General features: G+C 60.8%; 51 protein-coding genes and 1 tRNA gene (1 of these 52 running past the window's edge). 22 read left to right on the plus strand and 30 right to left on the minus strand.

The genetic code is table 11. The features are described from left to right. Positions 1–116 precede the first annotated feature (116 nt). Positions 117–437, minus strand: a complete 321-nt coding sequence (locus IH944_04220) for a hypothetical protein (GenBank protein MCH7903756.1) — start codon at positions 435–437, stop codon at positions 117–119. Positions 438–555: 118 nt separating this feature from the next. Further along, positions 556–1,455, minus strand: a complete 900-nt coding sequence (locus IH944_04225; GenBank protein MCH7903757.1) for an endonuclease/exonuclease/phosphatase family protein — start codon at positions 1,453–1,455, stop codon at positions 556–558. A 124-nt stretch (positions 1,456–1,579) separates the two neighbouring features. Between IH944_04225 and IH944_04230 the strand changes: the two genes are divergently transcribed. Further along, positions 1,580–3,046, plus strand: a complete 1,467-nt coding sequence (locus tag IH944_04230) for a DUF1800 domain-containing protein (protein ID MCH7903758.1) — start codon at positions 1,580–1,582, stop codon at positions 3,044–3,046. Positions 3,047–3,286: 240 nt separating this feature from the next. After that, positions 3,287–3,859 (plus strand): hypothetical protein, encoded by a 573-nt coding sequence (locus tag IH944_04235; GenBank protein ID MCH7903759.1) that lies wholly within the window; start codon positions 3,287–3,289, stop codon positions 3,857–3,859. Positions 3,860–4,119: 260 nt separating this feature from the next. Here IH944_04235 and IH944_04240 read toward each other — a convergent pair whose 3' ends face one another. Together IH944_04240 and IH944_04245 are read right to left on the minus strand one after the other, a co-directional pair. Further along, a complete protein-coding gene (locus IH944_04240) occupies positions 4,120–5,634 on the minus strand; it encodes a hypothetical protein (protein MCH7903760.1) in 1,515 nt (504 codons plus the stop codon). A gap of 301 nt (positions 5,635–5,935) precedes the next feature. Continuing rightward, a complete protein-coding gene (locus IH944_04245; GenBank protein ID MCH7903761.1) occupies positions 5,936–7,729 on the minus strand; it encodes a DUF2207 domain-containing protein in 1,794 nt (597 codons plus the stop codon). Between the two features lie 91 nt (positions 7,730–7,820). Between IH944_04245 and IH944_04250 the strand changes: the two genes are divergently transcribed. Next, positions 7,821–8,852: a serine protease gene (locus IH944_04250; protein ID MCH7903762.1), complete on the plus strand. Its 1,032-nt coding sequence runs from the start codon at positions 7,821–7,823 to the stop codon at positions 8,850–8,852. A gap of 1,280 nt (positions 8,853–10,132) precedes the next feature. Further along, a complete protein-coding gene (locus IH944_04255; GenBank protein MCH7903763.1) occupies positions 10,133–11,464 on the plus strand; it encodes a hypothetical protein in 1,332 nt (443 codons plus the stop codon). An 87-nt stretch (positions 11,465–11,551) separates the two neighbouring features. Here IH944_04255 and IH944_04260 read toward each other — a convergent pair whose 3' ends face one another. Then, positions 11,552–12,688 carry a citrate synthase gene (locus IH944_04260; GenBank protein ID MCH7903764.1) on the minus strand — a complete coding sequence of 379 codons (1,137 nt, stop codon included), beginning with the start codon at positions 12,686–12,688 and terminating at the stop codon, positions 11,552–11,554. Positions 12,689–12,831: 143 nt separating this feature from the next. Continuing rightward, positions 12,832–13,716: a methylisocitrate lyase gene (gene prpB, locus IH944_04265; protein ID MCH7903765.1), complete on the minus strand. Its 885-nt coding sequence runs from the start codon at positions 13,714–13,716 to the stop codon at positions 12,832–12,834. A 51-nt stretch (positions 13,717–13,767) separates the two neighbouring features. On the opposite strand from prpB, the gene rmuC reads away from it, so the two are divergent. The 3 genes from rmuC (at position 13,768) to IH944_04280 (ending at position 18,237) form a co-directional block, all read left to right on the plus strand. After that, complete coding sequence (rmuC, locus tag IH944_04270; GenBank protein MCH7903766.1) at positions 13,768–15,135, plus strand: DNA recombination protein RmuC; 1,368 nt, start codon at positions 13,768–13,770, stop codon at positions 15,133–15,135. 130 nt (positions 15,136–15,265) lie between these two features. Next, positions 15,266–16,966, plus strand: coding sequence for a hypothetical protein (locus IH944_04275; protein MCH7903767.1), 1,701 nt, complete (start codon positions 15,266–15,268; stop codon positions 16,964–16,966). Positions 16,967–17,037: 71 nt separating this feature from the next. Further along, positions 17,038–18,237, plus strand: a complete 1,200-nt coding sequence (locus IH944_04280) for a glycine C-acetyltransferase (protein ID MCH7903768.1) — start codon at positions 17,038–17,040, stop codon at positions 18,235–18,237. Positions 18,238–18,299: 62 nt separating this feature from the next. On the opposite strand, the gene IH944_04285 is transcribed toward IH944_04280, so the two are convergent. Continuing rightward, positions 18,300–18,821 (minus strand): hypothetical protein, encoded by a 522-nt coding sequence (locus IH944_04285; GenBank protein MCH7903769.1) that lies wholly within the window; start codon positions 18,819–18,821, stop codon positions 18,300–18,302. 188 nt (positions 18,822–19,009) lie between these two features. Beyond that, positions 19,010–19,672, minus strand: a complete 663-nt coding sequence (locus IH944_04290) for a response regulator transcription factor (protein ID MCH7903770.1) — start codon at positions 19,670–19,672, stop codon at positions 19,010–19,012. Between the two features lie 59 nt (positions 19,673–19,731). Here IH944_04290 and IH944_04295 point away from each other — a divergent pair, with 59 nt between their 5' ends. Then, entirely contained in the window at positions 19,732–20,700 is a 969-nt protein-coding gene (locus IH944_04295) for an ABC transporter ATP-binding protein (GenBank protein MCH7903771.1), read from the plus strand. Here the strand turns inward: IH944_04295 and IH944_04300 are convergent. Next, positions 20,678–21,241: a TetR/AcrR family transcriptional regulator gene (locus tag IH944_04300; protein ID MCH7903772.1), complete on the minus strand. Its 564-nt coding sequence runs from the start codon at positions 21,239–21,241 to the stop codon at positions 20,678–20,680. The two genes, IH944_04295 and IH944_04300, sit on opposite strands and share 23 nt — an antisense overlap. Positions 21,242–21,334: 93 nt before the next feature. Between IH944_04300 and alr the strand changes: the two genes are divergently transcribed. After that, entirely contained in the window at positions 21,335–22,423 is a 1,089-nt protein-coding gene (gene alr / locus IH944_04305; protein MCH7903773.1) for an alanine racemase, read from the plus strand. Positions 22,424–22,562: 139 nt separating this feature from the next. Here alr and IH944_04310 read toward each other — a convergent pair whose 3' ends face one another. From IH944_04310 to IH944_04355, 10 genes are all read right to left on the minus strand, one after another. Continuing rightward, positions 22,563–23,528: a hypothetical protein gene (locus IH944_04310; GenBank protein ID MCH7903774.1), complete on the minus strand. Its 966-nt coding sequence runs from the start codon at positions 23,526–23,528 to the stop codon at positions 22,563–22,565. Positions 23,529–23,583: 55 nt separating this feature from the next. Continuing rightward, positions 23,584–24,792, minus strand: coding sequence for a hydroxyacid dehydrogenase (locus IH944_04315; GenBank protein MCH7903775.1), 1,209 nt, complete (start codon positions 24,790–24,792; stop codon positions 23,584–23,586). Positions 24,793–24,808: 16 nt separating this feature from the next. Further along, positions 24,809–26,974 carry a DUF255 domain-containing protein gene (locus tag IH944_04320; protein MCH7903776.1) on the minus strand — a complete coding sequence of 722 codons (2,166 nt, stop codon included), beginning with the start codon at positions 26,972–26,974 and terminating at the stop codon, positions 24,809–24,811. Between the two features lie 254 nt (positions 26,975–27,228). Further along, entirely contained in the window at positions 27,229–27,951 is a 723-nt protein-coding gene (locus IH944_04325; protein ID MCH7903777.1) for an rRNA pseudouridine synthase, read from the minus strand. Positions 27,952–27,978: 27 nt separating this feature from the next. Next, complete coding sequence (gene scpB / locus IH944_04330) at positions 27,979–28,599, minus strand: SMC-Scp complex subunit ScpB (protein MCH7903778.1); 621 nt, start codon at positions 28,597–28,599, stop codon at positions 27,979–27,981. Next, positions 28,596–29,351 carry a segregation/condensation protein A gene (locus tag IH944_04335; protein MCH7903779.1) on the minus strand — a complete coding sequence of 252 codons (756 nt, stop codon included), beginning with the start codon at positions 29,349–29,351 and terminating at the stop codon, positions 28,596–28,598. The genes scpB and IH944_04335 overlap by 4 nt, the downstream gene beginning before the upstream one ends. Positions 29,352–29,478: 127 nt before the next feature. Next, positions 29,479–30,207, minus strand: a complete 729-nt coding sequence (locus IH944_04340) for a transporter (GenBank protein ID MCH7903780.1) — start codon at positions 30,205–30,207, stop codon at positions 29,479–29,481. Positions 30,208–30,253: 46 nt separating this feature from the next. Then, entirely contained in the window at positions 30,254–30,946 is a 693-nt protein-coding gene (locus tag IH944_04345; protein MCH7903781.1) for a prepilin-type N-terminal cleavage/methylation domain-containing protein, read from the minus strand. A gap of 229 nt (positions 30,947–31,175) precedes the next feature. Beyond that, positions 31,176–34,889 (minus strand): tetratricopeptide repeat protein, encoded by a 3,714-nt coding sequence (locus IH944_04350; protein MCH7903782.1) that lies wholly within the window; start codon positions 34,887–34,889, stop codon positions 31,176–31,178. 103 nt (positions 34,890–34,992) lie between these two features. Next, positions 34,993–35,068, minus strand: a tRNA-Cys gene (locus tag IH944_04355). Between the two features lie 91 nt (positions 35,069–35,159). Between IH944_04355 and IH944_04360 the strand changes: the two genes are divergently transcribed. The 6 genes from IH944_04360 to IH944_04385 all read left to right on the plus strand — a co-directional run bounded on the left by IH944_04360 (position 35,160) and on the right by IH944_04385 (position 42,738). Continuing rightward, positions 35,160–35,615 (plus strand): OsmC family protein, encoded by a 456-nt coding sequence (locus IH944_04360; GenBank protein MCH7903783.1) that lies wholly within the window; start codon positions 35,160–35,162, stop codon positions 35,613–35,615. A gap of 13 nt (positions 35,616–35,628) precedes the next feature. After that, positions 35,629–36,420, plus strand: coding sequence for a triose-phosphate isomerase (locus IH944_04365; GenBank protein MCH7903784.1), 792 nt, complete (start codon positions 35,629–35,631; stop codon positions 36,418–36,420). Then, the gene (locus IH944_04370) at positions 36,417–36,974 is read left to right on the plus strand and encodes an acyl-CoA thioesterase (protein MCH7903785.1); all 558 of its coding nucleotides are present in this window, start codon (positions 36,417–36,419) and stop codon (positions 36,972–36,974) included. The genes IH944_04365 and IH944_04370 overlap by 4 nt, the downstream gene beginning before the upstream one ends. A 146-nt stretch (positions 36,975–37,120) precedes the next feature. Then, the gene (locus IH944_04375) at positions 37,121–40,324 is read left to right on the plus strand and encodes a DUF1553 domain-containing protein (GenBank protein ID MCH7903786.1); all 3,204 of its coding nucleotides are present in this window, start codon (positions 37,121–37,123) and stop codon (positions 40,322–40,324) included. A 1-nt stretch (position 40,325) separates the two neighbouring features. Beyond that, positions 40,326–41,825, plus strand: a complete 1,500-nt coding sequence (locus tag IH944_04380) for a DUF1501 domain-containing protein (GenBank protein MCH7903787.1) — start codon at positions 40,326–40,328, stop codon at positions 41,823–41,825. 22 nt (positions 41,826–41,847) lie between these two features. Next, entirely contained in the window at positions 41,848–42,738 is an 891-nt protein-coding gene (locus IH944_04385) for an endonuclease/exonuclease/phosphatase family protein (protein MCH7903788.1), read from the plus strand. A 31-nt stretch (positions 42,739–42,769) separates the two neighbouring features. On the opposite strand, the gene IH944_04390 is transcribed toward IH944_04385, so the two are convergent. Next, the gene (locus IH944_04390) at positions 42,770–43,543 is read right to left on the minus strand and encodes a hypothetical protein (protein ID MCH7903789.1); all 774 of its coding nucleotides are present in this window, start codon (positions 43,541–43,543) and stop codon (positions 42,770–42,772) included. 297 nt (positions 43,544–43,840) lie between these two features. Between IH944_04390 and IH944_04395 the strand changes: the two genes are divergently transcribed. Further along, positions 43,841–45,505, plus strand: coding sequence for a carboxypeptidase regulatory-like domain-containing protein (locus tag IH944_04395; GenBank protein MCH7903790.1), 1,665 nt, complete (start codon positions 43,841–43,843; stop codon positions 45,503–45,505). 61 nt (positions 45,506–45,566) lie between these two features. Here IH944_04395 and IH944_04400 read toward each other — a convergent pair whose 3' ends face one another. After that, a complete protein-coding gene (locus IH944_04400) occupies positions 45,567–45,935 on the minus strand; it encodes a VOC family protein (GenBank protein ID MCH7903791.1) in 369 nt (122 codons plus the stop codon). Between the two features lie 164 nt (positions 45,936–46,099). On the opposite strand from IH944_04400, the gene IH944_04405 reads away from it, so the two are divergent. The 5 genes from IH944_04405 (at position 46,100) to IH944_04425 (ending at position 50,272) form a co-directional block, all read left to right on the plus strand. Next, positions 46,100–46,690 (plus strand): transposase, encoded by a 591-nt coding sequence (locus tag IH944_04405; GenBank protein MCH7903792.1) that lies wholly within the window; start codon positions 46,100–46,102, stop codon positions 46,688–46,690. Positions 46,691–46,760: 70 nt separating this feature from the next. Continuing rightward, positions 46,761–47,108, plus strand: coding sequence for a hypothetical protein (locus IH944_04410; protein MCH7903793.1), 348 nt, complete (start codon positions 46,761–46,763; stop codon positions 47,106–47,108). 255 nt (positions 47,109–47,363) lie between these two features. Continuing rightward, positions 47,364–48,314, plus strand: coding sequence for a pyridoxal-phosphate dependent enzyme (locus IH944_04415; GenBank protein ID MCH7903794.1), 951 nt, complete (start codon positions 47,364–47,366; stop codon positions 48,312–48,314). Between the two features lie 7 nt (positions 48,315–48,321). Beyond that, the gene (locus IH944_04420; protein ID MCH7903795.1) at positions 48,322–49,323 is read left to right on the plus strand and encodes an ornithine cyclodeaminase family protein; all 1,002 of its coding nucleotides are present in this window, start codon (positions 48,322–48,324) and stop codon (positions 49,321–49,323) included. After that, the gene (locus IH944_04425) at positions 49,310–50,272 is read left to right on the plus strand and encodes a threonine/serine dehydratase (GenBank protein ID MCH7903796.1); all 963 of its coding nucleotides are present in this window, start codon (positions 49,310–49,312) and stop codon (positions 50,270–50,272) included. The genes IH944_04420 and IH944_04425 overlap by 14 nt, the downstream gene beginning before the upstream one ends. Positions 50,273–50,359: 87 nt before the next feature. Here IH944_04425 and IH944_04430 read toward each other — a convergent pair whose 3' ends face one another. The 9 genes from IH944_04430 to IH944_04470 all read right to left on the minus strand — a co-directional run bounded on the left by IH944_04430 (position 50,360) and on the right by IH944_04470 (position 56,215). After that, positions 50,360–50,491: a VOC family protein gene (locus IH944_04430; GenBank protein MCH7903797.1), complete on the minus strand. Its 132-nt coding sequence runs from the start codon at positions 50,489–50,491 to the stop codon at positions 50,360–50,362. Positions 50,492–50,689: 198 nt separating this feature from the next. Further along, positions 50,690–51,544: an ATP synthase F1 subunit gamma gene (gene atpG / locus IH944_04435; GenBank protein MCH7903798.1), complete on the minus strand. Its 855-nt coding sequence runs from the start codon at positions 51,542–51,544 to the stop codon at positions 50,690–50,692. A gap of 8 nt (positions 51,545–51,552) precedes the next feature. Beyond that, complete coding sequence (locus tag IH944_04440; GenBank protein MCH7903799.1) at positions 51,553–53,091, minus strand: F0F1 ATP synthase subunit alpha; 1,539 nt, start codon at positions 53,089–53,091, stop codon at positions 51,553–51,555. A gap of 12 nt (positions 53,092–53,103) precedes the next feature. After that, a complete protein-coding gene (gene atpH / locus IH944_04445) occupies positions 53,104–53,655 on the minus strand; it encodes an ATP synthase F1 subunit delta (GenBank protein MCH7903800.1) in 552 nt (183 codons plus the stop codon). After that, the gene (atpF, locus tag IH944_04450) at positions 53,655–54,284 is read right to left on the minus strand and encodes a F0F1 ATP synthase subunit B (protein ID MCH7903801.1); all 630 of its coding nucleotides are present in this window, start codon (positions 54,282–54,284) and stop codon (positions 53,655–53,657) included. The genes atpH and atpF overlap by 1 nt, the downstream gene beginning before the upstream one ends. Before the next feature lie 23 nt (positions 54,285–54,307). Next, positions 54,308–54,685 carry an ATP synthase F0 subunit C gene (gene atpE / locus IH944_04455; protein MCH7903802.1) on the minus strand — a complete coding sequence of 126 codons (378 nt, stop codon included), beginning with the start codon at positions 54,683–54,685 and terminating at the stop codon, positions 54,308–54,310. 64 nt (positions 54,686–54,749) lie between these two features. After that, positions 54,750–55,463, minus strand: a complete 714-nt coding sequence (atpB, locus tag IH944_04460) for a F0F1 ATP synthase subunit A (protein MCH7903803.1) — start codon at positions 55,461–55,463, stop codon at positions 54,750–54,752. 10 nt (positions 55,464–55,473) lie between these two features. Continuing rightward, entirely contained in the window at positions 55,474–55,887 is a 414-nt protein-coding gene (locus tag IH944_04465; protein ID MCH7903804.1) for a hypothetical protein, read from the minus strand. A 7-nt stretch (positions 55,888–55,894) separates the two neighbouring features. Further along, the gene (locus tag IH944_04470; GenBank protein MCH7903805.1) at positions 55,895–56,215 is read right to left on the minus strand and encodes an AtpZ/AtpI family protein; all 321 of its coding nucleotides are present in this window, start codon (positions 56,213–56,215) and stop codon (positions 55,895–55,897) included. Between the two features lie 14 nt (positions 56,216–56,229). On the opposite strand from IH944_04470, the gene recG reads away from it, so the two are divergent. After that, positions 56,230–57,671, plus strand: the 5' portion of a protein-coding gene (gene recG, locus IH944_04475) for an ATP-dependent DNA helicase RecG (GenBank protein ID MCH7903806.1). The gene runs 733 nt beyond the window's last position; the window shows 1,442 of its 2,175 coding nt (coding positions 1–1,442); the start codon lies at positions 56,230–56,232; the stop codon falls past the right edge of the window.

Genomic DNA, 57,671 nt, shown 5'->3' on the forward strand with positions numbered 1-57,671 from the left:
GCTCGCGCAGCCGCTCGCTGGCGAGGGGACCGGCGTTGATGATGCCGCCGCCGGTATAGAAAATCGGACGCTTAGCATTCGCCATCAGCTCGATGGCCTCGGCGATGGCGTCGTCGTCACCCTTTGTCGCCGGCGAAATCGCGGAAGCGGGTAGTGATAAGCACCTTGTTCGGGAGTCTGATGTAGGTGTCGATCCATCTGAACACGTCAGGCGGATTCTCAATGGTTTCGAAGTTATCAAACACGAACAGCGTTGGGCCGGCGGCTCCGTTGCTAAGGCAGTCCTGAAAGTAGACTTCTGGCCGAAAACCTGGCTCCGTGCTTTCCGGTGGCTCGAGGAGCGTAACCGCTGCACGCGCGATATCGTTCTGTCTGACTACTCCTGGTGAGACTGGCTTCGGGCCGGACTCGAGGAGATCGATATCGCGCGCACTCATCCAGAGAATCAGATCGTAAGGCGGCGGGTCTAGGTGTGTTATTCCCTCTAGCGCAACGATAGCAAGGCTGGTCTTCCCAATACCTCCCGGCCCAGTGAGTGATACGATGGGGTGCCTGTCAGTCCTCAACAACTCTTCCCGCAGGGCCGTCTCCAGACTCGTCCTGCGCACATAGCCCGTGAGTCCAGGAGGCGGCTTTTGGCGTTTCTGCCAGTCGCCCACTGCCCACTCCCCTAGACCCTAGACCCCAGATCCTTCCTCCTCGCCACTCAAGAACGGCCAGCATCGGCGCGTGGTCGCTGGCGACCGGCTCGTCCAGCACCTCGACGGATACGGCCCTCCACGGATCGCACTTCCGATAAAGGACGTAGTCGATCCGTAGGCGCGGTGAGCTGGAGGGGGAGGTCGGCTGGGCTCCAACCGCATCCACGTCTATCCAACCGCCGGACAGCAACTCTTTCATCGGACGGGAGCCGGGCTTCGCGTTCAGGTCGCCTGCCATGACGACGGTCAAGGTCGCGTTGGCGAACAGCCTGTTCAACATGCCGCACTGCCACAGCCGTGTCTGGTCGCTCTGGTGGCAGAGGTGCGTGCCGACGATGAGCAGCTCGGCCAGGCCGCTGTCGGGCTTCACGCGCGCCGCGAGCGCGGAGCGGGGCTCCTGGCGTTCCTGATAGGGGAGCGCGTGCGCCTCGAAGCTCACGATCGGCCATCGCGACAGAACCGCCTCGCCGTAAGAGCCTCCGTCGTACGGCATCGCTTCGCCGAAGACCACGTGCATCCCGGTCAACTCGCCGAGCACCGCCGCTTGATCGACGCCCGATGAGCGCTCTGTGCCCTTGTCAACCTCCTGAAGCGCGACGAGGTCAGGCTTCACGCTCTTGATCACGCGCGCGATCCGCTCAAGGTCGAACACGCCGTCCTCACCCTGGCCGTGGTGGATGTTGTAGGTGAGCACGCGCAGAGTCGGAGGATCTGGGGCGGTCATCATAGTCACGAAGATCGCGAGGCCGATCATGGCTCCAGGTTACACGGTCTGAGTCCCGAGTGCCGAGTGCTGAATGCTGAATGCTGAATAGGGTCGAGGGTCGAACTACCGAATTCCCGAACCAACCCGAACCTGTGATAAAATGACTAGTACTGTGACCATCCGGGAACGGAACGCGCATCTGTTGAGACGCTTCGCGATGGGAGCGACGCTCGACGAGCTTGCGTTCTATGAAGGCAAGTCGCTCGACGAGGTGCTCGGCCACCTACTCGACTTCGAGAGGGAAGAAACCGCGTTTCCGGTCAGCCCATATTCGTTCTTCCTGAACGCCGACGGAAACCTGAACGGCCAGCCCCAGAGGGCGGTCGCCTGGTGGACGGTCAACATGTGCGTTACCGACCGCCCTGCGCTCGACCGGCTAAACCTCTTCTGGCACGACCACTTCGCCGTCAGCGCGGAAAAGGTGAAGAGCGGCGTCATCATGCTCTACCACCTGGAGACGATGCGCAAGCACGGGCACGGCAAGTTCCGCGATCTGCTCGGCGCGATGACGGTCGATCCTGCGATGCTCGTCTGGCTCGACGGAGCGCAGAACATCAAAGGCACGCCGAACGAGAACTACGGACGCGAACTGCTCGAGTTGTTCACCATGGGCGAGGGGAAGTACACGGAGACAGACGTGCTCGAGGCCTCCCGCGCGCTCACGGGCTGGGGCTACCGGACGCTGTTCGTCCAGGGCCAGGGCAACGAGGAGAACAAGAGGCAGATTTTCGGCGCGGCTCTGAAGGGCCAGCAGCTCGTCGTTCCCGCGTTCAGCAAGTCGCTGTTCGACGACGGAGAGAAGACGATCCTCGGCAAGACCGCGAACTTCGACACGGACTCCTTGCTCGACTTGCTTTGCGAGCGCGATGAGACGGTCGACTACGTCACGACAAAGCTTTGGGAGTTCTACGCCTACGACGATCCCGAGGAAAAAGTTAAGCGGCGGCTCGCCAGGGTTTGGAAAGAGACCGACGGGGACATCAAGTCGCTGCTCGTCGCGATCGCCGCGTCCGACGAGTTTTGGAGCGACAGGTGCGTCCGCAAACGGATCAAGAGCCCCGTGGACTTCGTCATCGCAATCGTTCGGCAGCTCGACCGCAAGGAAGTGTGGCTCGCCGACCGAGAACCGGACGCGCCGATCGACACGCCCGCAGGAAACACGCTGATCTCCACGGGCAACGCGCTCAACACGTTCATGTCGCAGCAGGGGATGGCCCTGCTATATCCGCCCGACGTCGCAGGCTGGAACTGGGGAGAGGGGTGGATCACGACGGCGACGATGCTTGAGCGGATCAAGCTTTCGACGTTGCTCACCGGCCCGAACTCGTCGAACGGCACGCTGGACTCGCTCCGCGAATCGTTCGCGGCGAGCGGCAAGGAAGCGACAGCCGAGTCTATCGTCGACCACGTCATTGAGAAGTTCGACGCTGAGGTTGACGATGAGCGGAAGGCGCTGATAGTCGTGGCGTTCGAGAACGCTGGCGGGGTCTCTGCGATGTCGGACAACGCGGCCGCAAAGCGAGCCCTCACCCCGGTCATCACTGCGCTGTTCGCCATGCCCGAGTTCCACCTTTGCTGAGCGCTGAGCTGGAGGGTGGCGCTCCTGCGACACCGGCTCGGATGCTCACGGGCTATCGCGCCGTTCGCCTTGGCGGGCGACGGGCAACGGGCGACGGGTGCAAGGGTCTAAGGTCCAGGGTCTAGCTCCCGAGCCTCCAAACTTCCGAACCTCGTCCCCCATTCAGCGCTCAGCACTCCACACTCGAGCCACTTCTGCGCGGCCTCGCGTTACCCGACGCGCCTGGGCTACACTGACACAGTGACCGAAATGATCAGGTCTGCGGGGCTGTGCGTCAGCCTGTCCGACTGGCCGCTGTTGTTGAACTATCAGCGACTGTGGTCGAAACCTCTTGCGGAGAACGATGACTTCCTCTCCGTAACGGTGTGGCGGCTCACATCCGACCCCACCGGCTTCATCGCGCTCAACCATTACGCCACCCCCGAGGCGGCTAAGCGAATAGAGGCGGAGGCAGCGAAAAGCGGGCAACTGGTCGACCTGATGGGGTCTTGGGAGGAAGCGCCGGACTTGCGCTTTATCCGCATCGAGGCGCGGGGGGGCCTTGCCCCCGACGAGATTGAGATCAAACAACTCGCGTCGTTCAGCACTCGGGTAGCGGACACCGGCCGAGGAGACGAACTCTCGAGCGAACTCTCTTACATCTTCGAGGAACTGAAACTGATGGACGGCTTCCTGGGGTTCATGCAGGGACGGCTGGAGGGTGTGCCCGAGGAGATCACCAGCGTTGGCTTCTGGAGAACCCAGGAGGCGTTCCAGAGATCGCTGCCGAGCAAGACGCAATACAAAGTTAACCTGTTCGAACGGGTTATCTGAGAGCGATCCTCTCCCGCCGCCTCGCGCAGGCCTACCGCGCCGGGATCAGGCTCACGTAAACCTCGTACCCGTCAACCGTCTCAGCCGGTTGGGAGAACTCTTCGTCCGGCAACCGGCCAATGACGTCCTCAGTCGTGGCTATGCCGGCGTGCAATTCGCCGCAACAGAGGCCGAGTCATGCCGGGAATGGCAGGGCCGTCACTCGCTCTGCGTATCCAGGCGAATGACGGCCCTCTGCTGATCGGGACTCTCGCCGGCCGCTAATAGCCGGCGTCCGATTCCCGCTTCTTCTTTTCTCTTTGCAGTTTTCTGTACTGCGCGTCACGCGCGTTCTTCGTCGCGTAACAGTCTTCGTGTGGGATGTCGGCGTGCGTGCCGCACTTCTTGTAAACGTAGGCGTGGTCTCCGGCGTGGCCCGACCTGAGAAGGCACGTTCCCAGATTGCATTGTTCCGTCCACGTTACGCAGTACTGCCAGCCTTTTCTCGTCTTGGATATCCTCGATATCAACAGGACATGTGTCTGCACGCCGCACCTTGACGAGAATTCGCCGATCTCGCAGACGATCGTGAACGGCGCGGGTGTCTTCCCTGTAAGAACGTCGCTCATCGTGATCGGTCCCTCCATCCGCATTTCTTCTTGCAAGGACCAACCGACGTGCGCCGTGCCCGAGAGACTCACGATCCTAGGCGAACGGTTCACCAACCGCATCTGTATCGGAAAGGCGTCTGCGGACAAGCCCTGAAGGCCTTCGACGGTGGCTGTGATCGTTGTGGACTCGCCGCTCAGCAGCGAGAATTTGCCGACCGACAACTGCACGTTAAGGCGATTGAAGTCATCGCTGGCGATGACGCCGTTCTCAGTCAGTTCGACCCGCGTCGCTCCGGAAGCGCCCGGAGGACAGATGCCTACCGCTTTCCTGGGGGACTCGGCGAGAATCAGCACTTCTCGTCCGCCAATTGTAAGACCGGTGCTGCCGATGTCGCCGTCGAACGGTCCGGAAACCTCGAACGGTTTGCCTGCCTGCCCATACTCCGGCAGGTCGTAATCGCCTGCGGTCGGCTGGCCGGCGTGTCCGGGCCTTGGAGTCGGGTCGGCCGGAATCTGAGCCGTGCCGACGGTTCTCCCGCTTGAGTCCTTCAAAGCGATGTGTACGATGGCGCCAACGATCGGAAGTGTGAACTTGCCGCCGCCGCCCGGTGTCTCGGTGCTCTCCACCTCGACTACATAGCCGCTGAGCTCGCCCATGTTCCGCTGCATTTCATCCGGAGTGTCGCCGCTAGGCTGCGGAATCACCGTGCCGGAAATCGTGTCGCCCGCTGCGGCGTCGTCCGGCAGGTTCACAGTCAGCGTGCCGTAGGCCGTGACGAACGTTGCGGTGTCAAGACCCCAAGAGGAGCCTGTGCTGGCCGTAGTCGGGCTGCCGTAATGTATCGGGCCCTCTCTCACCGTGTCTATCGTCCACCACCACCTCTTTACTTTCGGGTCGGAGCCGTTCCACGAAACGGTGACCGATGCGGTCGCACCTGCGGCGACGGTGCCTTTCGAATGGTCCGTCTTGTTCGAGCCGCTGCCGCTCGTCTTCTTGAACGGCGTGTCAGACTTCACCTTCACGGCCCTTGACCACTCAATGTGCAAGTCGTTGACCGCCACGCCCGTGCTGTTGGTGAAGGTGAACGTGTCTTCGTTGTCCAACAGCGCGTTCGATGCGATCGACTCAACGGAAAAAATTGTGAGTCCTGCGAGGATCATCAAGTACTTCAGCAAATGGTTCATTTTTTCTTAGCCTCCTGTTCCGGCGCCTGGTCCCCGGCTCTCTCGTGCCTGCTGCTGTCGCCTTCGGCCACCCAGCCCCTGCCAGATGCCATGAACAATGCTGCAACTACTGACAGCAGATGGCTTCCTCTTGTTCCAGCGCTTCGAACGCCACTGGGCCCTTGCCGGGTTCACGCCGATTCAGGCCGCCCGTACCCTAAGGACGATGCGTTCGTGGGCTGAGGGTCGAGGGTCTAGGGTCGAACCCCCGAACTCCCGAACTCCCGAACTCCCGAACCCGGTCCCCATTCAGCACTCAGCACTACCAACTCCCACCGCCGCCGCCGCCGAAGCCGCCGCCGGAGAACCCGCCACCGCCGAACCCAGAGCTTCCAGAGCTGGCGCCGTCCGCCCTTAGCGGCATCGAAGCTGCGCTGCCGACCTGGCTGACGATGTGTCCAAGTGCGGCTGCAAAGAGCGACGCGTGGAAGGGCATGCCGTAAGGGTGCTTGTACCACGAAGGAGGCTCGGTCAAGATGTCCTTGAACGCGTCGTTCCACTGTTCGATCAGGTCAAAGGCGACCGCGTACGCAAGGTACTGTTCGTACTTGAGTCCGTCCGGCTGCGTCTCGACGACCCACTTGAGGTAGTTCTCGCGGTGGCGCATCATTTCATAGAACCCCAAGACCTTGCGCCTAGCAGCTGAACCATACCGCGTCCGTTTCGGCATGTGCCAGCCGATCCAGACGGCGGGAACAACGCCGAGAAGACCTCCAACGATCGCCGCCGGAACAACCTGAATGATGGACAGCGAGAACAGCGCGTAGGCAACGCCGCCGCTCAGCGCGAATCCACCAAGGATCCATCCGCTGCGCACGGTCGCCGGGTTTCTGAGGTAGTAGCCGCGTGCGATCGCTTGGTCGTACAAGTCGGTTCTCAACGACTGGATCATCGGCGCGACGTTCTCACGCAGGTCCTTGGTCGTGATCAACTCGCCGCCCCTCTTGATCAGTCGATACAGCCTCGATTCAAGCGCGGGCAATCCACTGGTGTCCGTCTTGTCCGTCAGGCGCAATAGGACTTCGTTCTTCTTGAAGACCGAACCGGTCTCTTTGATTTCGACGAGCAGGAAACCGTTGACTGCCAGCGACATGATGCCCGCGGCTAGGTCGCGCTGGTCGACCCTCTCGTCGATCAACGTGCCGGCTAATGATGCGCTGATGCCGTCAGGCGGTTCGAATTGAACGGGGATGGCTATGTCCTTGACGTCGCGACCGATTCTGTTCCAAATCGGAAGCAGGATCGCAACTACGACGAGCGGGGTGAACAGAGCAAGGTACTCAACTATGCGGGCCAGGAGTTCCTTGTGCCAAGGCAACTTCGGCAGCGCGTCCTGAGGGATGCCAAACACGATGGTCAAGCCGGAGCCGGGATAGATTCGAGAAGACGTACTGCCGGAAAACACTTGTCCTTGCAACGTGATGGCGGTGTTGGCACGGTTGTCTGCGTCGATTGAATTCGCGCCTTCGATAGCGACCGTGTTTGCGGATCCGTACCGGCCGATGAACACCTGCCCGCGTACGTTCTGAATATCCGTTTCGGGAAACTGCAGCCAGAAGCTCGCGGATTCGATCGGCACGTCCCATTCAGTGCCCGTCACGTTCCAGTACAGCTCCGTCCACGGCTCCCACCGGGAGTCGTCGTCGTGCCAGTTGAGCGCGCCGAACACCGTGTACCGAATGACGTAGGTGCGCTGCGTTTCAGCAGGCAGATAAACGTCCGGATTCCCGATCCGTATCTTCAGGTTGTTGCCTTCTCTGCTGATCTTTGTCTGCTGCCTGTTGCCCGCGAGGTCGGTCACGCCTATCACGCGCAGGTGGATCGCCCTCTCTTGGCCTCCGCCGGTGGGGTAGACGACCGGTATCGTCCGGAAGATGCCCCTTCTCGGCTCGTTGAACGTGACGGCGATCGTCTCCTCGACCTCGATCGTCGTGTCCTCGTTCAACCATATCCGGACGTCGAAGCTGTCTATCGAGTAAGGGCCGCTCTGCGCGAGACAGATGCCGCTCAGCGCGACGAACGTAACAAGTGCTAGATCCCGTCTGACCAATTGCATCTCGCTACGACTTTACCTACCGGTCGCAGGGGCACCACGCTCCACGCCGTCTCGGAACAACGGTACTTCTGACCCGTGCTATGATGGGCCTGTGAGAAAAGGAGTCTTTGCCGCAAAGGTGAGCCCTCTTCTGATTGGGCTCGCTTTGACCTCGCTCTGTTACGCCCAGTCTGCCCGTGAAATCGCGGACAGGACGCTTCCTTCTGTCGGACTCGTCACACTGTATGATTCCAACGGCACACCGCTCAGCCTGGGAAGCTGTTTCGTCGTGGACGAAGGGATAGTCGCAACAAACCTGCACGTGATCGAGGGAGGAGCAACGGCGACCGTAACCTTCGGTAATCAGTCGAGAAAACTTAGAGTCGAGTCAGTCCTTGCCGTGGATGAACAAAGAGACCTGGCTTTGCTCAAGGTGAGCACGTCCGGACTCCGGCCCCTGATAGTTGCGGACAGTTCCAACGTCGGGACAGGCGACAGGATCTACGCCGCAGGGAACCCGAGGGGTCTAACGGGAACCTTCAGTGACGGACTTGTCAGCGCTGTCCGCACCATTAGAAAGGGCCTTAGGCTCTTCCAGGTGTCGGCACCCATCTCCCCTGGAAGCAGCGGCGGCCCCATTTTGAACAGTTCGGGCGGGGTTATCGGAGTGGCATCGGCGGGCATCGAAGGCGGTCAGAACCTGAACTTTGCCGTGCCGAGCGAATACGTACTAGCGCTCATGGCGAGCGAAAGAGGCGAAGAGAAAAAGATCAGCAACTTCTCCAAGTCCAAGTCTACGTCATTTGCGGGCAACAGCCGAGAGAAGGCCCTGATTGCTGACAGATTCAAGTGGACCGGAACACATGCCAATCTGGGGTGTACGTTCGTCATTAAGAACACTGGCGAGTTCACTGTCAAAGATGTTGAATGTATCGTTATCTTCTTGGACGAAGATGAGCGGCCGATTCACTTTGTGCGCTACACGTACAAGAACAGCGAAATACCTCCAGGCCTTGAAAGAACAGTTGAATTGCTTCCGAGTGGCGAACTGGTCCAGCAGAACTTTGTCGACTTGCCTGAATCCGTTCGGAAGAGTACACGCTCGGTTCAGTTGCGGATGCTCGATTACAAGATCGTGCGGTAGGTCATGACTGAAAGGCCGATTCGTCGAACCCAGACCCTCCACCCCTCGAGCCGGGAGGGACAGGGACACAAACCCTCGGGACTGAGCTTGAAACCGTCGGCCGCGACCGCCGCGCGCGACGACACCCCCGTGAGTCTACCGGGATTGCTCGCCGCGTTCGAGTCCGGGCCGTCGGGAGTTGTGGCAAGTTTGCCGTAGAGTGCTGTCAATCTGCACAGGAGAGGAATAAAGTGGGTCATCGTCCCTTGATGGCATTGCGCCAGAAACTTCAGCGGTGGCAGGGTCGTTACGCGGTTGACGCGCGATGATGCCAGCCGCCGGGAATCTGTCGCGTTCTTGATCCCTCTCCCCAGGCCCGGGGCCTTATTTCGTGCCGATCTGGGTTGCAGCGACTGTGCCCCGTAGTCGCCGGCAGCCCCGTAGAATTGCGTGGGGAAAAGGCTGTGGAAAACAACGCCAATCTTTGTGTTGCAATGTCGGCGACTTCGTGTATTGTATTCACAAGCGATCGACGAGTTGCAAGACCCAGAGCCAAAGGGCAACCGGAGGCAAAGGGAATTGTGGCGGCGAGATAGCCTTTGGAGCGGACGGCCCAGCCGATGGGGGCTCAGAGTTTCGGCTTTGAGCAATCAAAGGAAGCGTCCGATCTAAGAATGCGAGGATAAGACCCGCAAGGTCGAGGGGCTTCGACTGACCGGGAGGACTTCGAGAAGCAGCCCACTTCGAGGTCAGTGTTCGCAAATCTCGGTTCGCTCTCTTGGCGATGGGCTACTGCGTAGGGCTAGGCTCTTCGGAGTCGAGTCTACGGCGGGACGCGAAATCGGCGTGCAAGCGTTGATGGAGCGAAAAGGATGATCGGTCGGATTTATCCGAGTTGGTTGTCTGCCCGTTAAATTAATGCGCGGAGCGCGCAGGGCGCGTCTGGCAACAGATGTGTCAGGCGTCTGAGTTTGGCGAATCGAGCCTGTTATGGTTCGTTGGGTCGAAGTGAAGAGCCTTCGGGCTCCGAATTAAGACATTATGGTCCGTCAGGGTTCGACTGGGTAGCTGGCTAGCACGGCTGCTCAGCCGAATATATAAAGAAGTAACGGCGTTGAGCGGTTTACCGCGCAACGCCGTTCTTCTCTTTTTTGGAACAAGAATCCGACAGGCCACGTCCAATCAATTGCTGTGCCCGGGGTTGTTTGCAGGGCGCCAGCATATATACTAGATTTGCGACAGGGCAGGTTTGAAAACCGTCGATTGACCTGTACCGCAAATAGAATGTAAAGACGAGGTTCATGATGCATCTTCGAGCAGCAGCGTTCTTAGCGCTAATTTTCGCGACTGGGGTCGCACTGGCTCAGGTCACCTACGGTGAGACAGAGCTGGAATTCGGCTACATCACCAACGCCAAAGGAGAGCGAGTCGATGTCACCGGCACTGTGATCCAATATAGGATCCAACCGATCAAAGCGAGGGAGTTCGGCAGCCCGGGAGCGGACAGGAGCCGTGGCCGCAGACCAAATCCGAGAAGCGGCAGAGGCGGAGGTCTGGAAGAGCCGGCCAGCGCTGATATTGTCGTCTACCAAAACGACACCGGTGACAACGCATACACTCCAAATAACAGCAGTTCGCTGGACGATCTGGTCCTGATACCCGGAAGTGAGAACAAGGCGTGGCGCATTGTATCGTTCGCGGTCAATTTAGGCGACTTCGGCGGCGGCAGAACGGACAAGTTCCTGGTTCGATGGCGCAGCTGGGAAACTCCCGATCCAGGGCAAGGCCCTGGCCAGCCGGCGTTCATCGACGAGCTGTTCGATTTTGGGTTCTACCTTGATCCGTTAGTTGACTTCCCGTCGACGATCGGGGCGTTCGAAGTTACCGTCGATCTGTCGCTTAGTCCAATTGCGATCGTGCCGAATCGCGTGTGCTACTTCGCCCAGCAGTACCGTGAACCGACCTTTCCGGAGGAAGGAGAAGGCCAGTTCGTGACGAACGTAGCGATCATTTTCGCCAGCAACGGCCCTCAGATCGGAACTAGCGAGGATCTGTTCTACTACGACAATCCGCCGGACGGAATCTACGACGAGACGGAGATCGACAACTACGGTCCAGATTTTCCTGGAGCCAATATGTACCTCGAGATAAAGGTCAGCACCTCAGCAACCGATGTGCTCAGGCCGGCCACGTTCCAGTGGTTCCGGGGCAACCCGATATCCGGCAACATCGGCAGCCTTTGGTTTGATGACGACAACTACCTGGTTGGAGAGGCTGGCATCACCTTGAACCAAAGCGAGCCGCCTGCACAGTTGATAGTGGAGACGTTTATCAGCTCCACGACGGTGAGCGGAATCAGGTTCGACGTGACATCCAAAGTTGGAACCGTTGGCCTGAAAATGGACGTCGATCTTTGGAACTACGCGACGAATCGGTGGATCAAAGTCCACAGCGGAATCATCGGAACCTCCGAGTCGACGGTGCTGACATTTGCGCCTGGCAACTTGGCGGACTACATTCACCCGGCGAATCTAACGATGCGATCCAAGGTCAGCTACTTCCAAGTTGGGCCTGCCATCGGATTCCCGTGGACTGTTTTCCTGGAAAAGCTCCAGTGGGTCGTTAACACGTAGCCGGCCAACTGACAGGGCACAAAACGCAAGGCGCCTGCCGAATAAGTTTCGGCAGGCGCCTCTCTTGTACTAGCGCGCTGGATGTGTTCAGCGGCTCTCGATCGGCGTGTACCCGACGTTCTCGGGGCCTTCGTAGATGCACGTCGGTCGGATGAGCCGGTTGTTGTCGAGTTGCTCGATCGCGTGGGCGCTCCAGCCGCTCACGCGCGCGATCACGAAGATCGGCGTGTAGAGCGGGATCGGGATTCCCAGCAGGAAGTAGGCGTAGGCGGCGGGGAAGTCGACGTTCGGGTGGATCCCTTTCTCGTCGAGCATGATCTTCTCGAGCACGTTGGCGATGTCGCCCCACTTGGTGTTGCCCTTGCGCTGGCCGATCTCCTTGGCCATCTTGGACATCATCGGGACGCGGCTGTCGCCCTTCTTGTACTCGCGGTGGCCGAACCCCATGATCTTCTTCTTGGTCGCCAGCGCGTCTCGGATCCACGGCTCGGCGTTCTCGACCGACCCGATCTCCTGGAGCATCTCCATCGCCTTCTCGTTCGCTCCGCCGTGCAGGGAGCCCTTGAGGGTTCCGATGCCGGTCACAATGCCGCTGTAGACGTCGCTCAGGGTCGCAACGGTCACGCGGCAGGCGAAGGTCGAGGCGTTGTACGTGTGCTCCGCGTAGAGCGTCAGGCTTGTGTCCATCGTCTTCACGGTGAAGTCGTCGGACTTCTCGCCGTGGAGCATATAGAGGAAGTTGGCGGCCGTGTCGAGCTCGGGGTCGGGGTCGACAGGCTCTTGGCCGTTCTTGAGACGGTATCCAGCGGCGACGATCGCCGGCGCGGCGGCCATTATCCGGATCGCCTTGCGAACGTTGGCATCGTGGTCGGAGTTCGCGTAGTCCGGGTCGAAAGCGCAGAGCACCGAGTAACCGACCTTTAGCTGGTCCATCGGATGCATGTTCTTCGGCGTGAGCCGCAGCGCGTCGATGACCGCCTTCGGCAATGCGCGACCCTTGGCCAGCTCGGCCTTGAAGTCCGCCAACTCCTGCGCGTTCGGCAGGTGCCCGACGACCAGCAGGTGCGCGGTCTCTTCGAAGCTGCCCTTTTCGGCGAGGTCGTGGACGTTGACGCCTCGGTAGGTCAAGGTGCTGGTGTCGCTGACGATCTTTGAGATCGTCGTGATGCCGGCAATGATCCCCTGCAGGCCGGGGCTGTAGTTCGGATACGCGGTCACGCTCATGGTTCTTCTCGCTGTCGCTGACTTCGTCGTCATTGGGGTTGGTTTCCGTGCCTGGACTGGTCGAGAATCAGGCGTCGGCGACGTCCCCAGCGTCTGATCCGAGTCTACCAGAGGCTTGTTCGGCTCCCAAGTTCAACTAGGGACTATTCGCCCGACCACTCTTTGCCCATCGCGGTGTACTCCTCATAGTCGATCAGCTCGTACAGTTCGTCCCGCGTCGCCATCCGCTCGATCCACCCTTCTTGGGTGCCGGTTTTAAGCAGGTCTTCATAGAAGCTACCGACGGACTTCAGCATTACTCGCAGTGCGGAGACGGGGAAGATCACCATCTGGTAGCCCATTTCGCCGAACCTTGCCGCAGGGATCAGGGGGGTCTTGCCGAACTCGGTCATGTTGGCCAGCAGCGGCACTCCCGGCAGGCCTGCCCGGAACGCCTCAAACTCCTCTTCGCTCGCCAGCCCTTCGGGGAAAACGCCGTCGGCTCCAGCGTCGACGTAGGCCTTCGCCCTGTCGATAGCCACTGGTACGCCCTCGATAGCTGCTGCATCGGTCCGGGCAAGGATCATGAAAGACGAGTCCTTCTTCGCCGAGACCGCTGCACGGATCTTCGAGCACATCCATTCCCTCGCCACGACTGCTTTGCCGTCCAGGTGTCCACACCGCTTCGGCGAAACCTGATCCTCAATATGGATGCCCGCGAGACCGGCCCGCTCGAACTCGATGACGGATCGCACCGCGTTCCACTCTGCCCCGAACCCCGTGTCTGCGTCGCTGATGATCGGCACCGGAGCGACCTGGCACGCCTGCGCGGCGATGCTCGACATCTCTGTCAGAGTCATCAGTCCGATGTCCGGAACCCCGAGCTGGTTGTTCGTCATCGCCCCGCCGCTCAGGTACACGGCTTTCGCTCCCGCCTTGTACGCCGCCAGCGCAGTCATCGCCGAAAACGCGCCCGGCATCACGACGATCTCGTCCTCGAACAACTTGCGCAGCTGTGCACCCGGAGCGTGGAGAGGTGCGTGGATCATATGTGGAATGTACCCGCGCCTGGAAATGCTAGACAGAGATATACTGTTTTCATGGAAGGCCTGATTCCAATCGTCGTTGGGTTTGCCGGTCTTGTGCTCGGCGCTCTAGTCGTTTACTTCGCAGATAAGCGAAGGCTCGAGGACGCAATGGGGATGCTCAATCGGGGAGACGAAGACCTGAAGGCACAGCAGCAAAGGGTCACCGACTTGACGGATGATCTGACAGAATCGACCCAGAAGTGCGGCGTTCTCGAAGGGCAGTTTGAACAGGCGCAGCGGGCCCACAAGGAGAGAGTCGAAGAGCTGAACGACATGAAGAAGTCGGCGACGGACGCCTTCAAGGCCCTTGCCGCGGACGCCCTCAAAGACAACAGGGAGCAGTTCGTCGAGGCCGCAGGAGAGAAGATCGACCCGCTCTCGGAGCAGCTGAAAGAGTACGAGGAACTACTGATCAAGATGCAGGTCGACCACACTGAAAGATCTACTAAGACGCAGGCTAGCGTCAAAAGCCTCGCCGATGAACTCGAGAAGCAGCGAGCCATGGCGACCGATCTCAAATCCCTGCTGAAAGGCCCCACGCAGCGAGGCCGCGTCGGCGAGATGATGCTAGAGGTGATTCTCGAACGCGTCGGTCTCGTCGATGGCAAGCACTACACCATGCAGCAGTCGTCACAGGTCGATGGCCAGACGCGCCGTCCGGACTGCACCGTTTTCATGCCGAACAACGGCCGGGTCGTCATCGACTGCAAGACACCGCTGAACTCCTACCACGACGCGATGGAGGTGGAAAGCGAAGAGGATAGGGCGACGCATTTGAAGCGACACGCCGCCAACGTGCGCCGCGACATCGACGCGTTGAACAGCAAGCAGTACCGAGACGAAGCCGTCGGAAACTCGTTGGTCGTGATGTACCTGCCGATCGAGGCTTCGCTTGCAGCCGCGCTGTACCACGACACCGAGATCATGGACTACGGGCTGGAGCGGAACGTTGTTCTCTCGTCTCCGACGATGCTGTTCGCCCTGTTGCAGACGATCGCCCTGGGCTGGCAGCAGGAGCAGCTTCGGAAGAACTCGGCTGAGGTAGCGTCGCTTGGCACCGAACTGATCACGCGGCTTGCGACGGTGGCGGACCACCTAAGAAAGCTCAAGGGCGGTCTGACCAGCGCCGTGGACGGATATAACAGTGCGATCGGGTCGATAGATTCCCGCCTCTTTGCGACGGCGCGGAAGTTTCAGAAGCTGGGCGTTCCAGGCGACACGAGCGAACTCAGATTAGGAGAAGTCAGCGATGACCTGCGCGATTTCAACAAAGACGAGCTGACATCGCCCCCTGACCGGGCGGCCATTGAAGCGTTGACGCCTCTGGATGATGACGAGGCCGAAGGCGAACAGCCTGAACTCGCCGAACTGACTGACTGAGTTGAAATCACAGTTGGAGCCGGGTGGCTCGCTCTAACAACGTGCGGCCTGAGGCGAGACGGTTCATACTCCCAAGTAACCTGCAGTCGCTCGGTTCGTCCGACCATGTGGGGAGGGCGAGGAGAGGAACATGATTGTCTTATCAGCTTTGCTGTGTGGCGCTTTCGTTGGGGACGAACTTCCAGAGCTTTCGTCAAGGATCGTCGAGGCCAACATCTTCAGGAACGGAACGATGTCCGTCGTCCGAGAGGTGTACATTCCGCCGGGAGGCGGCGTCTATAAGCTGGACGTTGTGCCCGACGCGGCCTCAGGGACGTTCTGGTACGAGATCGACGGAGACGGCCAGGTCAACAGCCTCCGGACGAAATGGTCTGAAAACGTCACCAGGCAGGAGGTTCAGCTTTTCGCTGTCGGTGACATCCTGATCGAGAACGTTGGGAATCAGGTCTCGCTCTCCTACCGCGACCCGAACAACAGGCTCCAGAAGCTGCGAGGGGAGGTCCGCTACGTTTCGCCAGCCGCGCTCGGCACCGTCATCATCGATAGGGGCGGAGGAAAGCTCACCATCATCAGCGTGACCCAGGTCGTCGAGCTGGACGTGAAGGGGCTCGACCTCGTCGGCGAGGTCGTTCTCACCGAAGACGGTGCCGAACTTGTGGTCGACGTGAGCACGGAGAACGGTTGCACGCTGCTCCTCTCATCGATCGAAACGGGTGCGACCTGGGCGCCGAGCTACAGGGTGACGCTCAGCGGCGAGCGGTGTACGATCGACATGAAGACGCAAGTGGCCGTAGGCCCGAGAGAGTTTGACGACACGAGAGTGGGGCTGATCGCCGGTAGACCGGGCTTCCCGAGTGCGCCGGTCGCGGATCTCGCGAGCGGGCTCGCCCCGCTGGTCGATTTCATCGCTGGCGTCAGGATGCCGCGGTACCGGCCTGGCGCGGAGCGGGACCCGTTCGACGCGCTCAAGCAACAGTATACGAACCAAGGTCGTCCTGGTGCCATGCCGGGCTACCAGTACGCTGACGCGCTCTATCGCCCAGTGATGGCATTTGCAAGCTCTGTTTTTGCTGGGGTACGCCCCGGCGGCTATAGCCCGGGCGGCGTCGACAATCCGTACTACTACCCTTCGTCGAATGTATACCGAGACCCGAACCAGCCGGTGCCGCTGAACCGCGTCGAAGACCTTTTCCGCATCGACGTCGGCCTGTTGACGTTGGAGCGCGGCGAGCGGCTGACGCGCAGTTACCGTTCGGTCGAAGGCGACGCGAGGCACCTATACCGCTGGACGGTGCGCGACTACATCACTCGATCGAACGTGCAGAGGGGCGCGGTTCTGGACGAGGTCGAGCACCTGATCCGGCTGACCAGCGACGAGCCGTTCGTTATGCCTGACGGAGACTGCCTCGTCATGAAGGACGGGCTGCCTCTTGCAAAGTCGGAGATGCCGTTCACCGCTGCCGGGCAAAAGGCGAGCGTCGTTCTCGGAGCGGCCGTCGATATCCCGGTCACCCACGTCCTGCAGGAGATCGAGCGCGAGCGCATAGATTCTCGCAACACAGAGTGGTTCGGGTGGAGCCACACAAAATACACGCGAGAGGCGCACTTCAAGATCGTCAACACGCGCAAGGAGGCGATCGAGTTTGAACTGGTCTATGAAATCATCGCCGACCTGGTCGACGCAAACCCGGACGAGACGGAGACGATCCGACTGGTCTACCCGTACAGCGGGTCGTCCCGCTATCACAACCCGTCGAGGAACACCTGGCGCTTCACGATTGAGCCAGGCGAAGAGAAGATTCTCATCGTCAAGCACATCCGGCGTGAATAGAGGTCGCTCGTCACCGCCCGTCCGAGCAAATGGGCGGGCGGTGACGGTCTTCCTGGTCTAAACTCTGGGCGATGAACCAGACGCTGCAGAGGTGGCTGAAGACCAACATCCAGGAGCTCCACGACAAGAACCTGTACAAGACCCCGCGGGTGCTCGAGTCGCCAGCACGCGGGCGGGTGCGGATGGACGGCAAGGACGTCATCAACTTTTCGAGCAACAACTACCTCGGCCTCGCCGACCACCCGAAGGTCAAGCAAGCCATGGTCGATGCGGTCGAGCGGTGGGGCGTCGGCGCGGGGGCTGTGCGGTGGATCGGCGGCACGATGCAGGTCCACGACGAGCTCGAGGAGCGTCTGGCTAAGTTCAAAAACGTCGAAGCGGTGCTGGTCTTCACGAGCGGGTTCACGGCGAACAGCGGCTGCATCCCAGCGGTGCTGTCGAAGAAAGACGTGGTGATCAGCGACGCGCTGAACCACGCCTCGATCATCGACGGCGTTCGTTTGTCCTCCGCCAAATACCGCAAGTCCGAGGGGTACGTCTACGACCACAAGGACATGGGGATGCTCGAAGACATCCTGACCAAGACGCAGGAGTTCGAGAAGCGCATGATCATCACCGACGGCGTATTCAGCATGGACGGCGACATCGCGCCGTTGCCTGCGATCGTCGAACTGGCGGAGAAGTACGACGCGTTCGTGATGGTCGACGACGCGCACGCTAGCGGGGTGCTCGGGAAGAACGGCGCGGGCTCGACCTCGCATTTCGATCTGTACGGCCGCGTCGATATCCAGCTTGGTACTCTGTCGAAAGCGATTGGCGTGGTCGGCGGTTACATCGCCGGGTCAGGTTCATTGAAGGAGTGGCTGATCAACCGCGGCCGTCCGTACCTCTTCAGCACCGCGCACCCGCCAGCGATCGCCGCCGCGCTCATCGCTGCGCTCGACGTGATGGAGAACGATCCCGAGCCGATGAAGCGGCTTTGGGAGAACGCGAAGTGGTGGAAGAGCGCGCTGCAAGAAGCGGGGTTCGACACGATGGGCACCGAGACGCCGATCACGCCGGTGTTCGTCGGCGACGAGGGCGACGCGCAGCAGATGGAGAAAATGCTGTTCGACGAGGGCGTCTACGCGCTCTCGATCGGCTACCCGACCGTCGCCCTCGGCAAAGCCCGCATCCGCACCATGCCCAGCGCCGCCCACACCCAAGAAGACCTCGAGGAGGCGCTGCAAGCGTTCATCCGCGTGCGCGACAAGCTCGGGGTGAAGGCTTGAACAAGATAGGTCCTACAAGTCACATACGACCGATAGGACCTATCCTCCGAAGTATTCAGCAGCTACCGATCGCGTCGTCTTCCGACGTGAATCGAATCGTGCCGCGCCCAACCGGCGAAGTCGAAGGATATCCTTGAGTCGCGCGCCTGGAATTGCAGTTCCATCATGTCGACTACCCGGCGATGATGGCCGTCGCCGATCTCGACGTTGTCGCGGACGTGGACGCGCAGGCCTCCTCGGAACCGGTGGGTACCGTCTCGGGTCGTAACCTCAAACACCGCCGGGCCGGAGAACCAGGCCTCGTGCCGGCCGAGCCGGAGGTGGTTGATGTGAAAGCTGACGATGTGCACCTTGCCGCGATCCCGGATGTGGACTCCGAATCGGAAGCGGCCCTCTGCACGATGGTCGGCCGTCTGAGTCACGTGAAACGCGAACCGAGCGTCGATGTCGTGCCGCCCATGGAGAACCCCCTCGCCGACTGCGAAGTTCGTCCATTGCTCTGACGAGGCCGTTCTGATCTGCGCCGAACCCAAGCATGCGGCAAGAACTGCCAATAAAACCAAGAAAAGTCGTGTGTTCCTCATATCGCTCCTCACGAAACGCGCTCAAGAACTCCTGTTCTGTTAGACGGCGGCAACGGGCAAAGGTTCATAGACCAGCATTCTCCGTCCGACAGCATTGGCCTGCGAGGCTATGAGCTTTGTGCGAAGAGAGCCGACTAGATACGTCCTATAAGACCTATATGACCTATTCTAGCTCGAACATCGCAGCGTTAAGACCCCTGCACGAGCTTCGCGCGGACGGCCTTCATCGCGGCCTCCGTGCGGCTGTTGACCTGCAACGCCTTCAGGATGTTGCTCACGTGGTTCTTGACCGTCTTCTCGGCGATCGAGAGGTGGTTGGCGATCTCCTTGTTCCGCATGCCCTTCGCGATCAGCTCGAGGATCTCCGTCTCGCGGTCGCTGAGCACGTACAGCTCGGTGTCGTCCGTCTCGTCGTCGTCTTTGACTCGCCTGAAGTCGATGATCACCTTGGCAGCGATCTTGGGCGTCACCTTGGCCTCGCCGCGGTGCGCCAGCCGGATCGCATCGACCACGTCTTGCGGCGACGAGGTCTTGAGAAGGTAGCCCAGCGCGCCGGCGCGGAACGCCTCGAACACCGTGTCGTCCTCTTCGCTGACGGTCAGGACGACGATCTGGGTGTCCTTCTCCATCTTCACGATCCGCCGCATGAGCTCCATTCCGTCCATGCGGGGCATGTTGATATCTGTGAGGAGAACGTTCGGAGCCTGCTTCTCACAGGCCTCCCACGCCTCCTGGCCGTCTCCGCAGACGGCTTGAACCTCGCACTCCGGCATGAGGGTCAGCGCTCGCTGGATGGCGCTGCGGAACGCAGGCTCATCCTCGGCGATGACGACTCGGATCGTGGACGACATATCCGGGATTATACTTGCACGACCTGCGAATTGGAGCCGTCGAGTCATAATCTGGTGTTATGGCCCTGCTGTCAGTGCGCGACCTGAACGTTCATATTCAGGACGCACATATCTTGAGGGGCGTCTCGTTCGACGTTGAACCTGGGGACACGCTCGGCGTAGTCGGGGAATCGGGCTGCGGCAAGTCGATGACCGGGTTGACTTTGATGGGGATGCTGCCGCGCACGGCCCGAATCACGAAAGGAAGCGTCGAGTTCGGCGGCCGCGACCTCACGTCGATCTCGAAGAAGGAGTGGCTGAAGATTCGCGGCCAGGAGATCTCGATGGTCATGCAGGACCCGTTCACCAGCCTCAACCCGATGATGAGGGTCGGCGACCAGATCGCGGAGGTGTTCCGGCTGCACCACGGTCAGCGTCGGAAAGAGGCGCGGGCAAACGCGCTAGAGATGCTCAAGAAGGTCGGCGTTCCGGCGCCAGAGGATTCATACCGCAAGTTCCAGCATCAGATGAGCGGCGGGCAGCGTCAACGAATCGTCATCGCGATCGCGTTCGCGAGCAAGCCGAAACTGCTCATCGCAGACGAGCCGACGACCGCGCTGGACGTAACGCTGCAAGCGCAAATCCTGCACCTGCTGCGAGACTTGCAGAAACAGGAGAACACCGCCGTAATCCTGATTTCGCACGACATCGGGGTGATCGGCTGTCTCGCCACGAACATCGCGGTCTACTACGCCGGTCGGGTCGTAGAGTTCGGGCGGGCGGAAGCGGTGCTGAAATCGCCGGTCCATCCGTATACGCAGGCTTTGCTCGCGGCTCTTCCGCGCGTCGGCCAGGAGCGTCTTGCGTCGATCGGCGGCCAGCCGCCGAATCTAGCGAAGCTCCCGCCTGGCTGCTCGTTCGCTCCGCGGTGCCCCAAGCGATTCGACGCGTGCAAAGTCGAGCCAGGCTTGCTGGCGCTTGGGCAGGAGCGGCTGTCAGCTTGTTGGCTGGCTCAGGCAGACAGCGCTACTCCCCCAGCAGAGAGTTGAACACCGTGTCGAGGTGCCTCTGCGGTTCGAACTTGTCTTCGAGCATGTGCGACGCGATCCCCATCCCGAAGAGCGTCGCCATCAGCAACTCGGCGTCGGCGTACGGTGAATCCGCTTTCAGGGCATCGGCTGCTTTTGCCTTGGTCAACTGCTCTTCGATGAACCCCTTCCACTCGTCCCAGATCGAGCCGAGCTTCGCGCGAATCTGAGGATACTCGATCCCGGCGACGTAAAGCCCGGCCAGCACCTTCACAAACCGACTCTGCGGCCTACAGTACGCCTCGGCGAGGGCGATCTCGTTTTCGATCTTCTGCCTGTGCCCTCGCGCGCCTTTTTGGAACTGCACGCGATCCCGAATGAGCTGGTGCAGCGCGTATTCGGCGACCGCAACCAAAAGGTCGATGCGCCGAGCAAAGTAGTAGTGCACTGTAGCGTGGTTGATGCCGAGCTTGGCGGCGACCGTCCGGGCGTGGAGAGCCTCCAGCCCCTCGTTCCCCAAGATGTCGTAAGCGGCCTGTCGGATTTGCTCGTCGCGGTTCACCGCTCTATTCTAACCAGGTGGTTTGCAAGAATGCTAGTGGCCGATTAGCCCTTTGCGAGATTCTCGGCCTAGCTGGCTCGTCAGAATGTTTCAGTGGATCCGTATCCTCGTACCTGGGTTGAAGTGGATTTGCCCGCGCTCGGTCGGAACTTGACCGTCGTGAGGGGCATCGTAGGTTCGGAGGTCAAGGTGGCCCTGGTGGCCAAGGCCGACGCCTACGGGCACGGCCTGGTCCCGGTGTGCAGGTACGCGCTTCGCTTCGGCGCTGATTACCTTGCAGTGGCCACCGTTCAAGAGGGCATAGCCCTGCGCGATGCAGGGATCGACGCGCCGATTCTGGTCCTCTCCCCCATGCTCCCAGTTGAGGCCGACCAGGCGGCGTTCTACGGCCTGGAGATCACGGTCGAAGGGCTCGAAATGAGCCAGGAGCTGAGCCGCGCGGCGCTGGAGTGCGGGCGAGACGTGAACCTTCACCTTAAGGTCGATACCGGACTATCGCGGTTCGGGTGCAAGCCGGAAGAGGCCGACGACGTGGCGGAGGCGATCACAGAGCTCCCGGGAGTAGATCTCATCGGCGTATCGCATCACTTTGCAACGGCGTCCGACCCGGACTCCGCAAAGCGCCAGATGCGACGGTTCCGCGATGCGATAGAAGCCTGCGAGCGAAACGGGATCACGTTTGCCATCCGACATGAGGCCAACTCGACTGCCACCGTGACCTACCCTGAGTCGCACCTCGACATGGTCCGCGTCGGAATGATGGCGTACGGGTTCGGCGGGCATGCAGACATCGAGCCGGTGCTCAGTTGGTACAGCCGGATTTCGTCGCTGCGCGCGGTCGGACCGGGTGCGACACTCAGCTACGGTGAGACGTTTGCAGTTGAACGAGACATGCTTATCGCTACGGTCGGAGTCGGATACGGCGACGGTTACCCGCGGCGGTTGGACAGTAGCGCCTTCGTTTTGATTCGCGGCCAGCGCGCGCCGGTCGTGGGGGCCGTCTGCATGGATCAGGTGCTCGTGGACGTCACCAAAATCGAAGGCGCAGTACCGGGAGACGTCGTCACGCTCATCGGCGACGGGGTCACCGCCGCGCAGCTCGCGGAGGCGGCGGGCACGATCTCGCACGAGATCGTAACGCGCATCATGTCCCGCGTCGCACGCCGGTATCTGTACGACTAGGTGCTGATGGCTGGCTCAGTTTCAGCAGTCCGGCTTGCTCAAACTGATGCACCGAGTAGCTAAGGTTGGCTGGGCGGCGGTTACGACCTGTAATCGAATCAACGAATCTTCTGCTGACCGTCGAGGCTGCTCGATCCGGTCACTTCCGCTTTAGTATCATGATCGGCGGGATGTTGCCTGCCGAGTCATGTGGGACGAGCGTTGTCCTATCCTCGGTTAGGCGCAGTTCCATAGTCAAGGCGTCGAGTTCCGTGGCGTCCATTAGAGCAGCCGCTTCCTCCGAAACGGACACTTTGAGAAAAACACTCGCTCCTTCCTCACTCACAGCCCACATTCCTTCCGGCGCGTCGTCTCCGAACCACCTGAAAGTCATGTCGTCCATAAGGTGCACGCCACCCGTCTCGAACTCGGAATCCTCTTTCATAATTTGCACGTCAGCCTCGCTCATCACCCCGCGCATGTCGTCCCAGCGTGCGTCCATATCGAACCACATTGACCACTCACCGACGAAGTCCGCAACCTCGCCGCTCGCCGCATAAGTGTACGGGTCGTCAGGCACCGGCGTCTCAGTTGCAACGGTCCCAGGGCGCGTGTAGACGAGCTTGCCGACCTGCACCACCGTATCCGTCAGCGACTGCCCGTCTTCCGCAATTTTAAGGCTCATAACCGGTTCGGAAGGTCTTGGGGTGATCTCTTCGGTACTTCGTTCTTCACCAGTCACGGGCTGGACGCTCGTGGTTGTGCTCAACGGCCCTCCGCTCAGCTTCGAGACCGTGATCGACTCGCGGTCCTCGCTCAGCTCCCAAGTTCCCTGGCTCATCGTGAAGGCGGGTATTCCGACAATTCCGAAAATTACGGTCCCGTCGGCGTTCAGCTTGAGGTGCCACACGATCATTGCAGCGTTTCGCCTCATGGTTCTTTCCAGCACTTCGCGGTCGCCTTCGGGGAACGTCTCGTGCATAGTGTCGAGATCCTCGTCGGTGATCACTGTATGGCCCTCCCACTTGCCCGTAAAGTCCGACATAGCCGCGACTGGCTCCGTTTCGTTCTTGCACGAGGCGGTCAGCAACGAGACGACGACTAGGGAGAAAAAGAGTTCTCTCAATTCCTTGCGCTCCTCCCTGAAGTATACGTCACGTTGCGCGCAGGTACCTGTACGACTAGTTGGTCGAGATCGGCAGCACGCTCGCGTCGAAGATGTCGCTGTGCGTGCGGATTGTGACCAGTGCCTGTTCCGAGGGCGCCTTGTCCAGGGAGACGTGCGCGATGGCCGCCTTCGCCTTGCCCAGGATGACGTTCTCCATCTCTTGCACGTTCACCGAGTCGTCGCGCAACACGTCGAACACGTGCGCGAGCACGCCGACCTTGTCGAGGTGCCGCACGACGAGCAGGTGCGTCGCGATCTCGCCTCGCGTGACGTTCACCACGTTCGGAACGCCGCCGCTCGAGACGAACTCCTTTACGATCTGTACGACTTCATCGGCCACGGCCCCCTGCGCCTGCGCGGTGCTGGCGCCGATGTGGTGCGTGCAGTAGATTCCGGGGATATCCTTGATCTCGCCGTCGTAGCTCGCCTCGCCAGTCGTCGGCTCTCCCTCGATCACGTCGAGTCCGGCGACGATCTTGCCGGAGTTGACAGCCGCGATCAGGTCGTCCTGCACGACGACCTCCGCGCGGCTGGTGTTGATGAAGTAAGCCCCGTCCTTCATCGCGTCAAAGAAGCGCTTGTCGATCATCCTCGTCGTCTCCGAACGGAGCGCGACGTGCACCGAGACGATGTCTGACTGTTGCGCCAACTCCTCGAGCGACTCCGCGCGACCGATGTTCAGACCGACTGCGGACTCCGGCGTCAAGAACCGGCTGAACCCCACGACGTTCATCCCGAACGCCTGCGCGCGCACGATCAGCTCTTGGGCCACGTTGCCCAGGCCGATGATGCCGAGCGTGCGACCGTACAGCCCCTTTCCTTTGCCGAACCGCTTCTTGTTCCACTTTCCGGCTCGCAGCTCTGCGACGTTGTCGGGGATGAAGCGGTCGAGAGCGAGCATCAGCCCGAACGCCAGCTCGGCCACCGCGATCGAGTTCTTGCCTGGGCAGTTCGCGACGTAAGTCCCACGCGTGCTGGCTGCCTCGACGTCAATGGTGTTATAGCCGGAGCCGGCGCGAATAATCAGCGATAGGTTTGAGCCGTCCATAACGTTCTCGGGAACCCTCGTAGAGCGCACGATCAGGATTTCAGCCTGCGTCTCTTTCAGAGCATCGGCGAGAGCCCTTTCCTTCAGATCGGGATTGCTGACAACCTCGTACCCGAGGTCGCTGAGCCCGTCGAGGGCGCTCTGTTCGAGCTTGTCGGCGACTAGAACTTTCATCGCCCGCGAGTTTACATTAAGGCTTCTTCAGCACGCCGGAAAGAACCCGCTCCATAGGTTCGAGGCACTCGGAATCTGTACATGGCTGGAACCGCAGTTGAACCTCGAAGTCGGCCTTCGGACTCGTCGTTCGCAGGCGCAGGGCAATCCGCACCTGCCCCTTCAGTTGGTCGTTTTCTCCGTCCGGGAACGACGCCTCTCCGAGCACGCCCTCGACGTGAAGCGAGGTCGGTGTCAGCCAGTTTGCCGGTGGATCGTCGGTGTTGATGTGCCACCCGTCCGGCAGGTCGATGACGACCTCGGCGTGCCCCCAGCCCTGCTCGTCAGCTTCTATCTCAGCGGGCTCGATTCTCACGTCGATGCTTGGCGGCGCTGAGCCAGAGACGGCCACTCCGTCCCTGTGCTCGAGCATGTAGTCAAGGGCCAAGCTCTGCAGGCTGGTGGTAGCCGTCGGCAGGCGCTGCATCCAGCCTGCGCACGCGCTCAACAGCTCTCTCGTCTCGTCGCTTCTGCCCAGGCGCCAGAGTACGCGACCTGCCTCTGCGGAGGCGCTCGGCGTTGAGCCGTCGGTCACCGGCCTCATGCGGCCGAACAGCTCTTCGTGCTCGTTGCTCGTCAGGAAGAAGCCGCCCCGATCTTCGTCGCGGAACAGCGCGCACATCTCGTCGACGAGTTCGGACGCCGCGCTCTGCCAACGTTCGTTGCCAGTGGCGTCGTGCAGATCGAGAAGGCCGTTCGCCATCGAGGCGTAATCGTCGAGGAAGCCCAGACCTGATGGTTTGCCTTTGCAGAATTGGCGAGGCAGCCGCCCGCTCTGTATGAGGTCGAGCCAGGCGGTCGCGGCGCGCTCTGCAAGCTCAAGCCGTCCGGTCACTGCGGCCGCTCCTATCATCATGCCGTTCCAGCCAGCCAAGCACTTGTCGTCCACGCCGGGTTCTGGACGGCTGGATCTGGCTTCAGCGAGTTTGCGCAGGTCGTCCGCAAACGCGTCCCCTTGATCCTGCCCGAGCCGGAGTACGTTGCGCCCCGACGGCTCTCGAGTCGCTTCGTCATCGAAGTTGCCCTCGGCCGAGACGTCGTATGCGTCGCAGAACGTGGCTGCGCGCTCGCCCAAAACGTCCGCGATCTCATCCGCCGTCCATGTGTAGAAAAGGCCCTCTCCGCCATCCGAGTCGGCGTCGACGGACGAGTAGAACAGGCCCTCCGGCGACGTCATAGAGCCTTCGATCCATCGCATCGTGCCGTCGATCGTCCGGTGAAAGAGCGACGCAAGACGTTCGTCGCCCGTCGACTTTTCTGCGGCTGCGAATTGGTGGAGCAACAGCGCGTTGTCGGTCAGCATCTTCTCGAAGTGCGGCAGCCCCCAGTTCTCGTCGACCGAGTACCGGTGGAATCCGCCGCCAACGTGGTCGTGAATGCCGCCGAGCGCGATCTTCTCCAGCGTGAACAGCGCCATGTGCCCAGCCCGGCCCGAGAGGTCGTCGATCGTCGAGGCGTCGCCGCCAAAGACGTGGCGCTGGGCTGCGTACTCGATCAGGAACTGGATCGTTGTATGCGGCGGGAACTTCGGGCGATCTCCGTAGCCGCCGTGTTCGAAGTCGAAGCTGTCGTGCAGTTGCGAGACGCACGCGTCGAGCTGGGTGTACTCCATCGCCTGCGCCAGCCGCCCAGCTGGCTTTGAGAACGCGCTCCGCAGCGCTTCGCCAAATTTCTCAGCAGTCTTCCTCACCTGCTCTTTCTGCGACTCCCAGCTCTGACCTAGGCTGGACACGACGGTGCGGAATCCGGGGTAGTCGCCGCGCGCTTCCTTGGGGAAGTACGTCCCGGCGTAGAACGGTGCCTTGGAAGGCGTCAGGAAGACGCTGATGGGCCACCCGCCATGGCCCGTCGCCATCTGCACCGCCGCCATATACACCTCGTCTACGTCGGGCCGCTCCTCCCGATCGACCTTGATGCTGATGAAGTACTGGTTCAGCGCGTCGGCGATCTCTTGGTCCTGAAAGCATTCGTGCGCCATGACGTGGCACCAATGGCAGGCGCTGTATCCGATGCTTAGGAAGATCGGTTTGTCTTCTGCCAAAGCCTTGTCGAGCGCCTCCTTGCCCCACGCGTGCCAGTGCACAGGGTCGTCCAAGTGCTGTCTCAGATACGGCGAAGTCTCGCTTGCGAGACGGTTTGCCATGCATCATTTTGACCGACGTCCAGCGATTGCTTCAGGACGGATCAGACTTCGAATCGCACGCTTGGCGGTCTTGGGTCTCTATCGCGCCGCCGGACTGTAACAATAATTCTATAAAGACGTGCGGAAGTTGGCCGAACATAAGGGATGGTTCTGGTCGTCTCGGTGGCCGGAATCACGCCAAGACAAGGCACCCTAGCAATCGCGGAGGCAGTAAATGTCTCTGTAATGTGGACACACAATTGGGGGAGAGAACTCTAGTCAAGACCGGCTCGGCTGCGAAGTTGGGAGACCAACTTTTGGCCGAGAATCCGGCACTCTCCAGGCTTCATACCGCGCAGTTTTAGCGGGCCGAATACCGTTCGTTTGAGCGATGCGACCGGGTGGCCGGCTGCCGCGAGCATACTCCTCACTTGCCGGTTGCGACCTTCCTTGATCGTAATCTCGATGCGTGAGTTCCTGCCGTTTCGATGAGCGCTGATGAGCTTGACGCTAGCCGGGCCCGTGCGCTTTCCCTCGACGGTGATTCCTCGGCGTAGCCGCTCAAGGCACCTCTCGTTCGGAACACCGTCGACGCTGGCGACGTACGTCTTGGGCACTGAGTGGCGCGGATGGGTCAAGCGCATTGCGAGATCGCCGTCATTGGTCAGCAGCAGGAGCCCCTCGGAGTTCACGTCCAGACGCCCGACCGGCTTGACCGGCGTAGGCAACTTTGGCAGCAGGTCCTGAACGGTTTTTCTGCCCTGAGGATCGGACATCGTAGTGATGAACCCGACAGGCTTGAACATGACGACGTAGATCAGATCCGCAAGCGCGATCGTCTTGCCATCGACCTGCACATCGTCGATATCGGAGACCTTTGTGCCGAGCTGGCGAACCGTGTCGCCGTTGACGGACACCCGCCCTTCGACGATCAAGTCTTCCGCTTTTCTGCGGCTGCAAACCCCGCACAGCGCAATGTAGCGGTGCAGACGCATCACTTCAGGATCTGGCATTCTTGCCCTAGTTTAGACCGCCGCGGGGTCGGCCGGCTGCGGCTCTTCAGCGGAGTCGATCAAGTCCGGCTGCGGCTCTTCTGCGGAGTCTATCAAGGCCGGTTGCTCGGGCACGACGTCCGCTCCGACCGCATTGACGTTCAGCTCGACCGTTGGGAGGTCTTCGATCTTCTCCAGATTGAAGAGGTGCAAGAACTGTTGCGTCGTGCCGTAGAGCACGGGGCGTCCTGGTGTTGATTTCCGTCCGACCTCCGCGATCAAGCGCCGGTCGATCAGGCTGCGAAGGCCGTAGTCGCTCTGCATGCCCCTGACCTCGTCGATCTCTGCGATCGTGGTGGGCTGTTTGTACGCGATGATCGCCAGCACCTCCATCATGCTGCGGCTGAGCTTCTGCTTTTGCGGCTTGAGGAACCGTGCGACGTACTCTGCCGCCTCCGGCTTGGTGCAAATCTGATACCCGCCGGCGATTCGCACGATTTGGAGGGCGCCCTCGTGGGTCAGCTTGGCGCCCAGCTTTTCAAGCGCCTCTTCGATCTCATAGATCGGCATTTCCAAGGCGTCCGCTAACTCTTCCGGCGTCGCGGGAGAATCCGCGACGAAGAGGAGCGCCTGAACCTTCTCGATCAGCCTCACGACCGAATCTCCTTGCGGAAGAGCGCTTCTCCCTTGCGTAACTTGACGACAGCCTGGCCGAGGCGGATGAGTTCCAGCAGGGCGAGGAACCACCACACAACGTCGGATCGCGTGAAATCGCCGACAACGATCTCGTCGAGCGATGCGAACTCCTCTGGCAACGCCAACATGACCACGACCATTTCCTCGCTCAGCATTCGCCGATCTTGAGTGAGGGCACCGTTGAGATCTGGCCTCGCGCGTTCGAGCAGGCGGACAAGCGCCTTCCCCAGGGCGTCGATCGTGACGCTCGACGAATCCAGCGGCATTTCAAACGTGTCGCCGCGGCCGTTGAGGCTGCGGAAGAACACGCTTTCTCGGCTCTCCTTGAGTTCGCTGAGGGCGGTGATCGCCGGCTTGAACTCGTCGATGTACGGCAGGATCGCCTCGAGCACTTCGTCGCCCTCCGGCTCGTCGGACTCGTTCGGGAGCAAGAGCCACGCCTTCCTCTCAAGCAGATATGACAGCGCAGCGAGCGCGACGGCGGCGCTCTCAAGATCGTGCTCGGCGTTTTCGAGCAGGTACGCAAAGTACGCCTCGCAGATCGGCGCTAGCGGGACGCCCAGCAACTCGATCTTCTGCTCGCGGACGCACTCGAACAGAGTTGCCAGCGAGCCGCGGAACGCGTCGCACTCGACGTGAATTTCCGGTGGGGCGTAAAACCCCAGCGGGCCGAGCTTTTCGCGACTGACGATTTCAGAACGGTGTGGCATTGACCAACAACTGCCCAGGCACCCCAACGCCGGACTAGCTAAACAACAGGTTATCATCCAGACGGTCCGACACTGTCCTTTGCCGCCGACAAACAGGCCTGTTTTTCCACTAGACCTCCATTCGCCGTCAGGTTCGCCTCGCATAGCCGAAGCCGACGAAACTGTCCGGCGCTCCGTTGGAGACCCCGAATCCGATGTGGAAATCCCATTGGGTGTCTCTGTCCGGCTGGAACGTCAGCCCGAAATGAAGGATGTGGCCTGGCCTCATGGTTTCGCCGAAGTCGACGACATGCTCAACGAACGCGCCGAGTCGGTCTCCAGCCGGGAATCCTACAACGAACGTGTGTCTTAAGTCGGTTCTTCCTCCCGGCCACTCTGCCTGAATCTGACCGCCGAACGAGGTGCCGCCGGACTCTGTGGCCCATATGAATGCTGCCATCGGCGTCGTATGGGCTGCGCGCAACCCGGCATCGCCGGTACGGAACGCGACTTGGCCGAGAAGCGCGAACTCGACTTTCTCGTCACCGTTGAGCTCCTGCTTGAAACCGATGGCAACGTCTCCAAAGCCGGTGACGTCGGTGCTGGTTCCGTTCACTGAGAGATGATTCGGGAGCGCGAGCCGCAACTCCGAACCGGGCTGGAACCCGTACCGTATCAGGGCCTCGCCGATGCTTGTAGCGTTGCCTGCGCCGTTCAGCTCTTCGTAGGTCATGCCGGTCTCGAACTGAAGGGCACCGACGGGCACCGCGCGAGACCCCTCGGTGAAGTCAGGTCGGTCGGTAGAGATGGGAGCGGACTTGAGATCGCTCGCGGCGATTTGAAGTAAGAGAGCCCCGAGGCCGACAAAAGTTAACATAGGTTAATTTTGCTGGCGCGGGCTTCAATCTGTCAAGGCTATCGGGCTATTCCGTCCGCCGATCCCGCAGGAACTTGGCGTGCGTGTCGAGGAACACCCTGTTCCGCCCGCCGAAGTGAACGGCCTTGCCCCGGTACCGCTCCGGCGTGGAAGGTATCGTGCCGGGGAAGTACGGGTCGACTAGGATTTCAACGTCCGACACCCCGTCCGGCACGCCGATGTACGGGCTGTTCGCCCTCTGCAAATCCCCCACCGCTATCTCCGGAGTCTTGCCCCATAGGTTGTCCAGCGGTATCGGCGTGTCTGGCCTGTCGAACCGCCACATCCAGTAATTTGTGATGTTGCCGTTGAACGCGGCCTGCTCGACCTGTACCGCGCCGGAGAAAACGCCCTTCGCGGTCGGGCAGATCCAGATTTCATCGCTCTTGGCGTACGGACGGAGGACGATCATCGCCCACGCGCTTCTCGGATCCGATCTGGGCCACGTCGTCCACGGCTTCCACCCTCCCGGCAGCGAGTTTTTCAGGTCGCGCCGATCCGGTAGCCGATCGTCGCTGTCGATCAGGTACAGCTGCAGCGCCATCCCGATCTGCCGCATGTTGCTCATGCAGACGGTCTGCTTGGCCTTCTCCTTGGCACGCGCGAAGACGGGGAACAGGATCGCCGCCAGGATAGCGATGATAGCGATCACCACGAGCAGTTCGATCAAAGTGAATGCGGCGTTTCGTCGATTCTTCATCTGCCAGGGATCAGTACGGCTTCTCTCTCGCCATAGGTGCCGCTGAGAGGAAGTTCTGGAGGCGTAGAGCGGATTCGAACCGCTGAATGACGGTTTTGAAGACCTTTACTCCAGTTCGGACACAGGTTACTTAGTTTTGCATTTGAACCTGCGCTAATCAGTTGATTCCGGATGAAAGAATGAACGTGGAGTCGGCTGAATAGGGGAAGTCCCACTTCGACATGATTGCCTATCGCCAATCCCCGACGAGCATGAACGGCGCCCAGTGGAACGGGTGGCGCCATCTCGGGTCTTCGCGGATCGAGTCCATGGCACGCTGCAGGGCGACGTCCTTCGCCGCTCCTTTTATCAGCTCCGTGTAGAACGCGACCATCAGGGCCGACGTGCTGTCGTCCTGGACGCTCCACAGGCTAACGACGATGCTGCGCGCGCCGGCGTACTGCAATGCGCGAGTCAGGCCGATGACCCCTTCGCTTCTTGTAGTTTCTCCGAGCGCCGTCTCGCACGCGCTGAGCACCACGAGGTCCGCGTTCAGACGGAACCCCTCGAAGATCTCCCAGGCCTGCAGGAAGCCGTCGTCGCTCCCAGATGCCACGAGCGCAAGGCCGGACGCCAGCGGGTCCTCGTCGTCCAGCAGCCCGTGGCAGGCGAAGTGCACGATGCGCGCCCTCGGGGAAAGCTCCTTCGCCTCCGTCTCAGTCGCCATTGCGCCGAGACGGACTATGGCAGCGTCGCCGAACAGCGCGGCGATGGACTCCACTTCAACCAGCGTGAACGGAAGGCGCGACAGTTCGCCCGACCTTAGACTGCTGCGACGAATGCGCGAGTCCTGATCGGCCTCTTCCTCGTTGCAGTTCCCTCCGTACGCCGGGTCGCCGAAGGCGAGAATCTCGTACTCGTACTCGTACTCCTTCGGGGATTCCTCCCACTGCAGGCGGGCCTCTGCGTAGACCGTCATCGAGACGATGGTGTGCAGAGGCTTCGCTTCTGTGAAGAAGCGGGCGTTCGCGAGGTCCTGCGAGCCTTCGGCGGGCGGTACGGGAACCGGCTTGCTGCCTCTTTGCCCTGCCCGCCAGGCGCCGCGCACGGTTTCTCTTTGCCTGGTCTTGCTCGCGCTGGGATCTTCGACCTTGGTGACCAGCGCCGCGAACGGCAGGTTGTGGAGCGGGCCGTCGGGGCAGATCAGGACGCGCTCGGCTCTTTCTACTTCGGATTCGGCAGGCCGGACGAGAAGGTCGTACAGGTCCTTGCCTTTTTGCACTACCGCTCCCCCCACGACGATCAAGGCCCTGAATTCTTCGACGAGCTGCTGCAATTCCTCTGCGCCGGCTTTCAAACGGTACAGCTTGAGGCCGTAGTCTTTCTCCTTCCGCGCTCCTTCTCCTCCCAGGAGGGTGAAGAGGTAGGTCTCCTCCCTGTCCACAAAATAGGTGAGCAGCAACGTTCCCTTGTCCAGCGCAGCTTGCGATCCCTCAAGGTCGAGCGGCTGCGGGTACTGGACCGCTGCGTACTTCGGCGACACTCTTCGGAACTCGGCGTCCAGCTCGCGCTGCTGGACCTTGAGGCTCAGTATCTCCGCCCGCAGCTCGTCCTCCCGAGCTGGGTCGGCTTTGTCTGCGAGCTTTGCGAGCATGGAATAAGCATTTGCTCTATTAGCATCAAGTTCGTTCTGTTCTTCGACCAGCACTACCGGCGCGTCTGCCGTGAAGTCCACTCCCCGTTCGGCGATCTGGTCCGCCAGGCCGCGCGCGCGGCTGCGCTCGACAACGTCGAAGGCCGTAGCTCCATCCGCCAACGCCACGTGCGCGCGGAGCAGTCCGGCATACGCATAGAATTGCCTGCCGAGAAACAACGAACGGACCTCAGCGGAGCGTATCGACCCACGTTGCGACTCGATGATCTCGATCGCTTGCGAGCAGTACTGGACTGCGTCAGCGAAGTTGTCTCGGTCGGACGCGACAACGCCCAGGCTGTAGAGAATCGTGGCCACGTCGAGCGAATCCGGGGCGAGACGCTCCTCAATAGCCAGCGCGCGCTTGTGATACTCCTCCGCCGCCTGAAGGTCGCCACGGTCGTATGCTACCAATCCCAGGTTGTTGAGGCTCCCAGCCACGTCGAGCGAGTCGGGAGCGAGACGCTTCCTGATCCCCAGCGCGCGCTTGTGATACTCCTCTGCTGACTGCAGGTCGCCACGCCGCGATGCGACGCTTCCCAGGTTGTTGAGGCTAAGTGCCACGTGGAGAGAATCCGGAGAGAAACGCTCCTTTATTGCCAGCGCGCGCTTATAATACTCCTCGGCTGCCTGGAGGTCGCCACGGTCGTATGCTACCAATCCCAGGTTGTTGAGGCTCCCAGCCACGTCGTGCGAGTCGGGAGCGAGACGCTTCCTGATCCCCAGCGCGCGCTTGTGATACTCCTCGGCCGCCTGCAGGTCGCCACGGTCGTAGGCGACAGCGCCCAGGATGTTGAGGCTCATTGCCACCTCGAGCGAGTCCAGAGCCAGACGCTCTTTGATCGCCAGAGAGCGCCTGGAGTACTCCGCCGCCGCCTGCAGGTCGCCACGTTTGGATGCGACGTTGCCCAGGTTGTTGAGGCTCACGGCCACGCTGGGCGAGTCCGGAGCCAGACGCTCTTTGATCGCCAGAGAGCGCCTGTAGTACTCCTCCGCCGCCTGCAGGTCGCCACGTTTGGATGCGACGTTGCCCAGGTTGTTGAGGCTCATTGCCACATCGAGCGAATTGGGGGCCAGACGTTCCTTGATTTCCAACGCACGCGCGTAATAATTCTCCGCCGCCTGTAGGTTCCCTCGGCCACCTGCGGCGATCCCCAGATTGTTCAAGCTTGCGGCAACGGCGAGTGAATCGGGCGCTAGACGCTCCTCAATAGCCAGCGCGCGCAGGAAATACGAATCCGCTGCACCTGGGTCGCCACGGTCGTAGGCGACAGCGCCCAGGTTGTTGAGGCTCCCAGCCATGTCGAGCGAGTCCGGAGCCAGACGCTCTTTGATCGCCAGAGAGCGCCTGAAGTACTCCTCCGCCGCCTTCAGGTTCCCTCGGCCGCGTGCGGCGATCCCCAGGTTGTTGAGGCTCCCAGCCACGTCGAGCGAGTCGGGAGCGAGACGCTCCCTGATCTCCAGTACTCGCAGGAAATACGATTCCGCTGCGCGAGGGTCGCCGCGCATGTCTGCGACAATGCCCACACTCGTTAACATGTCCGCTAACCAGAGTTCGTATCCCGCACCTTCACTTGCCTCGCAAGCTTGGTCGTACCACTCCTTGGCCGCGTCAAAATCGTTCAGGTTTTGGCTGCATCGACCGAGGGATGACAAAGTTTTCGATCGCGCCGCCATATCTCCGCTACCCGACAACAGTTCCAGGGCGGACTCGTTCGACTGCAGTGCCCCTTCCCAATTCCGCTGGCGGAACAAAATCCTCGCCATCCGGCGATATAGCCAGGACGCGGACGTTTTGTCGCCCTCTTTCTCGGCCGCTCCCGCAGCGTCGGTCCATTTCGCGACCGCCTCGTCCGAAGCGCCCGACTCCAGCAGCGTAGAGCCCTCGGAATACAGCTTCAGCACCTCGGGCGAGAGATCGGGCCACGCAACGATGCCCAAAGACCTCAGCGGCACCTCGAGGCTCAACGTCCCATCCCCGCGCACAAGCCGCAGCTTCACGCTCTCCGGACCGAACGTGTTCTCCTCCAGCGCGCGCAGCTTCGCAGGCGAGGTCAGCGGCTTACCGTCATACGTCATCAGCCGGTCCCCGGCCTCGATCCCCGCCTTCTCCCCCGCAGAGCCCGGCTCCACGCTCTCCACGATCAGCCCCTTCGTCTGGGCGTCCTGCGACGGCGTACCTCCAACCCAAGATGGGTCGGGCACCGATAAGAGCGCCCCCGCGAGGGCGATTCCGACAGCAAGCGTTAGCGGCGTTCGTAACATCATCATCCCTCCGCTATCTGACGAATAAGATAGTCCATGCTGCGGGAGAAGTCAAGGGCACTTGAGCGTGAACACGCTGTCGACTATCCCGCAGTTCAGATTGAAATTTTGGAGGCGTAGAGCGGATTCGAACCGCTGAATGACGGTTTTGCAGACCGTTCCCTTAACCACTTGGGCACTACGCCTCGATTGCGGTGCCATTTTACCGCAGGGCCCCACCTTTGAACCTGAAGGCCCTACCCGAGCCGACCTTGTTCCAAGGTGTAGACTGGTCGCATGGCGAAGCTTCATGAGTACCCTGTAAACGTCCAATGGAACGGAGGTCGCGGGGGTTCCGGCAAAGTGGCGTCTGAGAGGTCCGGCGTCGGCTCTGCGCTGGCGGTCGGCTCCGAGTTCGGCGGCACCGGAGAGGGCACGAATCCCGAGGAGCTGCTCACGAAGGCGGTGGCTGGATGCTACGCCATGACGTTCGGGATCATCGCTGAGAACCGAAAGTTGCCGGTCGTCGGCATCGCTGTGGACGCAGTCGGCGAAGTGGAGGAGAACGGCCCGCAGTTCACCTACAAGAAGGTCACGGTTCGGCCAAAGATCACTCTGGCCTCGGACGCAACGGACGAACAGGTCGAGTTGGCCGAAGACATGGCGCACAAGGCGGACATGTACTGCATCATCACCAATTCGATTCGCGGCAAGGTGGAAATCGAAGTCCAGCCGGTGATCGTCAAGTCATAGAAGGTGTTAGCGTATGCGAACGAAGCTCGTGGTCGGCAATTGGAAGATGAACCTGACGACTGCAGAGGGCGTCGCCCTCGTAGAGTCGTTTGCCGAGAAGGTCGACAGGATGTGGGACGTGGACGTCGTAGTCTGCCCGCCGTACCTTGCGATCCAGCGCGTGCGGCAGGCGATCAAGAACACCCACGTCAAGCTCGGAGCGCAGGACTGCTTCTGGCTAGACAGCGGGGCGTTCACCGGCAAGGTGAGCGCGATGCAGCTCGCTGAGGTCGGCGTCGAGTACTGCATCGTCGGTCACTCCGAGGCGCGTGGAAGGTTCGGCTCGACGGAGCTTTCCACGACCCAGGTTCTTATGTTCGCCGACTCGGATGAGACCGTCAACCTCAAGATACGGGCTCTGCTGTTCTGTTCGATCATGCCGATCCTCTGTGTCGGGGAGACCGCTGCGGAGCGCGACGCCGGGAGTACGGATTCGGTTGTTCAAGAACAGCTTACGGTAGCGTTGGAGGGTGTTGATTCGAGCGAGCTTTTCACGTTCGTCGTGGCTTACGAGCCAGTGTGGGCGATCGGCACGGGCAACGTGTGCGAGCCGCAGGAGGCCGCGCGGGTTTGCGGACATATCCGTAGCGTCGTTGCTGGGCTTTCGGACGTGGAGGTCGCTGACAGTGTGCGGGTGCTCTACGGAGGCAGCGTGAACGCCGAGAACGCCAAGGAGCTGTTCGCGCAGAAGGAGATTGATGGCGCCCTGGTAGGCGGAGCAAGCCTCGATGCCAAAGCGTTTGCTAGGATCGTGATGTGCGCATGAGCGGCAAGCGCGTTTCTGAGACCCGGCTTCGCATGGCGCAGGTTATGACGCCGAACAACGCCAACGTGCTCGGTCACGTGTTCGGCGGATCGATCCTCGCGATGGTGGACCTTACGGCATCTGCGACGGCTCAAAAGTTCGCGGGGCGGATCTGCGTGACAGCCTCGTTCGATCGGGTGGACTTCCACCAGCCGGTCGAGGTCGGCAACCTCGTCGAGATGGAGGGGTTTGTCAGCTACGTCGGCACTACGTCGCTAGAGGTGACGATCGACGTTTTCGCGACGAACCTTGCGAAAGACGAGCGCCGGCACACGAACACCGCGCGCGTCACCATGGTAGCGCTCGACGATGACGGCAAGCCGACAAAGGTGCCGAGGCTCGTCTGCGAGACCAGGGAAGAGAAGGTGCGGTTCCTAGAGGGGTTTGCGAGGCGCAACCTCAGAAAGTCCCGGGTCGAGCAGATGGTGCAGCTCCACGAGATCCTTGCGCTGTGCGAAGACGGAGAGTTGGACGCGCTAGTTGCCGATCCGAAAGGCGTGCTAGAAAAGCTGTAGGCGATTTGATGGGGGAGCTGGAAAAACCTGGAATCACGAACAAGGGTTGTGGATCGCGCTTCTTTGACGGCTACACAGAGGGAACAATCTGTCTCCTCTCCCCAACTTCTCTCGCTGATCGACGGCTAGTTTGGTAACCTCGGCGTATGCTGAGGCTCGGCAGCGCCTACACGTGGATCGTGCTCGTGGTGAGCGCGGGCGTATTCACGACCGGCACTGTGCTCACTGCCGAACAGGAGCCTGCACAAGAGAGGGTCAGCTTCTCGCGAGACGTGCTCCCGATCCTCTCAGAAAACTGCTTCTTGTGCCACGGCCCGGACGGAGGTACCCGTCAGGTTGGACTGCGCTTGGATATCCCAGAAGGCGCGTTCGCCGACCGCGATGGCCGGTTCGCGATCGTTCCAGGCAAGCCGGAAGAGAGCCTCGTCGTCCAGCGCATCACCCACCCCGACACGCCGATGCCGCCGCCTGACAGCGGCAAGAAACTGACACAGGATGAGATTGAGACGATCACGCGGTGGATCGCAGAAGGAGCAAAGTACGACCGCCACTGGTCGTTCGAGCCGTTGCCGAAGTCTGTCGCCGTTCCGAACGTGCAGAGCGACTGGCCGAGGGACGACATCGACCGTTTCATCCTCGCGCGTTTGCAGAGCGAGGGGCTGAGCCCGAGCCCGGAGGCCGACAGGCTACGCTGGCTGAGGCGCGTTACGCTCGACTTAACGGGCCTACCACCGACAGAAGAGGAGATCGAAGAGTTTCCGGAGGACGGCGATTATGAAGAGACGGCGGACAGGCTGCTCGCCAGCCCGCACTACGGCGAACGGATTGCGACAGAGTGGCTGGACGCCGCGCGCTACGCCGACAGCTACGGCTACCAGTCCGACCTGCTGATGCCGACGTGGCCGTACCGAGACTGGGTCGTGCGGGCGTTCAACGACAACCTTCCTTACGACGAGTTTTTGACGTGGCAGCTTGCAGGCGACCTGCTAGATGAACCGACCCAAGACCAACGGCTAGCCACGGCGTTCAACCGCCTCCACAGACAGTCGAACGAGGGCGGCTCGATCGCGCTGGAGTTCAAGACCAAGTACGCCTCGGACCGCGTCGAAACGTTCGGCACTGCGATGCTCGGGCTGACCGTCGGATGCGCGCGCTGCCACGATCACAAGTTCGACCCGATCACGCAGAAGGAGTACTACCAAATGTTCGCGTACTTCAACTCGATCGACGAGTACGGGCTTCTTCTCAGCTCTGAGATAGTCCCGACGCCGTCGATGCTGCTGCCGACGGACGAGCAGGCGACACAGCTGTCGCAGCTAAGGCTCGAGGCAGAGAAGGCGCGGGGAAGTTATGCGAAGGCGAGGTCAGATGCGGAAGACCGGTTCCAATCTTGGCTTGCATCCGATCTGTCCGATCGGACTGATCCGACGGAGCCAAACATCGCCGGACTGATCGCCCGGTTCTCCTTCGACGAGATCAGCGAAGGGAAGTTTGCGAACAGGATCCAAGGCAAGCCGTTCGCGGAACGGCTTTTGGTGGTTGAACTCGCCAGTGGGCGGTCTGGGCAGTCTGGGCAGTCTGTGGTGTTCGACGGCGACAACGGCATCGCCGTCAGGGGCCTGCCAGGACGAGAGAGGTGGGACGAGTTCACTTGGTCTTTCTGGGTCAGCGATCCGGGCAACGAACAGCAGGTCGTTCTGATGCACCGGACCGGCGGAACCGACGTCGGGTTCTGCGGGTTCGACCTGATGCTCGAAGGCGGCTATCTGACAGCGCGAGTGATGCGCCACTGGCCCGGCAACGGCATCGCCGTCAAGTCTCTCGCGAAGATCGAGCCGGGAGTGTGGACGCACGTCGCGTGGTCGTTCGACGGAAGCGGACAGGCGGATGGCCTCAAAATCTACGTCGACAGCGAACAGGTCCAAACGAAGATCTTGAACGACCGCATCTGGAAAGAGATCAACGCTTACGGCGACCTTGGGCCGAGCCGTGGAGACTGGGCGTTCGGCCAGCGGTTCCGCGACCTCGGATTCAAAGGCGGAAAGATCGACGATGTTGCGTTCGCCGACCGGGCCTTGAGCGCTCTTGAAATCGCTGACCTTTTCGATGGCAAGGCGCTGGCTGAAGCGCTCGGCGCACCAGCTGCGAACGTCGAGGAGCTGCGGGGGCTCTATCTCTCCGCCATCGATCCGCAGGTGCGCGCAGCGAAGGCGACAGTGCGGAAGGCGCAAGAGGATCTCGCCAACCATGAGGCCGCGATCTATGAGATATCCGTCATGGAAGAGTCGCGCGTGCAGATCCCGGCGCACCTCTTGGCTCGCGGCGCGTACGACGCCCCGAGGACGGATGATAACCGGGTCGAGCGCGATGTCCCGGCAACGCTTCCTGCTCTGGAGCCTGGCGCACAAGGGGATCGGCTCGGGCTCGCGCGATGGCTGACGGATTCAGACCACCCGCTGACCGCGCGCGTCGCGGTGAACCGCATTTGGCAGATGCTGTTCGGCATCGGACTGGTCGAGACGTCCGAGAACTTCGGCCTGAAGGGAACTCGACCGACGCACCCTGCTCTGCTCGATTATCTCGCGCGAGACTTCGTCGACAACGGCTGGGACGTGAAAGCGCTTCTGAAGAAGGTCGTCCTCTCAGCTACCTATCGCCAAGACTCCGCCCTCACCGCTGAGCTGGCGTCGAGAGACCCGCTCAACCTCCTTTACGCGCGCGGGCCGAGCTACCGTCTCTCCGCCGAGATGGTTCGCGACACGGCGCTCGCCGCCGCCGGTCTTCTCGACAAAACGATCGGCGGCGCGCCGGTCAACCCGTATCAGCCCGCCGGAATCTGGCGCGAGAACAACACGATGACCCCGGCCTTCCGTCAGAGCGTCGGAAAGGCGCTCTACCGCCGCAGCCTCTACACGGTTTGGAAGAGGACCGCACCGGCGCCAAACATGCTCATTTTCGACGCGACCTCGCGCGAGGTCTGCACCGTCCGGCGAGCCACCACGAACACGCCGCTCCAGGCGTTGGTGCTGCTCAACGACCCGCAGTTCGTCGAGGCGGCGCGCGTGCTTGCAGAGCTCGTTTTGAAACAGGAGAATACGGACAAGGAGCGGATCGACGCAGCGTTTCTCCGGCTGGCCGGACGCAGGCCAGACGAGCGAGAGGCGGACGTGCTCCTCGCGACGCTCAGAGAGCAAAGAAGGGTTTTCAGGGCAAGCATCAGCGGCTCTATCGCGCTCGTCGACGTGGGCGACACGGAGCCCGCAATAGACCTGCGAGCGACGGAGGTCGCCGCCATGACAGTGACCGTGCAGACGATCATGAACTCTGACGCCGTGATTTGGAGGCGATAAGATGGTGCCCTTCGACCCCGAACACCCTCTTGGCAGAAACCTCGGTCTGACGAGGCGCGAGTTCTTCGGAAATACTGCGAGCGGCATCGGCTCGCTCGCGCTGGCGTCGATCCTGCCCGATTGGCTGACCGGCCAAGAGCCCGTGCCGGGCGTCCTGGGACAGCTTCACCACGCAGCGACGGCGAAGCGAATCATCTATCTCTTTCAAGCCGGCGGGCCCGCACAGCAGGATCTGTTCGACTACAAACCCTTGCTAAGAGAACAGCACGGGCTTGCACTTCCGGACGAGGTGAGAAGGGGGCAGCGGCTCACCGCGATGACCGTCAACCAGGGCATCCTTCCGCTTGCGGGGTCGCCGTTCGAGTTCAAGCAGCACGGCGAGAGCGGCGCGTGGGTCAGCGAGCTGCTCCCTCACATCGCGGAGATCGTCGACGATATCTGTTTCGTCAAGTCGATGTTCACCGAGGCGATCAACCACGACCCGGCGATCACGTTCTTCCAGACCGGCAGCCAGATCGCAGGGCGACCGTCGTTCGGATCGTGGGTTTCGTATGGGCTCGGATCGATGACCGACGACCTGCCGGCGTTCGTTGTTTTAGCCAGCGCGGGGCAGGGCGGTCAGCCGCTATATGCGCGTTTGTGGGGCAGCGGCTTCCTCGATTCGCGCTACCAAGGCGTGCGGTTCCGCTCAGGGGCCGACCCCGTGCTGTACCTCACGAACCCCGACGGCGTCTGCCAGTCCGGGCGCCGTGCGATGCTCGACCGGCTGAGCGAACTGAACAGAATCCAGTACGAAAAGGAGCTCGACCCCGAGATCGAGAGCCGCATCGCGCAGTACGAGATGGCGTACCGCATGCAGACCAGCGTCCCGGAGGTCACCGACTTGAACGACGAGCCGGACTCGGTGTTCGAGCTTTACGGCGAAGACAGTCGCAAGCCGGGGACGTACGGCGCGAACTGTTTGCTCGCCCGGCGGCTTGCGGAAAAGGGCGTGCGATTCATCCAGCTCTACCACCAGGGCTGGGATCATCACGGCGGTCTCGACGCCGCGATTCGGAACCAGTGCAAGGAGACGGACCAGCCGACCGCTGCTTTGATCCAAGATTTGAAACGCCTTGGAATGCTCGATGATACTTTGATCGTCTGGGGAGGGGAGTTCGGTCGCACGAGCTACTCGCAGGGGCCGCTCGAGCCCGCCGTTTTCGGCCGCGACCACCACCCGCGTTGCTTCACTCTGTTCATGGCTGGCGGCGGGGTTAAGCCGGGGATCACGTACGGCCGCACCGACGACTACGGCTACAACATCGCCGACTCCGACGGCAACGCGATCGACCCGGACAAGCACTCGTTCCACGAGGGAGCGGTCCACGTTCACGACCTGCAAGCGACGATCCTGCACCTGATGGGCGTCGACCACAAGCGCATGACCTTCCCGTACCAAGGCCGCGACTTCCGCATCACAGACGTCCACGGCCACGTCGTTCATGATCTGATCCGTTAAAGAAATCGCCTTAAACCTTAACATGTCAAAACGATCTTTTCGCTTCGACCGAAGACAGTTCCTCACCGCGACCGGCGGGATTGCGCTCGCAATGACAGTGTCGCCAAAGATGCTTACAGCGATCGCGCCCCGGCGACGCGCGGGCGCTCTGCGCACCATCACCTACAACGTCCTCGCCTGTCGCGGGTACCCATCGACTGACGAAAACAGGGCGGTGCTGCGCGAAGCGCGCAAGCAGATGCCGGCCCGCATGGCGCTGGAGCTTGCGCTCTACGAACCGGACATCGTCACGTTCCAAGAGTCTCCCGCCGAGTCCGTCTCCGCCGAGATCGCGGACCGTATGGGGATGAACTACACGTACTTTCCCGGCGGCTATCCGGGGACAGTGATCACGCGGTTCGAGATTACGGAATCGACCAACAAGCCGTTGGCTGCAGGGGTGGACGCTGACGACGTCAAGGGTCTGTTCACGCGCCACTGGGGCCGCGCTGTTTTGAAGACCGACGACGGCGACCTCGTTATTTACAGCGCGCACCTGCACCCCGGCAACGTGGAGACCCGCGGAAAGGAGGTCGCGCAGATGCTCGCCGCGATGTCGGCAGACATCGAGTCGGGCCGCGACATGATCCTGCAGGGAGATCTGAACCACCTGCCGGACGGACCGGAATACGGGCGATGGGTCTACGCGGGACTTGTGGATTCGATTGCGACGAAAGGCGTTGGCGACAACCGTTTCAGCATCAACAGCATCGCGCCGACGCGGTATATCGACTACATCTGGACGCACGGCCCGCTCGCCGACCGCCTCACCGAGTGCCGCGTGCTGTTCGAGGGCGGCTTCCGCACCAACCCCGACGACCCGAAGTCGTTCGCGCTCAGCGACCACATCCCTGTGCTGGCTGTGTTCGAGTAGAGGAGCAAGCGTTCGCGACCGCTGCCGTTTCTCACTCTTCGTCAATCCCAAGAACTATGTCAACGGTGAACACCTTCTGCTCCCCATCTTCTTCGATGAAGTCAAACAGAATGCTTGTGTCGTCAATCGCAATGACGAAAAACGGCTCCTCGATGCTTTCGTATGGAATTATCGTCCAGTAGTATTGCAGTTCATTCGCGTTTGCTTTCCTAACGTGTATTGGAAATTTGGGTTTGAATTCGGGCAGCAAGCGAAACGCGTCCAAATACAACTGAAAAAGATCCCAAAACTCTTCCTGCTGTGCATCGGTCTTGAATACTCTGCCGTCAAGGCTCTGCACCTCTCCGCTCGCTAGATTCGGAATCACGAAAGTAGCGGGCATGGCGTCCTGCAACTCCTTTGGCGCCGTGTCCTTTAAGGCGTTCCACAGGCCTGGGCCGCATATAATGGCTTTCGGGCTTTTCTTCCTGAGTTCCTCGGCTGGACGAACCTCGTCAACAAGGCTTTGCAGAAAATCGAACGCCTTACTGTTGTCCTCTGCCGATGCCTCGGTGTATTTAACGCCTGGAGGGATTTCTATTTCACCACTTTGCCAGTTCGAGGCTTCAGGTTCATCACCCTGTTGGTTCGAGGCTTCCGCCTCATTCTTGGACCGACTCGAACATCCGGCAAGTATGCACAGAACAGCTATGCCGCACCAGACTCCTTTGCGAAACAGCATGATCCTCGCCGACGAAGTTACCTCACTGGCATCTGCGAAAGTGGCTTCCACATGTTTCGCGGCTTCTGCAATCTTTGGCGGCATGGCTACCCATCGCGTTTTGTCCTTCCACCGCTAGTCGAAGGGCACCGGCGGCGATCTCACCATTCCCAGCACCGAGCCGCGAGTGAGGATCGACTACGTCTGGGCGCATGGCCCAGCTCGCCGACCGCCTCACCGAGTGCCGCGTGCTGTTCGAAGGTGCATTCCGCACTAACCCCGACGACCCGAAGTCGTTCGCGCTCAGTGACCACATCCCGGTGCTCGCGGTGTTCGAGTAATCCGCTCCGCACGTGGAGCGGCCACTTCCCGGTCGCGGCGCGTTTCTGTCAGAATGCCTCCATGCGACACTTGGCACTCCCTCGTATCGGGTGGGCGCTGGCTTTGGTCACCCTCGTGACTGGTCTCGGCCTTTGGTCCAATGCCTCTGAGCCAAGCAGCACTGAGATGCGGTCTGTCCCAAAGGCAGCCCCGTTAGCCAATGCTGCCGTAGGCGAGACGCCTCTCAAGACGCACTACAAGCTGGGCCGCTTCTCCGCTACGATCCTCGACGAAGCGACGGGCGAGCCGACACCCGTTCGAGTGCGTCTCACGGATGCAAACGGGGTGGGTGTTCCGTTGCCCGAGGCCGCGATCGGGGTCATGTACGGTCCGAATGACGTAGCGTCGGGATACGGCTCTCAGCGGGACGGTTCCTTCTATGTGGACGGGGCCTTCCGAGTCGAGCTTGAGCCGGGCACCTACCGACTGACGCTGTCCAAAGGCAACGAGTATTTGAGCCAGCAGCATGAGATCAGGCTCGAACCCGATGGTGACCTGTCGCAGACTTTCCGGATGGACCGATGGATCAACATGCCGGAGAGAGGCTGGTTCTCGGCAGACGATCACATCCATATCCGGCGGTCGCCGCGAGAAAACCCGCTGATACTCACGTGGATCGCGGCCGAGGATATCCACGTCGGCGCGCTCTTGCAGATGGGTGACTTCTGGGCGACCTACTTCGCGCAGTACGCGTGGGGCCAAGACGGCGTTTACCAAGTCGAGGAGTATTTCTTGACATCAGGGCAGGAAGAGCCGCGCACCCACGAGATCGGGCACACCATTTCGCTCGGAGCCGACGCATTGGTTCGGTTCCAGGGTGAGTACTACCACTACGATCGAGTGTTCGACCGCGTGCACGAACTGGGCGGCTTGACCGGTTACGCGCATAAGGCGGTGGCATTCCACGGTTACCGGGGCATGACGCTGGACGTCCTCAGGAACAAGGTGGACTTTCTCGAGATCCTACAGTTCGGTTCGATGAACACCGAGCACTACTACCACTTCCTCGACCTGGGATTCAAACTGACCGCAACGGCAGGCTCGGACTTTCCCTGGGGCTCTCCGATCGGAGCCGAACGGTTCTACACCTACGTCGTAGACGACTTCACCTTCGACAACTGGCGCGCAAGCTTTCACGCCGGCCACACGTTCGTCACCAACGGCCCCATCATCGAACTAAAGGTGAATGGAGCGATCCCCGGTGACGGGTTGGACGTGGCAAGCGGGACGACGCTGTCCATCACGGCTCGAGCGTTCGGACACGCGGAGCAGGTGCCGCTCAGCGACCTGGAGATCGTCGCCCACGGCAAGGTCCTCAAGCGCGTCACGCGGGAGGAGCCGGGGCAGTCGACGAGCCAGCTCGTGATCGAGATGGAGCTGCCCGCGGAGTACGGCGTGTGGATCGCCGCCCGGACAAAGGCCTCAGCAAACCAGGTGGCGCATACGACGCCAGTCTACGTCAGTGTGGACGGTTCCGGGTACCACAACCCGGAGACGGCACTTCGATATCTCGCCCTCTGCGAGCGGTATCTCCTGGAGCTGCAGCGCGAGATCGCCCAGCCCAACCAGACGCTCAACCAACACGCCTGGCGGTATCGCGAGGGGCTCGAAGGCCGCATCGCCGAGACTCGCGAGATCATCGCAGAACTCAGGGCAGAGTTCGCGGCACAAGCAATGTCGGGCTAGTTGCTGAGGCACGATCGCAACGCGCAAAGCCAAGGTCAGCTCCGGCGAGTTATCGGGCGTACTAATCTCGGGTCTCGAACAGTTCGATGGGATTGCCTGAAGGATCCTCGATGAGGATCTGCTTGCCTCCAGGCCCCTCTATTAGCTCGCCTCTGAACGTGACACCTTCTTTCCGGAGATCCTCGACGAACGAAGGCAAGTCCTCGACGATGATTACCAGCCTGTTCCATCCGCCCGGCACGGGCTTCCGTCCGTCGGGCATTGGCTGGGCGGCGGACGACTGAGGCCCGCTGATCCATAAGCGCAAATCGCCCTTAGCGAGAATCGCGAAGGGCGGCCCCCACCGTTTCTCCAGCTCGAACCCGAGTCTCTCCGTGTAGAACTCGAGGACCGCATCTACGTCGTCGACAAGGTAGCGCACAGTGGCCATGTCAAGAACTCTACCCAGCTGAGTTCGTTTCGACCTTGCCGAAGAGGTGGTGTGACCGTTGTGGTGCAGGCATCCTGCCTGCACGGTACGAGACTGTAGGACAGAGGAGCAGGCAGGATGCCTGCACCACAAGTCTGGCCTCGAACAGGAGTACACTTCGGTATATGGGAGATAATGACGAGACCGATCTTCAAGCTCAAGTATTCAGCTTTCTTGACCAGCGAAATGCGAGGCTAACAAGAGGATCGGGGGTTTTGGCAAGGCCTGAGGTTGCGCAGATTGTCGAAGACGCGATCTGTTTCAATCGTGGCGAGAGGCACTTGCTCCATGCATGGTGCATCTTGCTCAACCATGTGCATTTGGTAACGACACCCCTGCCACCATTTGAGCTGAGTGAAGTCATGCACTCGATCAAGAGCTTCAGCTCCTTGAAGATCAACAAGCTGCTTTCACGAAAGGCCCCGCTATGGGAGCGGGAGTCGTTCGACCACATGATCCGTTCGGCGGATCAGTTCGGAGCGATCTGTTCGTACGTTGAGCAGAATCCCGTATCAGCCGGCTTGTGCGCGAAACCTGAGGAGTGGCAGTTCAGCTCGGCGTGCGCTGGGAAAGAGACCGACTCATTGGAAGTTTGGATCGATCAGAGGAAGACTCCTTTCGTCCCCTTGGCCAGCAGAGGTGAGCTGCCTCACTTGTCCAAAGACGGCGCGACGTACTTTGTAACGTTCAGGCTGTTGGACGCGGTTAAGTCCTGAAGGCTGGCTCAAATCGACGAGCTCTTAGGATCGTGACCGGGAGCAGTGTGATACGCTTGAGAGTAGATCAATGATGGAAATCAGCGTTCATCGACCTTGGAATTACTTTGGCTGTGCGAGAAAGCTCAAAGTCCGAGTCGATGGCATGGTGATCGGCGCAGTGAAGGCAGGCAAGACTGAGGTCTTCGAAGTCATCGCTGCGGTTCACGCGGTCCAGGTTTCCATGGACTGGGTCAAGAGCCCGGCAGTCGAGGTCGATCTGAGATCAATCGATCGAGCTGAACTAAGAGTTCAGTTCGCGAGCATTCCAGAGAGTCTTGTCTATACGTTCTTTGCCCCTACGAAGATATTCACCCTGGTTCACCTGTCCGAACGCCCTCCGATTCAGAACGGTGTTAGTCCCTATCCGAGGGCATGACCGACAGGTTGTTCGATAGACTGGCGCGATGCACTCGAACATGGAGATTGTCGAACGTTTGCGTGACGAATTGGAGGGTCAATTGGGGGTTAAAGAGACGAAGATGTTTGGCGGAATCTGCTTCATGCTCAACGGCAACATGTGTGTCGGGGTGTGGCGTTGATGTAGATGGTCACAGGTGATTGTTCGCGAGCTATCTTCGAAGATCCGGGGTGGCCATTCAGCAAGAAATTCTGGGCCCGGTAGACTGCCTCCATGACGAGTCGGCCGGAGCTGTCGGAAATACGCGCCGCGTCGGAAGGGATGAAGAACGTCGTTTGCCGGACACCGCTCGTGCCGTTTCAGCCGGGCGAGCCAACCGACATACATCTTAAATTGGAAATCCACCAGCCGATGAATTCGTTCAAGATCCGGGGCGTATTTCATGCCGTCGCGTCCCTCGGGCCCGAAGGGCGCGCCAAGGGATTGAGTACGGTGAGCGCAGGCAACACAGCTCAGGCCCTGGCGTGGGCGGCTCGCCACTTCGGCGTTGCCGCTCGTAGTTTGATGCCCGACAAAGCGCCGAGCAGCAAAATTCAAGCGGTGAGAGGGCTCGGAGCAACACCGGTCCTGGTGCCGACCGAAGAAGTGTTCGCGTATATGAAGGGTCACGGTTGGGAGGACGAGCCCTATGCATTCATCCACCCCTGGACCAATCGGGACGTGATGACCGGCCATGGCGGCATGGGGATCGAGATCGTCGAGGATCTTCCCGACGTCGACTCGGTGTTCATTCCTGTCGGCGGCGGCGGACTCCTGGGCGGCGTGGGCAGCGCCCTTAAGGCCCTGCGACCTGAGGTGAAGATCTTTGGCGTCGAACCGGCGGGCTGCCCATCGCTGTACGACGCGATTCAGAGTGGCAGGCCAGTGACGGTCGAGTGCAAGACGATTTGCGACGGCGTCGCCGTGCCGTACATCACCCAAGAGATGTTCCCCCTCCTCAGCGGCCTGGTAGAAAAAGTCATCCTGGTGAGCGAGGAATCAGTCCGCGATTCGATCCGCATGCTCTGTCTCGAATGCAAGTTGATCGTCGAACCGGCGGGAGCACTGTCATTGGCAGCCGCCCTTGCCACACCCTTGGGCGACCGCGGCAAGAGCGTCTGCATCGTGTCCGGCGGCAACATCGACAATGATCTATTGATCGGGATTCTCAGGCCCCAGAAGTGAGCAACCGATGAAAGTTCTCCATATCAACTACAAGGAAGTCCGTCGACTGCTGCCAATGGAGCAATGCATCGAGGAGATGTCCGAAGTGCTCAAGACGTTCTCCGACGGCGACGTTGTGATGCCCCTGCGCTCGATCGTCTGGCATCCCGACAAACGAGGCGCATTGGGCGTGATGCCGGCGTATTTAGGGAATCCTGAGCTCTTTGGCATCAAGATCGTAACGGTGTTTCCCGGCAACGAAGGAACGGACTACGAATCACACCAAGGGGCAGTGATGTTGTTCGATGCCGAGCACGGTCGGCTCCTTGCGATCATCGACGGCGGCGAGATCACGACGATCCGCACCGCCGCGGTGAGCGCGGTCGCTACCAGAGTTCTCGCACGCAAAGACGCACGAGATCTGGCGATCATCGGGTCGGGAACGCAAGCCCGATCTCATCTGCAAGCGATGGCGGCGGTGCGCGACCTCCGTCGCATTCGCGTCTGGAGCCGCAACCGGGAGAACGCGCAACATTTCGCCGAATGGGCTCGCCCGATTGCGGACGTGGAAGTGGCGCAGACCGCCCGCGGAGCCGTCGAGGGCGCGGACATCATCTGCACGGTAACAGGTTCGAAAGAACCGGTGATTCAAGGTGAGTGGATCAGTCCCGGCTCTCATATCAACGCGGTCGGTGCCTGCGTCAAAGTCGCTCGCGAGCTGGATTCGGCTGCGGTCGCCCGTTCGCGCCTGTTCGTCGACTGCCGAGAATCGGCGTTCAATGAATCGGGCGATATCCTGATCCCGAGGCAAGAAGGACTCTTTGGAGACGACCACGTTAGAGCCGAATTGGGAGAGGTCTTGGCGGGCCGAGCGGAGGGCAGAGAGTCGGACGAAGAGGTTACTCTCTTCAAAAGCCTCGGAATTGCCGTCGAAGACCTGGCGGCGGCCCACTACATCTATCGCAGAGCTCAGGCCGAGAACATCGGCCTGTCGGTCGAGCTGGGGGGACTGCGCCATGGAGCATCGTGAGCCGATTCCCCTCGAGGAAATCCGCGCCGCTCGGGAACGCATCGTCGGCACGGCGATGCGCACGCCGCTGGTGCCTCTCGGCAACGATCAGGGCGGTGCTGAGATCTTCCTCAAGCTCGAAAACCTCCAGCCCATCGGCTCCTTCAAGATTAGGGGCGCTGCCAACGCTATCCTGAGCACGCCGACGGAAGAACTGGCCGCCGGTGTCTACACGGCTAGCGCTGGAAACATGGGCCAGGGAGTCGCCTGGGTAGCGCGGAAATTCGGGTTTCCCGCTCGCGTCGTCGTTCCCGATCACGCTCCCAAAACCAAACTGGACGCCATCGAGCGGCTCGGTGCAACAATCGTTAAGGTGCCGTTCGATCGCTGGTGGCGCGTCATCGTCGAACACGAGCTCGAAGGGATGGAGGGGAAGTTCATCCATCCCGTCTCCAATCGGGCGGTCATCGCTGGCAACGGAACTATCGGCCTCGAAATCCTGGAGGATCTGCCCGAGGTCGATACGATCGTAGTACCCTACGGAGGCGGAGGATTGAGCTGCGGCATCGCCTCGGCGGTCAAGGCACTGAAAGCAGATACAAGGGTGTTTGCCGCTGAGGTGGCCACGGCCGCGCCCTTTGCCGCATCCCTCGAAAAGGGAGAGCCGGTGGAAATCGACTACCAGGCCAGTTTCGTCGACGGTATCGGAGGCAAGAGCGTGCTTCCTGAAATGTGGCCCCTGGCAAGTTCCATACTGGACGGGTCGCTCGTTGTCTCCGTGGCAGAGATCGCTTCGGCGATCCGCTTTATGATCGAGCGCAACCGGGTCGTTGCCGAAGGGGCTGGGGCGGCGTCGGTCGCCGCTGCCCTCGCCGGGCGGGCCGGTGTAGGCAAGATCGTCTGTGTCGTTTCCGGTGGCAACATCGACGGTTCCAAGATCCGACAAATCCTGGCTGGCGACGTTCCGTGATCCGCGCTTACTCGATTGTGCTTGAGAACGAACCATCCGCAAAGAAGGTTTGACTCAAGCGGCTGACGACTGAGGCCCGCAGATCCACTAACGCAAATCACCCCTGCGGAGAATCGCGAAGGGCGGCCCCCACCGTTTCTCAAGCTCGAACCCGAGCCTCGCTGTGTAGAACTCGAGGACCGCATCTACGTCGTCAACAAGGTAACGCACGGTAGCCATGTCAATAACTTCCTAGCGTATCCAACTGAGTACGGTCGCCTCCCGCCTCAAGGGGGGCGAGAGTGGGGTTGAGCAGACAGAGTCCCTTCGTCTTTCCCAACCGGGCACCGCGGGAGAAAGGCAAGGTGGAAAGGACTGGATTTCCTTGACCCCTCACCCTGTCCTCTCCCTCAAGGGGAGAGGGGAAAACAATTCCTGCTACTGCTTCAGAGCTTCCGCACCGCCGACGATCTCTAGGATCTGGGTGGTGATGCCGGCTTGCCGCGCCCTGTTGGCGACCATCGTCAGGTCGGTGATCATGTTGGCAGCGTTGTCGGTCGCGCTTGTCATCGCGGTCATGCGCGCGCCGTGTTCGCTGGCGTTGGATTCGAGCAGCGCCTGGTAGATCGTGGTCAGCAGGTACTTCGGCAGCAGCAGGTCGAGGAGCGTGTGCGCGTCCGGCTCGAACGTCGCCTCGCCGCCCGCCGCCTCGTCGCCCTCCGGCGGTTCGATCGGCAGAACTTGAACGACCAAAGGCTCCTGGCGGATCGGCGAGTGGAACTTGCTGTAGCAGATGTGGATCGCGTCCGCTTCGCCAGAGACGAACAGCTCCGTGACGATGTCGCTCAGCTCGTTGGCTATATCGACAGTTGGGCCAGAGGTCGGCACCGTGATCGACTGCAAAACGGTGAACCCGCGCTTTTGGAAGAACTGCCGGCCTTTCTTCCCGACGCAGACGAGCGACATTTCGGAATCCTGCCCTGAGATGAAGTCCCCCGCGCGGCGCACGAGGTTTCCGTTGAATCCACCGCACATTCCGCGCTCCGCAGTGATCAGAACGAGCACGGTTTTTTTGACCGGCCGACGGATCAGCAGCGGGTTGTCCGGCAGGTCGCCCGCCCCGCCGATGCTGCCGACGAACTCGCGCATTTTCTCGAAATACGCGCGGGCCTGTTCGGCCTTGTTCTTGGCTTTAGTCAAGCGAGCGACGGCGACGAGCTTCATCGCCCGCGTGATCTGCTGGATGTTCTTCGCGCTCTTGATGCGCTGCCGAATCTGCTTGAGCGTTGCCATCTGCCTTTCTAAGCGCTCTGCTCGGCCTTGAACCTTTCAAGGAACTCGGAGATCGCCTTCTTGAGGGTCTCAGTCGTCTCGTCGGACACCTCCATTGTTGTGCGAATCGTCTCCACAACGTCGGGATACTTTTCGTGCACGAACGCAAGCAGTCCGGCCTCAAACTTGCGTACTTCCTCGTTCTTGATGTCGTCGAGGAATTGATTCGTGCCGGCGAATATGGCGATGACCTGGTCCACCACGGACACCGGGCTATGCAGCCCCTGCTTGAGCAGCTCGGTCAGGCGCTGACCTCGTAGCAGCTGCATCTGCGTCACCTTGTCAAGATCGCTTGCGAACTGTGAGAACGCCTGTACCTCGCGGTACTGCGCCATCTCCAGCTTCAATCGGCCAGCGACCTGTTTCATCGCCTTCACCTGAGCGTTGCCGCCGACGCGGCTGACCGAGATGCCTACGTTGATCGCGGGGCGGACGCCAGCGAAGAACAGGTCTGGTTCGAGGTAGATCTGGCCGTCGGTGATCGAGATCACGTTTGTCGGGATGTACGCCGCGATGTCGCCTGCCTGCGTCTCGATGATCGGCAGAGCGGTCAACGACCCGCCGCCGTTCGCATCGGACAGCTTGGCCGCTCGCTCCAAGAGCCGCGAGTGCAGGTAGAAAACGTCGCCTGGATACGCCTCGCGCCCTGGCGGACGCCGCAGCAGAAGCGACAGAGCGCGATACGCAACGGCGTGCTTCGAGAGATCGTCGTAAATGATCAAAGCGTGCATTCCGTTGTCTCGGAAGTACTCGCCGATCGCCGCGCCGCAGGACGGAGCCAAGTACTGCATCGCGTTCGAGTCGGCCGCGCCGCCAACGACGACCGTCGTGTACTCCATCGCACCGTGCGACCTCAAGGTCTCGACGACGCGAGCAACGTTCGCCAGCTTCTGGCCGATGGCGACGTATATGCAGTAGACCGGGTCGCCGCCCGCTTCGTGCGTCGGTTTTTGGTTGATGATCGTGTCGATACAGATCGCGGTCTTGCCCGTCTGGCGGTCTCCGATTACCAGCTCTCGCTGACCGCGACCGATCGGGATCATCGTGTCGATCGCCTTGATGCCTGTCTGGAGCGGTTCGGTGACCGGCTGTCGGTCTACAACGCCAGGAGCGACGGTTTCGATCATCGACTGCGCCTCCGCGGCGATCGTGCCGCCGTCGTCGATCGGCTGGCCGAGCGAGTTGACGACGCGCCCCAGCATCGCCTTGCCGACCGGCACCTGGACGATCCGGCCGGTTTCCTTGACCGGGTCGCCTTCCTTGATGTGTTCGTAGTCGTCGATGAGTACGGCGCCGATCGAGTCCTCTTCGAGGTTCAGCGCGAGGCCGATGGTGCCGCCGGGGAACTCGAGCATCTCACCGACCTGGCAGTCGGGGAGGCCGTGAACGCGCGCAATGCCGTCGCCGATCTGCAGGACTGTGCCGACGTGCTCGACGCCGACGCTCTTGTCGAACGCCTTCAGCTCTTTCTCAAGGATCGATGTGATTTCTTCTGGTCGAATGGCCATGGTTCTTTTTGTCTATGCCTGTTTCAAAACGTCGTAGAGCAGGTGGTCCCTCATCCGGTTGAGGAATCCGCGCGCGGTGCCGTCCAGCACGTAGTTGTCGTACATCACGCGGACGCCGCCGATCATGTTCGGGTCGACGATGAACTCGGGCTCTACCGTCCGGCCGGTCTCGCTTGAGATCTTTTGAACGATCGCAGAACGCTGTCCCTCGTCGAGGTTGACCGATGAAGCGATGACGGCATGGATCACCTTTTCGTGCTTGTTCTTCAAGGTTGAGAACTCCGCCAAGACGTGCCTGAGCAGGCTCTCCCTCCTGCGCTTGAGGAGCAGCCGGAAGAGGTTCATCGTCAGGTCGGAAACCTTGTCGCCGAACACGCTCTCGAACAGCTTCAGCTTGTCTTCGCGGGTCCGAGTCGGGCTGGCGATGAACCGTTGCAGGTCGACGCTGGATTCGATGACGGCGCAAAGACCCTTGAGATCGTCTTCGATCTTCTGGGCCTGGCTCGTCTCAAGCGCCGTGTTGAACAGGGCTCGGGCGTACCGCTTTGCGACTCGCTCGTCCATCAGTTCTTGGGCACCTCGACACTGTCGACGAACTCATCGACGAGCCGCCGGTTTCGGTCGGTGTCCATGTTCTCGCCGATGATCTTCTCTGCCGCGAGCATCGAGACCTTCGCAACGTGCACGCGCAGGTTGACGAGCGCCTTGTCGCGCTCTGCCCTGATCTCTTCCTGCGCCTTCTTGATCATCTCGTCGGCCTTCGCGCTGGCTTCGGCCTGTATCTGCGTCCTCAGATCCTGCGCCTTCTTGACCTCGGCTTGGATCTGGGCTCTGGCGTTCGCTTCTGTCTCCGACAGTCTGGCCTCATACTCGGCCTTCATCGTTTCCATCTGAGCCTCGAGCAGCTCAGCTTCCGTAAACGTCTTTTCAAGCGAAGTAGTTCTATTGTTGATGGCTTCTGAAAGCGGCTTGATAAGCATTCCGTAGATCGCGCCGATCCAGAACAGGAAGACTCCTATCGAAGTGACCGTCTCGCCCAGATGCAGATCGATGCCTTCCAGCAGCTTCGGCTTGAACGCTTCGCCGGTCATCGCAAACCGACCGATCAGGAACAGCACCACGCCGGCGACTATCAGCAAAAGGGGCCAGGACACTGCGCCGCGACGTTTGGTCAAGATACGGTTATCGTTCATCTACTCAGTGACCGCAGTCGTCGCTAATTGTTCGATTCAAAGTCGACGACTTGCCCGTCGCCCAACTGAAGGGAATCGGGGTCGGCCATCGCTACCTTGTCCTCGATCTGCAAAGATGAACTCTCGGCCTCACCTTTGGCCTCCTCGGCGTAGTTCGGCATCTTGGCGCCGATTCCGTTGACGACGACGAACGTAAAGATGACCAGGGATTCGATCAGCGCGAGACCGATGATCATGGCCGTCTGAATTTTGCCCGTGGCCTCTGGCTGGCGCGCGATGCCGCTGACGGCGTTGCCTGCGGCGATGCCTTGGCCTATTCCGGCTCCGAGGACGGCAAGCCCCATTCCGAGGCCTACTCCGATTGCGATTAGGGCTGGATTACCAGCTGTTTCTTGAAGCATTGTTAGTCGATATTCTCCTAGTCAGCACCCCTCTCGGGGGCGCAAGATTGAATCGTTGAAGCCATTATGTCCGAGCCTCGGCAACTTCGCCATGGGTTTCCTGGGCATCGTCCTCTTGGTGAGTCACCAGGCTCAGGTAAATCGTTGTGAGGATGGTGAAGACGAGCGCCTGGATGATGGCGACGAGGATTTCCAGCGGCATGACGAAAACCCCGAAAGGAAATGAGCCGAGGCCGTCCAGGCTGGCCTTGACTGCGTGCCCACCGCTGATGTTTCCGTACAGGCGGAGCGAGAGCGAGACGATCTTGATCAGCTCGCTGATGATCTCAATCGGAAAGATGAGCAGCGCCATCACCGCGAGCACGCCCGGCAGTTTCGGGCCGGCAAAATGCTTAAGGTGCCCCCAGCCGCCTTTCGCGCGGACTCCCTCGATCTGGACGTAGACGAACACGACCAGCGACATGCCCAGGTTCCAGCTCCAGCTCGCGGTCGGCGTGTGCGGAAGCATGAGCCCGAGCATATTCGACACGAAGATGAACATCCACATCGCCAGCAGGAACGGCACGTACTTGGCGCCGTGGGGGCCGATTATGCTGAACGCCATGTGCTCGATGAAGAGGTACATCTGCTCGACAGCTTGAGCGATGGGTTTCTTGAAGACGCGATCCTTGAACCCGCTGCGGGCCACGTAGATGAGGATCACCATCGTGAGGAAGACGACCCCGACGTAGAAGTGGATAGCATAGTCCGCGAGCTGTGTCTCACTAGACGCGATCATGTTCCCAATGCTAGGTGTCATCCTGACTCGTGCCTGCCGTAACACTGTCGGCGCTGGAATCGCGGTCAGCTCTCCGTGCGGCCAGCAATCCAAGGCAAAGCAGCAGCGAGTATACCAAACCGATACTCCATAGGAAGGACCCAGTGGCGTCGCTTCCGAGCCTCCCCGCCAGGATAACAAGCCCTCCCAAGACCGGGAGTTTCACGAGCATCCAGAGGACTGCCCAGTTGCGGCCCCGCTGGGGCGAGTCAGACGCCGTGACGACGGTCGTCAGCAGCATAATCGAGAGGATGCTCAGAACACCGGTCAGGCACCCGAGCAGGATGCCTACGGCAACGAACATCGAGCCCGCCAGCGCCGCCGCGAGCGCTCCGATGCCTCCGAGCAGGATTGCAAGTCGAACCGTTCTCTTTGCTAGTTCCATTGCCTGGTCAGCTCTTCGATCTGCTGGTGAACATTACCAGGATGAACATACCGACGAAGAATCCGATGATGGTGCCCCACATCTGGGCAGTGCCGTCTCCGGAGTTGCGGTCGATCAGGTAACCCACGAGCCAACCCGCTATCATCGGCGCAATGATGAGGTACGCGTACTTGACGCCCGTCGCAAGCCCGGAGTAGTCACCGTTTCCGCTTCTGGGCTTATGCCGCTCCTTGCGCTTGTATTTCCAGGAAGGAGGATCTGGGAACCGTGAACCGCCAGGCGCCTCTGGCTTCTGATTATCGTCCTGATCCTCGGGGCCATCGGGCATACTTGAATTAAAGCATGAATCAGGAGACAGCGAGCCGTGCCGGGGGCAAGCCCCAGCGGAAAACAGGCCTTGAAACCGAGGTTCAGTGGCTGAAAGGCGTCGGGCCCAAGCACGCCGTGTCGTTGGGCAAGCTGGGCATCGAAACGGTCGGCGACCTGCTGTTCTACATGCCTCGCCGGTACGAAGATCGCCGGAACCTCCCGCCGATCGGTTTCCTGAAGCCGGGGCAGCAAGCGACGATCCGCGGCGAGATCGTGGATATCCGGTCGCGCAAGGGCAGGGGCGGAAAGGTCATTCTCACCGTGACGGTCGGCGACGGCACCGGACACGTGCGGCTCATTTGGTTCAACCAGCCGTGGCTGCGAAAGACTTTGGAGAGCGTGAAGGGCGAGGTCATCGCGTTCGGCATGGTCAAAGAGTCGCGGCAGATCATGGAGATGTCCAGCCCTGAGTGGGAAGCCGTCGAAGACGACGACGACAGCGAGGACTTCGCCCGAATCACGCCGGTGTATCCGCTGACCGAGGGCGTTCAACAGTGGGTCGTGAGGCGGGCTGCCCGCTCTGCGGTCGACTACTTCGGCGATCAGCTCAAGGACCCTTTGCCGAAAGAGCTGCGCAAGAGCCACGATCTGCCCGATCTGGCTTGGACAGTCCGCCAGATGCACGGCCCCGATGGCGAGAAAGAGCAAGAGCAGGCGCGACGGAGGCTCGTGTTTGAGGAGTTCCTGTTCCTACAACTCTCGCTTCAGATGCGTCGCGCCGAAGTGAAGCAGGAGATCGGAACCGTGTTCCCGATCTCGAAGATCGGGTCTGACGAGATGCCCGACGGCGGGACGCTGTTCGCCGAGGGGGTCGAGCGTCTGCCGATTTGGGAAGAGCTGGTCAAAATGCTGCCGTTCGAGATGACCGATGCCCAGCGTCGGGTCACCCAAGAGATTTTCGACGACATGGAGCGGCCCGCGCCGATGAACAGGCTGCTGCAGGGCGACGTCGGCAGCGGCAAGACGGCGGTCGCCGCGGCCGCGATGTTGGCTGCGGTCCGGTGCGGGTGGCAAGCGGCGCTCATGGTACCGACCGAAATCCTCGCGGAACAGCACCACGTCAACTTCCGCGAACTGTTCGACCCGGTGGGCGTTCGAGTTGGGCTGCTGGTCGGCAGGATGGGAGCGCGGGCCAAGAAGAAGGCCGTCGACGGGGCTTTATCAGGAGAGCTGCAGATCGTGGTCGGCACCCACGCCTTGATCCAAGACAAGGTCGAGTTCGCCAAGATGGGCCTGGCGATCATCGACGAGCAGCACAGGTTCGGCGTCATGCAGCGCGCTGCGCTGAGGGGGAAGGCGCGGGAGAACCCCGATGTTCTGGTGATGACCGCGACGCCGATCCCTCGAACGCTGACGATGACGCTGTACGGCGACCTCGACCTCTCCGTGATCGACGAGATGCCGCCGGGCCGAAA

This window comes from Armatimonadota bacterium (genome assembly GCA_022563855.1).
Taxonomy (GTDB): Bacteria; Armatimonadota; Fimbriimonadia; order Fimbriimonadales; family Fimbriimonadaceae; genus JADFMN01.

What these genes read in the sequence shown, in the direction of transcription:
- IH944_04390 (MCH7903789.1), bottom strand. Translation starts at nt 43,543, where the DNA reads ATGCCGCCAAAGATTGCAGAAGCCGCGAAACATGTGGAAGCCACTTTC.
- prpB (MCH7903765.1), bottom strand. Translation starts at nt 13,716, where the DNA reads ATGATCCACGCACCTCTCCACGCTCCGGGTGCACAGCTGCGCAAGTTG.
- IH944_04430 (MCH7903797.1), bottom strand. Translation starts at nt 50,491, where the DNA reads ATGGCTACCGTGCGTTACCTTGTTGACGACGTAGATGCGGTCCTCGAG.
- IH944_04440 (MCH7903799.1), bottom strand. Translation starts at nt 53,091, where the DNA reads ATGGCCATTCGACCAGAAGAAATCACATCGATCCTTGAGAAAGAGCTG.
- IH944_04410 (MCH7903793.1), top strand. Translation starts at nt 46,761, where the DNA reads ATGATGGAAATCAGCGTTCATCGACCTTGGAATTACTTTGGCTGTGCG.
- IH944_04240 (MCH7903760.1), bottom strand. Translation starts at nt 5,634, where the DNA reads ATGAACCATTTGCTGAAGTACTTGATGATCCTCGCAGGACTCACAATT.
- IH944_04470 (MCH7903805.1), bottom strand. Translation starts at nt 56,215, where the DNA reads ATGCCCGATGGCCCCGAGGATCAGGACGATAATCAGAAGCCAGAGGCG.
- atpE (MCH7903802.1), bottom strand. Translation starts at nt 54,685, where the DNA reads ATGCTTCAAGAAACAGCTGGTAATCCAGCCCTAATCGCAATCGGAGTA.
- IH944_04400 (MCH7903791.1), bottom strand. Translation starts at nt 45,935, where the DNA reads ATGGCCACTGTGCGCTACCTTGTCGACGACGTAGATGCGGTCCTCGAG.
- IH944_04360 (MCH7903783.1), top strand. Translation starts at nt 35,160, where the DNA reads ATGGCGAAGCTTCATGAGTACCCTGTAAACGTCCAATGGAACGGAGGT.
- IH944_04425 (MCH7903796.1), top strand. Translation starts at nt 49,310, where the DNA reads ATGGAGCATCGTGAGCCGATTCCCCTCGAGGAAATCCGCGCCGCTCGG.
- IH944_04405 (MCH7903792.1), top strand. Translation starts at nt 46,100, where the DNA reads ATGGGAGATAATGACGAGACCGATCTTCAAGCTCAAGTATTCAGCTTT.
- atpH (MCH7903800.1), bottom strand. Translation starts at nt 53,655, where the DNA reads ATGGACGAGCGAGTCGCAAAGCGGTACGCCCGAGCCCTGTTCAACACG.
- IH944_04245 (MCH7903761.1), bottom strand. Translation starts at nt 7,729, where the DNA reads ATGCAATTGGTCAGACGGGATCTAGCACTTGTTACGTTCGTCGCGCTG.
- IH944_04370 (MCH7903785.1), top strand. Translation starts at nt 36,417, where the DNA reads ATGAGCGGCAAGCGCGTTTCTGAGACCCGGCTTCGCATGGCGCAGGTT.
- IH944_04420 (MCH7903795.1), top strand. Translation starts at nt 48,322, where the DNA reads ATGAAAGTTCTCCATATCAACTACAAGGAAGTCCGTCGACTGCTGCCA.
- IH944_04345 (MCH7903781.1), bottom strand. Translation starts at nt 30,946, where the DNA reads ATGAAGAATCGACGAAACGCCGCATTCACTTTGATCGAACTGCTCGTG.
- IH944_04340 (MCH7903780.1), bottom strand. Translation starts at nt 30,207, where the DNA reads ATGTTAACTTTTGTCGGCCTCGGGGCTCTCTTACTTCAAATCGCCGCG.
- IH944_04380 (MCH7903787.1), top strand. Translation starts at nt 40,326, where the DNA reads ATGGTGCCCTTCGACCCCGAACACCCTCTTGGCAGAAACCTCGGTCTG.
- atpB (MCH7903803.1), bottom strand. Translation starts at nt 55,463, where the DNA reads ATGATCGCGTCTAGTGAGACACAGCTCGCGGACTATGCTATCCACTTC.
- IH944_04220 (MCH7903756.1), bottom strand. Translation starts at nt 437, where the DNA reads ATGAGTGCGCGCGATATCGATCTCCTCGAGTCCGGCCCGAAGCCAGTC.
- IH944_04255 (MCH7903763.1), top strand. Translation starts at nt 10,133, where the DNA reads ATGATGCATCTTCGAGCAGCAGCGTTCTTAGCGCTAATTTTCGCGACT.
- IH944_04465 (MCH7903804.1), bottom strand. Translation starts at nt 55,887, where the DNA reads ATGGAACTAGCAAAGAGAACGGTTCGACTTGCAATCCTGCTCGGAGGC.
- IH944_04295 (MCH7903771.1), top strand. Translation starts at nt 19,732, where the DNA reads ATGGCCCTGCTGTCAGTGCGCGACCTGAACGTTCATATTCAGGACGCA.
- IH944_04290 (MCH7903770.1), bottom strand. Translation starts at nt 19,672, where the DNA reads ATGTCGTCCACGATCCGAGTCGTCATCGCCGAGGATGAGCCTGCGTTC.
- IH944_04415 (MCH7903794.1), top strand. Translation starts at nt 47,364, where the DNA reads ATGACGAGTCGGCCGGAGCTGTCGGAAATACGCGCCGCGTCGGAAGGG.
- IH944_04280 (MCH7903768.1), top strand. Translation starts at nt 17,038, where the DNA reads ATGAACCAGACGCTGCAGAGGTGGCTGAAGACCAACATCCAGGAGCTC.
- rmuC (MCH7903766.1), top strand. Translation starts at nt 13,768, where the DNA reads ATGGAAGGCCTGATTCCAATCGTCGTTGGGTTTGCCGGTCTTGTGCTC.
- IH944_04350 (MCH7903782.1), bottom strand. Translation starts at nt 34,889, where the DNA reads ATGATGATGTTACGAACGCCGCTAACGCTTGCTGTCGGAATCGCCCTC.
- IH944_04320 (MCH7903776.1), bottom strand. Translation starts at nt 26,974, where the DNA reads ATGGCAAACCGTCTCGCAAGCGAGACTTCGCCGTATCTGAGACAGCAC.
- IH944_04285 (MCH7903769.1), bottom strand. Translation starts at nt 18,821, where the DNA reads ATGAGGAACACACGACTTTTCTTGGTTTTATTGGCAGTTCTTGCCGCA.
- IH944_04335 (MCH7903779.1), bottom strand. Translation starts at nt 29,351, where the DNA reads ATGCCACACCGTTCTGAAATCGTCAGTCGCGAAAAGCTCGGCCCGCTG.
- atpF (MCH7903801.1), bottom strand. Translation starts at nt 54,284, where the DNA reads ATGAACGATAACCGTATCTTGACCAAACGTCGCGGCGCAGTGTCCTGG.
- IH944_04365 (MCH7903784.1), top strand. Translation starts at nt 35,629, where the DNA reads ATGCGAACGAAGCTCGTGGTCGGCAATTGGAAGATGAACCTGACGACT.
- atpG (MCH7903798.1), bottom strand. Translation starts at nt 51,544, where the DNA reads ATGGCAACGCTCAAGCAGATTCGGCAGCGCATCAAGAGCGCGAAGAAC.
- IH944_04385 (MCH7903788.1), top strand. Translation starts at nt 41,848, where the DNA reads ATGTCAAAACGATCTTTTCGCTTCGACCGAAGACAGTTCCTCACCGCG.
- IH944_04225 (MCH7903757.1), bottom strand. Translation starts at nt 1,455, where the DNA reads ATGATCGGCCTCGCGATCTTCGTGACTATGATGACCGCCCCAGATCCT.
- IH944_04375 (MCH7903786.1), top strand. Translation starts at nt 37,121, where the DNA reads ATGCTGAGGCTCGGCAGCGCCTACACGTGGATCGTGCTCGTGGTGAGC.
- IH944_04260 (MCH7903764.1), bottom strand. Translation starts at nt 12,688, where the DNA reads ATGAGCGTGACCGCGTATCCGAACTACAGCCCCGGCCTGCAGGGGATC.
- IH944_04275 (MCH7903767.1), top strand. Translation starts at nt 15,266, where the DNA reads ATGATTGTCTTATCAGCTTTGCTGTGTGGCGCTTTCGTTGGGGACGAA.
- IH944_04315 (MCH7903775.1), bottom strand. Translation starts at nt 24,792, where the DNA reads ATGAAAGTTCTAGTCGCCGACAAGCTCGAACAGAGCGCCCTCGACGGG.
- IH944_04395 (MCH7903790.1), top strand. Translation starts at nt 43,841, where the DNA reads ATGCGACACTTGGCACTCCCTCGTATCGGGTGGGCGCTGGCTTTGGTC.